Origin of the sequence: Pseudomonas sp. 22515 (genome assembly GCF_052044625.1) — a bacterium.
In the GTDB taxonomy this organism is placed as follows: domain Bacteria; phylum Pseudomonadota; class Gammaproteobacteria; order Pseudomonadales; family Pseudomonadaceae; genus Aquipseudomonas; species Aquipseudomonas alloputida.
This window is the reverse complement of record NZ_JBQENN010000017.1, coordinates 1-57,671: the sequence shown is the minus strand read 5'-3', so window position 1 is coordinate 57,671 and position 57,671 is coordinate 1. Positions and strand designations below refer to the sequence as shown.

At 63.7% G+C, this 57,671-nt stretch carries 44 protein-coding genes and 1 pseudogene; 24 read left to right on the top strand and 21 right to left on the bottom strand.

The window, feature by feature from the left end:
* Positions 1 to 112: 112 nt before the first annotated feature.
* Positions 113 to 1,393 (top strand): serine/threonine transporter, encoded by a 1,281-nt coding sequence (locus ACTJJN_RS16970; protein ID WP_003247731.1) that lies wholly within the window; start codon positions 113 to 115, stop codon positions 1,391 to 1,393.
* A 71-nt stretch (positions 1,394 to 1,464) separates the two neighbouring features.
* Here ACTJJN_RS16970 and ACTJJN_RS16965 read toward each other — a convergent pair whose 3' ends face one another.
* Positions 1,465 to 2,652, bottom strand: coding sequence for a Bcr/CflA family efflux MFS transporter (locus tag ACTJJN_RS16965; protein ID WP_017148288.1), 1,188 nt, complete (start codon positions 2,650 to 2,652; stop codon positions 1,465 to 1,467).
* Positions 2,653 to 2,952: 300 nt separating this feature from the next.
* Here ACTJJN_RS16965 and tpx point away from each other — a divergent pair, with 300 nt between their 5' ends.
* From tpx to ACTJJN_RS16935, 6 genes are all read left to right on the top strand, one after another.
* Positions 2,953 to 3,453 carry a thiol peroxidase gene (gene tpx / locus ACTJJN_RS16960; RefSeq protein WP_012052082.1) on the top strand — a complete coding sequence of 167 codons (501 nt, stop codon included), beginning with the start codon at positions 2,953 to 2,955 and terminating at the stop codon, positions 3,451 to 3,453.
* Positions 3,454 to 3,800: 347 nt separating this feature from the next.
* Positions 3,801 to 5,108, top strand: a complete 1,308-nt coding sequence (locus ACTJJN_RS16955) for an MdtA/MuxA family multidrug efflux RND transporter periplasmic adaptor subunit (RefSeq protein ID WP_440781443.1) — start codon at positions 3,801 to 3,803, stop codon at positions 5,106 to 5,108.
* Positions 5,105 to 8,203: an MdtB/MuxB family multidrug efflux RND transporter permease subunit gene (locus ACTJJN_RS16950; RefSeq protein WP_440781442.1), complete on the top strand. Its 3,099-nt coding sequence runs from the start codon at positions 5,105 to 5,107 to the stop codon at positions 8,201 to 8,203. Before ACTJJN_RS16955 ends, ACTJJN_RS16950 begins: the two co-directional genes overlap by 4 nt.
* The gene (locus ACTJJN_RS16945) at positions 8,200 to 11,307 is read left to right on the top strand and encodes an efflux RND transporter permease subunit (protein WP_173880710.1); all 3,108 of its coding nucleotides are present in this window, start codon (positions 8,200 to 8,202) and stop codon (positions 11,305 to 11,307) included. The genes ACTJJN_RS16950 and ACTJJN_RS16945 overlap by 4 nt, the downstream gene beginning before the upstream one ends.
* Positions 11,304 to 12,794, top strand: coding sequence for an efflux transporter outer membrane subunit (locus tag ACTJJN_RS16940; RefSeq protein ID WP_012052084.1), 1,491 nt, complete (start codon positions 11,304 to 11,306; stop codon positions 12,792 to 12,794). Before ACTJJN_RS16945 ends, ACTJJN_RS16940 begins: the two co-directional genes overlap by 4 nt.
* A gap of 130 nt (positions 12,795 to 12,924) precedes the next feature.
* A complete protein-coding gene (locus ACTJJN_RS16935; RefSeq protein ID WP_010954433.1) occupies positions 12,925 to 15,012 on the top strand; it encodes a putative bifunctional diguanylate cyclase/phosphodiesterase in 2,088 nt (695 codons plus the stop codon).
* Between the two features lie 51 nt (positions 15,013 to 15,063).
* Here ACTJJN_RS16935 and ACTJJN_RS16930 read toward each other — a convergent pair whose 3' ends face one another.
* Both ACTJJN_RS16930 and ACTJJN_RS16925 read right to left on the bottom strand, forming a co-directional pair.
* The gene (locus ACTJJN_RS16930; protein ID WP_003247746.1) at positions 15,064 to 15,324 is read right to left on the bottom strand and encodes a DUF1652 domain-containing protein; all 261 of its coding nucleotides are present in this window, start codon (positions 15,322 to 15,324) and stop codon (positions 15,064 to 15,066) included.
* Positions 15,325 to 15,598: 274 nt separating this feature from the next.
* Positions 15,599 to 16,246, bottom strand: coding sequence for a DUF1345 domain-containing protein (locus tag ACTJJN_RS16925; protein WP_003247748.1), 648 nt, complete (start codon positions 16,244 to 16,246; stop codon positions 15,599 to 15,601).
* 173 nt (positions 16,247 to 16,419) lie between these two features.
* Between ACTJJN_RS16925 and pgm the strand changes: the two genes are divergently transcribed.
* From pgm to ACTJJN_RS16905, 4 genes are all read left to right on the top strand, one after another.
* Entirely contained in the window at positions 16,420 to 18,057 is a 1,638-nt protein-coding gene (gene pgm, locus ACTJJN_RS16920; protein WP_003247749.1) for a phosphoglucomutase (alpha-D-glucose-1,6-bisphosphate-dependent), read from the top strand.
* Positions 18,058 to 18,135: 78 nt separating this feature from the next.
* A complete protein-coding gene (locus tag ACTJJN_RS16915; RefSeq protein WP_012052087.1) occupies positions 18,136 to 18,648 on the top strand; it encodes a sigma-70 family RNA polymerase sigma factor in 513 nt (170 codons plus the stop codon).
* Positions 18,645 to 19,589 (top strand): FecR domain-containing protein, encoded by a 945-nt coding sequence (locus ACTJJN_RS16910; RefSeq protein WP_440781440.1) that lies wholly within the window; start codon positions 18,645 to 18,647, stop codon positions 19,587 to 19,589. Before ACTJJN_RS16915 ends, ACTJJN_RS16910 begins: the two co-directional genes overlap by 4 nt.
* 67 nt (positions 19,590 to 19,656) lie before the next feature.
* Positions 19,657 to 22,062 (top strand): TonB-dependent siderophore receptor, encoded by a 2,406-nt coding sequence (locus ACTJJN_RS16905; RefSeq protein ID WP_440781438.1) that lies wholly within the window; start codon positions 19,657 to 19,659, stop codon positions 22,060 to 22,062.
* Between the two features lie 125 nt (positions 22,063 to 22,187).
* Here the strand turns inward: ACTJJN_RS16905 and ACTJJN_RS16900 are convergent, their stop codons facing one another.
* Entirely contained in the window at positions 22,188 to 23,126 is a 939-nt protein-coding gene (locus ACTJJN_RS16900) for a LysR family transcriptional regulator (protein WP_003247757.1), read from the bottom strand.
* A 148-nt stretch (positions 23,127 to 23,274) separates the two neighbouring features.
* Between ACTJJN_RS16900 and ACTJJN_RS16895 the strand changes: the two genes are divergently transcribed.
* Together ACTJJN_RS16895 and ACTJJN_RS16890 are read left to right on the top strand one after the other, a co-directional pair.
* Positions 23,275 to 24,102, top strand: a complete 828-nt coding sequence (locus ACTJJN_RS16895; protein ID WP_014753423.1) for an amidohydrolase family protein — start codon at positions 23,275 to 23,277, stop codon at positions 24,100 to 24,102.
* A 177-nt stretch (positions 24,103 to 24,279) separates the two neighbouring features.
* Positions 24,280 to 25,020: an SDR family NAD(P)-dependent oxidoreductase gene (locus ACTJJN_RS16890; protein ID WP_012052090.1), complete on the top strand. Its 741-nt coding sequence runs from the start codon at positions 24,280 to 24,282 to the stop codon at positions 25,018 to 25,020.
* A gap of 202 nt (positions 25,021 to 25,222) precedes the next feature.
* Here the strand turns inward: ACTJJN_RS16890 and ACTJJN_RS16885 are convergent, their stop codons facing one another.
* Together ACTJJN_RS16885 and ACTJJN_RS16880 are read right to left on the bottom strand one after the other, a co-directional pair.
* Positions 25,223 to 25,639 carry a RidA family protein gene (locus ACTJJN_RS16885; protein ID WP_003247763.1) on the bottom strand — a complete coding sequence of 139 codons (417 nt, stop codon included), beginning with the start codon at positions 25,637 to 25,639 and terminating at the stop codon, positions 25,223 to 25,225.
* Complete coding sequence (locus tag ACTJJN_RS16880; protein ID WP_010954426.1) at positions 25,639 to 26,958, bottom strand: flavin-containing monooxygenase; 1,320 nt, start codon at positions 26,956 to 26,958, stop codon at positions 25,639 to 25,641. The genes ACTJJN_RS16885 and ACTJJN_RS16880 overlap by 1 nt, the downstream gene beginning before the upstream one ends.
* Before the next feature lie 317 nt (positions 26,959 to 27,275).
* Here ACTJJN_RS16880 and ACTJJN_RS16875 point away from each other — a divergent pair, with 317 nt between their 5' ends.
* On the top strand, positions 27,276 to 27,953 hold the full coding sequence (locus ACTJJN_RS16875; RefSeq protein WP_010954425.1) for a DUF1028 domain-containing protein: 678 nt from the start codon (positions 27,276 to 27,278) through the stop codon (positions 27,951 to 27,953).
* Positions 27,946 to 29,106: an acetylornithine deacetylase gene (gene argE, locus ACTJJN_RS16870; RefSeq protein ID WP_440781437.1), complete on the top strand. Its 1,161-nt coding sequence runs from the start codon at positions 27,946 to 27,948 to the stop codon at positions 29,104 to 29,106. Before ACTJJN_RS16875 ends, argE begins: the two co-directional genes overlap by 8 nt.
* Positions 29,107 to 29,147: 41 nt before the next feature.
* Here argE and ACTJJN_RS16865 read toward each other — a convergent pair whose 3' ends face one another.
* The 3 genes from ACTJJN_RS16865 to ACTJJN_RS16855 all read right to left on the bottom strand — a co-directional run bounded on the left by ACTJJN_RS16865 (position 29,148) and on the right by ACTJJN_RS16855 (position 33,547).
* Positions 29,148 to 30,416 carry a carbohydrate porin gene (locus ACTJJN_RS16865; protein ID WP_003247771.1) on the bottom strand — a complete coding sequence of 423 codons (1,269 nt, stop codon included), beginning with the start codon at positions 30,414 to 30,416 and terminating at the stop codon, positions 29,148 to 29,150.
* A gap of 100 nt (positions 30,417 to 30,516) precedes the next feature.
* Positions 30,517 to 32,934, bottom strand: coding sequence for a glucose/quinate/shikimate family membrane-bound PQQ-dependent dehydrogenase (locus tag ACTJJN_RS16860; RefSeq protein WP_012052095.1), 2,418 nt, complete (start codon positions 32,932 to 32,934; stop codon positions 30,517 to 30,519).
* A gap of 262 nt (positions 32,935 to 33,196) precedes the next feature.
* Positions 33,197 to 33,547: a cupin domain-containing protein gene (locus ACTJJN_RS16855; RefSeq protein WP_003247774.1), complete on the bottom strand. Its 351-nt coding sequence runs from the start codon at positions 33,545 to 33,547 to the stop codon at positions 33,197 to 33,199.
* A 117-nt stretch (positions 33,548 to 33,664) separates the two neighbouring features.
* On the opposite strand from ACTJJN_RS16855, the gene ACTJJN_RS16850 reads away from it, so the two are divergent.
* The gene (locus tag ACTJJN_RS16850; RefSeq protein WP_221100432.1) at positions 33,665 to 34,570 is read left to right on the top strand and encodes a LysR family transcriptional regulator; all 906 of its coding nucleotides are present in this window, start codon (positions 33,665 to 33,667) and stop codon (positions 34,568 to 34,570) included.
* 106 nt (positions 34,571 to 34,676) lie between these two features.
* Complete coding sequence (locus ACTJJN_RS16845; protein WP_440781436.1) at positions 34,677 to 35,876, top strand: MFS transporter; 1,200 nt, start codon at positions 34,677 to 34,679, stop codon at positions 35,874 to 35,876.
* Positions 35,877 to 35,923: 47 nt separating this feature from the next.
* On the opposite strand, the gene ACTJJN_RS16840 is transcribed toward ACTJJN_RS16845, so the two are convergent.
* On the bottom strand, positions 35,924 to 36,535 hold the full coding sequence (locus tag ACTJJN_RS16840; RefSeq protein ID WP_012052098.1) for a LysE family translocator: 612 nt from the start codon (positions 36,533 to 36,535) through the stop codon (positions 35,924 to 35,926).
* A 104-nt stretch (positions 36,536 to 36,639) separates the two neighbouring features.
* Between ACTJJN_RS16840 and ACTJJN_RS16835 the strand changes: the two genes are divergently transcribed.
* Entirely contained in the window at positions 36,640 to 37,617 is a 978-nt protein-coding gene (locus ACTJJN_RS16835; RefSeq protein ID WP_004575299.1) for a GlxA family transcriptional regulator, read from the top strand.
* Position 37,618: 1 nt separating this feature from the next.
* Here the strand turns inward: ACTJJN_RS16835 and ACTJJN_RS16830 are convergent, their stop codons facing one another.
* From ACTJJN_RS16830 to ACTJJN_RS16795, 8 genes and pseudogenes are all read right to left on the bottom strand, one after another.
* Complete coding sequence (locus tag ACTJJN_RS16830; protein ID WP_161773771.1) at positions 37,619 to 38,470, bottom strand: CAP domain-containing protein; 852 nt, start codon at positions 38,468 to 38,470, stop codon at positions 37,619 to 37,621.
* A 206-nt stretch (positions 38,471 to 38,676) separates the two neighbouring features.
* On the bottom strand, positions 38,677 to 39,288 hold the full coding sequence (locus ACTJJN_RS16825; RefSeq protein ID WP_012052101.1) for a cell wall hydrolase: 612 nt from the start codon (positions 39,286 to 39,288) through the stop codon (positions 38,677 to 38,679).
* A 34-nt stretch (positions 39,289 to 39,322) separates the two neighbouring features.
* A complete protein-coding gene (locus tag ACTJJN_RS16820; RefSeq protein ID WP_440781435.1) occupies positions 39,323 to 40,240 on the bottom strand; it encodes an AEC family transporter in 918 nt (305 codons plus the stop codon).
* Between the two features lie 135 nt (positions 40,241 to 40,375).
* Entirely contained in the window at positions 40,376 to 41,239 is an 864-nt protein-coding gene (locus ACTJJN_RS16815; RefSeq protein WP_003247790.1) for a LysR family transcriptional regulator, read from the bottom strand.
* A 93-nt stretch (positions 41,240 to 41,332) separates the two neighbouring features.
* On the bottom strand, positions 41,333 to 42,181 hold the full coding sequence (locus ACTJJN_RS16810; protein ID WP_014753411.1) for an ABC transporter permease: 849 nt from the start codon (positions 42,179 to 42,181) through the stop codon (positions 41,333 to 41,335).
* Positions 42,178 to 43,194 (bottom strand): ABC transporter substrate-binding protein, encoded by a 1,017-nt coding sequence (locus ACTJJN_RS16805; protein WP_440781434.1) that lies wholly within the window; start codon positions 43,192 to 43,194, stop codon positions 42,178 to 42,180. Before ACTJJN_RS16805 ends, ACTJJN_RS16810 begins: the two co-directional genes overlap by 4 nt.
* Before the next feature lie 95 nt (positions 43,195 to 43,289).
* The gene (locus ACTJJN_RS16800) at positions 43,290 to 44,045 is read right to left on the bottom strand and encodes a methyl-accepting chemotaxis protein (protein ID WP_241792063.1); all 756 of its coding nucleotides are present in this window, start codon (positions 44,043 to 44,045) and stop codon (positions 43,290 to 43,292) included.
* Positions 44,046 to 44,147: 102 nt separating this feature from the next.
* Positions 44,148 to 45,113: pseudogene (locus ACTJJN_RS16795) on the bottom strand (PDC sensor domain-containing protein); the annotation flags it as partial.
* Between the two features lie 568 nt (positions 45,114 to 45,681).
* On the opposite strand from ACTJJN_RS16795, the gene ACTJJN_RS16790 reads away from it, so the two are divergent.
* Positions 45,682 to 47,001, top strand: a complete 1,320-nt coding sequence (locus ACTJJN_RS16790; protein ID WP_440781433.1) for a Na+/H+ antiporter family protein — start codon at positions 45,682 to 45,684, stop codon at positions 46,999 to 47,001.
* A gap of 14 nt (positions 47,002 to 47,015) precedes the next feature.
* Here ACTJJN_RS16790 and ACTJJN_RS16785 read toward each other — a convergent pair whose 3' ends face one another.
* The 3 genes from ACTJJN_RS16785 to ACTJJN_RS16775 all read right to left on the bottom strand — a co-directional run bounded on the left by ACTJJN_RS16785 (position 47,016) and on the right by ACTJJN_RS16775 (position 51,781).
* Positions 47,016 to 48,023: a FecR family protein gene (locus ACTJJN_RS16785; protein ID WP_014753407.1), complete on the bottom strand. Its 1,008-nt coding sequence runs from the start codon at positions 48,021 to 48,023 to the stop codon at positions 47,016 to 47,018.
* A 273-nt stretch (positions 48,024 to 48,296) separates the two neighbouring features.
* Complete coding sequence (locus ACTJJN_RS16780; protein WP_440781432.1) at positions 48,297 to 50,066, bottom strand: acyl-CoA dehydrogenase C-terminal domain-containing protein; 1,770 nt, start codon at positions 50,064 to 50,066, stop codon at positions 48,297 to 48,299.
* A 92-nt stretch (positions 50,067 to 50,158) separates the two neighbouring features.
* Complete coding sequence (locus tag ACTJJN_RS16775; protein WP_014753404.1) at positions 50,159 to 51,781, bottom strand: acyl-CoA synthetase; 1,623 nt, start codon at positions 51,779 to 51,781, stop codon at positions 50,159 to 50,161.
* A 194-nt stretch (positions 51,782 to 51,975) separates the two neighbouring features.
* Here ACTJJN_RS16775 and ACTJJN_RS16770 point away from each other — a divergent pair, with 194 nt between their 5' ends.
* The 5 genes from ACTJJN_RS16770 to ACTJJN_RS16750 all read left to right on the top strand — a co-directional run bounded on the left by ACTJJN_RS16770 (position 51,976) and on the right by ACTJJN_RS16750 (position 57,434).
* The gene (locus ACTJJN_RS16770) at positions 51,976 to 53,382 is read left to right on the top strand and encodes a sensor histidine kinase (protein ID WP_440781431.1); all 1,407 of its coding nucleotides are present in this window, start codon (positions 51,976 to 51,978) and stop codon (positions 53,380 to 53,382) included.
* Positions 53,383 to 53,391: 9 nt separating this feature from the next.
* Positions 53,392 to 54,024: a response regulator transcription factor gene (locus ACTJJN_RS16765; protein WP_021781652.1), complete on the top strand. Its 633-nt coding sequence runs from the start codon at positions 53,392 to 53,394 to the stop codon at positions 54,022 to 54,024.
* 180 nt (positions 54,025 to 54,204) lie between these two features.
* Complete coding sequence (locus ACTJJN_RS16760) at positions 54,205 to 54,678, top strand: MarR family winged helix-turn-helix transcriptional regulator (protein WP_003247811.1); 474 nt, start codon at positions 54,205 to 54,207, stop codon at positions 54,676 to 54,678.
* Between the two features lie 30 nt (positions 54,679 to 54,708).
* Positions 54,709 to 55,902 carry an HlyD family secretion protein gene (locus ACTJJN_RS16755; protein WP_440781430.1) on the top strand — a complete coding sequence of 398 codons (1,194 nt, stop codon included), beginning with the start codon at positions 54,709 to 54,711 and terminating at the stop codon, positions 55,900 to 55,902.
* On the top strand, positions 55,899 to 57,434 hold the full coding sequence (locus ACTJJN_RS16750) for a DHA2 family efflux MFS transporter permease subunit (protein ID WP_088512711.1): 1,536 nt from the start codon (positions 55,899 to 55,901) through the stop codon (positions 57,432 to 57,434). The genes ACTJJN_RS16755 and ACTJJN_RS16750 overlap by 4 nt, the downstream gene beginning before the upstream one ends.
* Positions 57,435 to 57,671 lie beyond the last annotated feature (237 nt).

Sequence of the window (57,671 nt, the reverse complement as noted above, 5' to 3'; positions counted from 1 at the left end):
AGTGCAACCTTTCCGTGCACAATCGCGCCCCTCTTTTCCGGTTGAGTTGGGCGAAACGTCTATTTCGCCATTCTCAGCCTGTTGCAGTCTTGCGAGTGGAGCTTCACCCGGAATGAATGAGCAGGCCCCAAGCGTTGAACAACGCTTTGCAGAATCGACCCCCGCCGCCCTCGGCACATGGGCGCGTCACGACACCACCTGGATGCTGGGCCTGTTCGGCACAGCCATCGGCGCCGGGACACTGTTCCTGCCGATCAACGCCGGCCTTGGCGGCTTCTGGCCGCTGTTGATCCTGGCCGTGCTGGCCTTCCCGATGACCTATTTCGCCCATCGCGGGCTGACCCGTTTCGTCCTTTCCGGGCGCGATGGCAGCGACATCACCGAAGTGGTCAAGGAGCATTTCGGCATCACCGCCGGTGCCTCGATCACCGTGCTGTACTTCTTCGCCATCTTCCCGATCCTGCTTATCTACAGCGTGGCGCTGACCAACACCGTGTCCAGCTTCATGGAACACCAGCTGCACATGCAGCCGCCGCCTCGGGCAATCCTGTCATTCGTGCTGATCCTCGGCCTGCTGGCCATCGTGCGCTGCGGGGAGCAGGCCACGGTCAAGGTCATGAGCCTGCTGGTCTACCCGTTCATCGTTGCGCTGGCGTTGCTGGGCCTGTACCTGGTGCCGCACTGGACCGGTGGCATTCTCGACAGCGCCACAGAGGTGCCGCCGGCCTCGGCCTTCCTGCACACCCTGTGGCTGGCCATTCCGGTAATGGTGTTCTCGTTCAACCATTCGCCGATCATCTCGGCCTTTGCCGTCGACCAGAAGCGCCGTTACGGCGCGCACGCCGACGAGCGCAGCGGCCAGATCCTGCGTCGTGCCCACCTGCTGATGGTGGTGATGGTGCTGTTCTTCGTGTTCAGCTGCGTGCTCACCCTGAGCAGCGCCCAGTTGGCCGAAGCCAAGGCGCAGAACCTGTCGATCCTGTCGTACCTGGCCAACCACTTCAGCAACCCGACCATCGCGTTCGCTGCGCCGTTGATCGCCTTCGTGGCCATCGCCAAGTCGTTCCTCGGCCACTACATCGGTGCCAGCGAAGGCCTGAAGGGCATCATCGCCAAGACCGGTGCGCGCCCAGGCGCCAAGGCCCTGGACCGCGTGGTTGCCGCACTGATGCTGGTGGTGTGCTGGATCGTTGCCACCCTCAACCCAAGCATTCTCGGCATGATCGAGTCGCTCGGCGGCCCGATTCTCGCGGTGCTGTTGTTCCTGATGCCGATGTACGCCATTCGCCGTGTGCCATCGATGCGCAAGTACAGCGGTGCGGCCTCCAATGTGTTCGTCGTTGTGGTCGGCCTGGTTGCGCTGACTTCGGTGGTGTACGGCCTTGTAAGCTGATTCACCCGTTTCATTCAAGAATGCCCGGGTCGCTTGTCGCCACCCGGGCATTTTTTTGCCTGATCAAGGTTTCAGCAGCGTTGCATTCCATCGTCCTTGGTGCATGCAAGCAGCCACCCTCCGCACAGGCTGGCCACCACGAACAGCACGCCCAAGCCTGCCGGTAGCTCGCTTTCCAAACCTGCGACCACACTGCTCGTCAAACCGGCACCGGCGAACAGCAACGTCGTGTTGAGCGACGCTGCCGCACCTGCCTGACGCGGATAGCGCGCCAAAGCCTGGGTCGTTGCGGCGGGGCGTACCAGGGTTGTCCCGGTGGTACAGACAATCATCGGCAGTAGAACCCCCAGCACAGATAACCCTGCCACCCATTCCCAAATCAAAAGGGTGATGCCCGCAGTACTTATAAGCAGCAAGCCTGCTTTTATTTGAGCTTGCGGGCTTACGCGACTGTTCAGGTAGGTCGCAGCCATGCCGCCGACGATGTATGCCAACCCATAGCCGATAAAGACCAGAGAGAATTGATAGGCCGTCAGCTCCAGCCTGCCCATCAGCAGCAAGGGCGCTATGACGATAAAGGAAAAATGGCAGGCAAAGGCGAGGCTGGAGAGCATGGAATGCGCGAGATAGTCCGTGTCTCGCAGCATCGCCCGATAACTGGACATGCTTGGCGCCCGGTCGCGCGACGCAGGTGTGTCATGGAGCAGCACACACGATAAAAGTGAAACGATTGCAGCGATGATCACGAATACCGTAAAGCTTGCCTTCCAGCCAAAAGCCTGTTGAAGAAAAGCACCTGCCAGCGGTGACAGGGAGATGAACAACCCGCTCGCGCTTGTTAACAGGATGCGCATGGCATTGCGTTGTGTACCGCTGTAGAGGTCCTGCACAAGCGCCTGGCCTAGCACGAGGCTGCCGCAACCCAGGGCCTGCACCAAGCGAAAGGCCATGAACGTTTCATAGTGGGTTGAAAATACGCAACCGAGCGCTCCCACAATGGATACGCTCAACCCAGCGAGCAACAAACGCTTGCGCCCGATGCCATCCGACAGTGGGCCGACCACGATTTGCGCCATGGCCACACCCACAGCAAAAAAGCTCACTGAGTACGCAATCTGTTTTGTGTCGACCCGAAACTCATCTGAGAGCGCAGGGAATGATGGGAGGATTACGTCCAGAGGAAACACACCCAGCAGACATAACAAAATCAGCAGCGTCGAGCACAGGTGGCGCCGAAGCGAACCCGCGGGGCGGTTCATGCCATTAACTCCTCGATTGGAACTGCAAGAAATAGCTTTCGTCATCCAGTAAATCAGTACGCTAAAGATGTACAAGGTGAGCTTGGTAGCGAAACTTCCGATAGAGGTGTAGGAATTGTAGGGAGAGGCCGGGATGGGCGTTCGGCAACGGTGAGGCAACTGGCCGTAACCGCGGCTATCGGCATTTTTTGTCCACAAAAATCGTCCGGCAATGGAACAATTTCACCTGCCCCCATAGGCACCCGGCTGCCTTCATGCTTAACTCAGTGTCCTTTTCAAACCCCGCATAAGGATTTCGTCATGGCTCAAGTGACTCTCAAAGGCAACCCGGTCCAGGTCAACGGTAACCTGCCACAGGCCGGCGCCCAGGCTCCGGCTTTCTCCCTGGTAGGTGAAGGCCTGGCTGACAAGTCGCTGAAAGACTACGCCGGCAAGCGCAAGGTGCTGAATATCTTCCCAAGCGTCGATACCCCAACCTGCGCCACCTCGGTGCGCAAGTTCAACGCCCAGGCCAACGACGTTGCCAACACCGTGGTGCTGTGCATCTCGGCTGACCTGCCGTTCGCCCAGGCACGTTTCTGCGGCGCCGAAGGGCTGGACAATGTGAAGAACCTGTCGACCCTGCGTGGCCGCGAGTTCCTCGAAAACTACGGCGTAGCCATCGCCGACGGCCCGCTGGCCGGCCTGGCCGCCCGCGCCGTGGTGGTGCTGGACGAGAACGACAAGGTGCTGCACAGCGAACTGGTTGGCGAAATTGCTGACGAGCCGAACTACGACGCGGCGCTGGCTGTACTGAAGTAAGGATTGCGTGGGGCAGGGCGGGCGTCTGTAGCCTGTGATGGCCTCTTCGCGGGTAAACCCGCTCCTACAACGTGCGGCACGGGTTTCAACGGCTGTGACATCCCCGTAGGAGCGGGTTCACCCGCGAAGGGGCCAGACCAGGCAACCGAACCTTCAGGCCCGCCACCGCTCCAAGCAACACCCTGTAACGGCCCGGAACACGTTCCGGGCCGTTTTCATTTAAAATTCCGCCGCTTGGCAACGTCAGGCAAAGGTAAACCTCTGGTAAAGGCCCTTTGCTAAAACGATGGCAGTGCTTATCGTTCATCCTCCCCAAGTCGTCATTCCGAACAAGGTTCGTTCAACCCATGCAAGCGTCCAATTCCCGTTCCCTTCGTCGCTGGCTCGTCGGCCTGCTGATCCTGCTGCTGGTGGCTGCACTGGCCTGGTGGCTGTGGCCCGCAGCGACGCCTGCGCATAAAGAAGCCAGTGGCATGCGCGGTGGCAAGGGCATGGGCATGATCGGCGGCCGCCCAGGTTTTGGCGGCTCCAGTGACCCGGTACCCGTACGTGTCGTGCCGGTGCGGACAGGCGACTTCCCCCTCTACTACAAAGCCTTGGGCACGGTCACCGCGACCAATACGGTCAATGTGCGCAGCCGCGTGGCTGGCGAACTGGTGAACATCCACTTCAAGGAAGGCCAGCGCGTCAAGGCTGGCGACCTGCTGGCCGAAATCGACCCGCGCCCTTATCGCATCGCCCTGCAGCAGGCCGAAGGCACCTTGGCGCAGAACCAGGCGCAGTTGAAGAATGCTCAGGTCGACCTGGCCCGCTATAAAGGCCTGTACGCCGAAGACAGCATCGCCAAGCAAACCCTGGACACTGCCCAAGCCCAGGTTGCGCAGTTCCAGGGGCTGGTCAAGACCAATCAGGCACAGGTCAACGACGCCCGCCTGAACCTCGATTTCACCCAGATCCGTGCGCCGATCAGTGGCCGTGTGGGCCTGCGCCAGCTCGATCTGGGCAACCTGGTGGCCGCCAACGACACCACCGCGCTGGTGGTCATCACCCAAACCGAGCCGATCAACGTCGCCTTCACCCTGCCGGAAACCGAACTGAGCACTGTGCTGGAGCGCTACCGCAGTGGCGCCAGCCTGCCGGTCGAGGCCTGGGACCGCGGTGACAGCAAGCTGCAGTCCACCGGTGTGCTGGGCAGCATCGACAACCAGATCGACACCACCACCGGCACGCTGAAGTTCAAAGGCCGCTTCGAGAACAAGGACCTGGCCCTGTTCCCCAACCAGTTCGTCAACGTGCGCTTGCTGGCCGACACCCTCAAGCAGGTGGTCATGGCCCCGGCCGCGGCCATCCAGTTTGGCAACGATGGCACCTTTGCCTATGTGGTCAACGAGAAGAGCACCGTCAATGTCCGCAAGCTCAAGGTGGGCGCCAGCGATGGCGAGAACAGCGTCATTCTCGACGGCTTGAAGGCCGGCGATCGCCTGGTGCTGGAAGGCACCGACCGCCTGCGCGAAGGCACCCAGGTGGAAGTGGTCGAAGACAGCTCGCAAGTGCCGACCACCCCGGGCCAGCACCTGCAAGGGCAGGAAGCCAAGGGCGCGGCGCAAACAGATGAAGCACAACCTGGCAACGCAGCAGGCAAGGCGGGCGCATGAACCTCTCGCGCCTGTTCATCCTGCGCCCGGTCGCCACCACGCTGAGCATGCTGGCCATCGTGCTGGCAGGCCTGATCGCCTACAAGTTGCTGCCGGTTTCCGCCTTGCCGCAGGTGGATTACCCGACCATTCGCGTCATGACCCTGTACCCCGGCGCCAGCCCGCAGGTGATGACCAGCGCTGTCACCGCGCCACTGGAGCGCCAGTTCGGCCAGATGCCGGGCCTGGAACAGATGGCCTCGACCAGTTCTGGCGGCGCGTCGGTGCTGACCTTGCGTTTCAACCTCGACATGAACATGGACGTTGCCGAGCAACAGGTGCAGGCCGCGATCAACGCCGCCAGCAACTTGTTGCCCAGTGACCTGCCGGCACCGCCGGTGTACAACAAGGTCAACCCGGCCGACACCCCGGTGCTGACCCTGGCCATCTCCAGCAAGACCATGCCGCTGCCCAAGCTCAACGACCTGGTCGATACCCGCGTGGCGCAAAAGCTGGCGCAAATCAGCGGCGTGGGCATGGTCAGTATTGCCGGTGGCCAGCGCCAGGCGGTACGCATCAAGGTCAACGTCGACGCCCTGGCGGCCAATGGCTTGAATCTGGATGACGTGCGCACGCTGATCGGTGCCTCCAACGTCAACCAGCCCAAAGGCAACTTCGACGGCCCGACGCGGGTGTCGATGCTTGATGCCAACGACCAGCTGCGCTCTCCCGAGGAATACGCCAACCTGATCCTGGCCTACAACAACGGTGCGCCGCTGCGCCTGAAAGATGTGGCCGAAATCGTCGACGGCGCCGAGAACGAGCGGTTGGCCGCCTGGGCGAACGAGAACCATGCTGTGCTGCTGAACATCCAGCGTCAGCCAGGCGCCAACGTGATCGAAGTGGTCGACCGCATCAAGGGCCTGCTGCCGTCGATCACCGACAACCTGCCGGCCGGCCTCGATGTCTCGGTGCTGACCGACCGCACCCAGACCATTCGTGCCGCGGTCAAGGACGTGCAGCACGAACTGCTGATCGCCATCGTTCTGGTGGTGATGGTCACCTTCGTTTTCCTGCGCCGCTTCAGCGCCACCCTCATTCCGTCGATTGCCGTGCCACTGTCGCTGATCGGGACGTTCGGGGTCATGTACCTGGCCGGGTTCTCGGTCAACAACCTGACACTCATGGCCCTGACCATCGCCACCGGCTTTGTGGTCGATGATGCCATCGTCATGCTGGAGAACATCTCCCGGCATATCGAAGAGGGCGAGACGCCCATGCAGGCGGCGCTCAAGGGTGCCAGGCAGATTGGCTTCACCCTGATTTCGCTGACCTTCTCGCTGATTGCGGTCCTGATCCCGTTGCTGTTCATGGCGGACGTGGTCGGTCGCCTGTTCCGCCAGTTCGCCATCACGCTGGCAGTGGCCATTCTGATTTCCCTGGTGGTGTCCCTGACCCTGACACCGATGATGTGCGCGCGTCTGCTCAAGCGCGAGCCCAAGGAAGAAGAACAAGGCCGCTTCTACCGTGCCAGTGGCGCCTGGATCGACTGGCTGATCAAGCACTACGGCAGTGCCCTGCAGTGGGTGCTCAAGCATCAGCCGCTGACCTTGCTGGTGGCGGTGGCCAGCCTGGTGCTCACGGTGTTTCTGTACATGGTCGTGCCCAAGGGCTTCTTCCCGGTGCAGGACACGGGGGTGATCCAGGGTATTTCCGAAGCGCCGCAGTCCACCTCGTTCGCCGCCATGAGCGAACGTCAGCAGGCCCTGAGCAAGGTCATCCTGCAAGACCCGGCCGTGCAAAGCCTGTCGTCCTACATTGGCGTAGACGGCGACAACGCCACGCTCAACAGTGGTCGCCTGCTGATCAACCTCAAGCCCCACGGCGAGCGCGATGTCAGCGCCAGCGAAGTGATCAGCCGCCTGCAGCCGCAGGTCGACCGGCTGGTGGGCATCCGCCTGTTCATGCAGCCGGTGCAAGACCTGAGCATCGAGGACCGGGTCAGCCGGACCCAGTACCAGTTCAGCCTGTCGTCGCCGGACGCCGACCTGCTGGCGCAGTGGAGTGGCAAGCTGGTGCAGGCGCTGCAGCAGCGTCCGGAACTGGCCGATGTGGCCAGCGACCTGCAGGACAAGGGCTTGCAGGTGTACCTGGTCATCGACCGGGACATGGCCAGCCGCCTGGGGATCAGCGTGTCGCAGATCACCAATGCCCTGTACGACGCCTTCGGCCAGCGGCAGATCTCGACCATCTACACTCAGGCCAGCCAGTACCGCGTGGTGTTGCAGTCCAAGGACGCCGCAACGATCGGCCCGCAGGCGCTGGAGTCGATCCACGTCAAGGCCACCGATGGCGGCCAGGTGCGCCTTTCGGCGCTGGCGCGGATCGAGCAGCGTCAAGCCCAGCTGGCTATTTCCCACATCGGCCAGTTCCCGGCAGTGACCTTGTCGTTCAACCTGGCTCACGGCGCGTCGCTGGGCGAAGCCGTGCAGGTGATCGAGCAGGTGCAGCAGGACATCGGCATGCCGCTGGGTGTGCAAACCCGCTTCCAGGGTGCGGCCGAGGCCTTCCAGGCATCGTTGTCGAGCACCTTGCTGCTGATTCTGGCGGCGGTGGTGACCATGTACATCGTGCTGGGGGTGCTGTACGAGAGCTACATCCACCCGATCACCATCCTCTCGACCCTGCCGTCGGCGGCGGTCGGCGCCTTGCTGGCCTTGCTCATCAGCGGGAACGACCTGGGCATGATCGCCATCATCGGCATCATCCTGCTGATCGGTATCGTCAAGAAGAACGCGATCATGATGATCGACTTCGCCCTGGAGGCCGAGCGCCATCAGGGCATGAGCCCGCGCGATGCCATCTACCAGGCGGCGCTGCTGCGCTTCCGGCCGATCCTGATGACCACCCTGGCCGCGCTGTTTGGTGCGGTGCCGCTGATGCTTGCTACCGGTTCCGGTGCCGAACTGCGCCAGCCACTGGGCCTGGTGATGGTCGGCGGGTTGCTGGTCAGCCAGGTGCTGACGCTGTTCACCACCCCGGTCATCTACCTGTACTTCGATCGCCTGGCCCGCCGCCTGCGCCCGGCCACTGACGTGAAGCAGGCCCAGGCATGAACCTGTCCGGGCCTTTCATCCGTCGCCCGGTGGCGACCATGCTGCTGAGCCTGGCAATCATGCTGCTGGGTGGGGTCAGCTTTGGCTTGCTACCGGTGGCGCCACTGCCGCAAATGGACTTCCCGGTGATCGTGGTGTCGGCGAACCTCTCTGGTGCCAGCCCCGAGGTCATGGCGTCCACCGTGGCCACACCGCTGGAACGCAAGCTGGGCAGCATCGCCGGCGTCACCACGCTCACCAGCAGCTCCAACCAGGGGTCGACACGGGTAATCATCGGCTTCGAGATGGGCCGTGACATCGATGGCGCAGCCCGTGAGGTGCAAGCGGCGATCAACGCTACCCGCAACCTGTTGCCCAGTGGCATGCGTAGCATGCCCACCTACAAGAAGATCAACCCGTCGCAGGCGCCGATCATGGTGCTGTCGCTGACCTCGGATGTGTTGCAGAAGGGCCAGCTGTATGACCTGGCCGACACCATCCTTTCACAGAGCCTGGCTCAGGTATCGGGGGTAGGGGAGGTGCAGATCGGCGGCAGTTCGCTGCCGGCCGTGCGCATTGCCGTCGAGCCGCAACTGCTCAACCAGTACAACCTGTCGCTGGACGAAGTGCGCACCGCCGTGTCCAACGCCAACCAGCGCCGGCCCATGGGCTTTGTCGAGGACACCGAGCGCAACTGGCAGGTGCGGGCCAACGACCAGCTGGAAAGCGCCAAGGATTACGAGCCGGTGGTGATTCGCCAGCAGAACGGCACCATTCTGCGCCTGTCTGACGTGGCGACTGTCACCGACGGCGTTGAAAACCGTTACAACAGCGGCTTCTTCAACGACCAGGCAGCGGTGTTGCTGGTGGTCAACCGCCAGAGCGGCGCCAACATCATCGAAACGGTCGACCAGATCAAGGCGCAGCTTCCGGCACTGCAGTCGTTGCTGCCCGCCAGCGTGCAACTGAACGTGGCCATGGACCGCTCGCCCGTGATCAAGGCCACCCTCAAAGAGGCCGAGCACACCCTGCTGATCGCCGTGGTGCTGGTGATCCTGGTGGTCTACCTGTTCCTCGGCAGCCTGCGCGCCTCGCTGATCCCCAGCCTGGCGGTGCCGGTATCGCTGGTGGGTACGTTCGCAGTCATGTACGTGTGCGGTTTCTCGCTCAACAACCTGTCGCTGATGGCGCTGATCCTTGCCACCGGGCTGGTGGTGGACGATGCCATCGTGGTGCTGGAAAACATCTCCAGGCACATCGAGAACGGCCAGCCGCCGATGAAGGCGGCCTTCCTGGGCGCCAAGGAAGTGGGCTTCACCTTGCTGTCGATGAACGTGTCGCTGGTGGCGGTGTTCGTCTCCATCCTGTTCATGGGCGGCATCGTGCGCAACCTGTTCCAGGAGTTTTCCATCACCCTGGCGGCGGCGATCATCGTCTCGCTGGTGGTGTCGCTCACCCTTACACCGATGCTCTGCGCCCGCTGGCTCAAGCCGCAACAGGCCGAGCAGACACGCCTGCAGCGCTGGAGCGACAAGCTGCATCAGCGCATGGTTGCTGCCTATGACCGCAGCCTGGGCTGGGCCTTGCGCCACAAGCGCCTGACCCTGCTCAGCCTGCTGGCCACCATCGGCATCAACATCGCCCTGTATGTGGTGGTGCCCAAGACGCTGATGCCCCAGCAGGATACCGGCCAGTTGATGGGCTTCATCCGTGGGGACGACGGCCTGTCGTTCACGGTGATGCAGCCGAAGATGGAGATCTACCGCCGCGCCTTGTTGGCCGACCCGGCAGTCCAGAGCGTCGCCGGTTTCATCGGTGGCAACAGCGGTACCAACAACGCCTTTGTGCTGGTGCGCCTGAAACCGATCAGCGAGCGCAAGATCGATGCGCAGAAGGTGATCGAGCGCCTGCGCAAGGAGCTGCCTAAAGTGCCCGGAGGGCGCCTGTTCCTGATGGCCGACCAGGACCTGCAACTGGGTGGCGGTGGGCGTGACCAGACCTCTTCTCAGTACCTGTATACCCTGCAAAGCGGCGACCTGGCGGCGTTGCGCGAATGGTTCCCCAAGGTGGTCGCGGCGCTGCGTGCACTGCCTGAGCTGACCGCCATCGACGCCCGCGATGGTGCCGGTACCCAGCAGGTGACGCTGGTGGTCGACCGTGACCAGGCCAAGCGCCTGGGCATCGACATGGACATGGTCACCGCAGTACTGAACAACGCCTACAGCCAGCGGCAGATCTCCACCATCTACGACAGCCTTAACCAGTACCAGGTGGTACTGGAGATCAACCCCAAATACGCCTGGGACCCGAGCACGCTGGAGCAAGTGCAGGTGATCACAGCCGACGGCGCCCGGGTGCCGCTGTCGACCATCGCCCACTACGAGAACAGCCTGGCCAACGACCGGGTCAGCCACGAAGGCCAGTTCGCTTCGGAAGACATCGCCTTCGACGTCGCCGAGGGCTACAGCCCCGACCAGGCCATGGCGGCACTGGAGCGCGCGGTGGCCAAACTGGGCCTGCCCGAGGAGGTGATTGCCAAGCTCGGCGGCACTGCCGATGCCTTTGCCCAGACCCAGCAGGGCCAGCCATTCATGATCCTTGGCGCACTGCTGCTGGTGTACCTGGTGCTGGGTATTCTGTATGAAAGCTACATTCACCCGCTGACCATTCTCTCGACACTGCCTTCGGCGGGCGTCGGTGCCTTGCTGGCGCTGTACGTCACCGGTGGCGAGTTCAGCCTGATCTCGTTGCTGGGGCTGTTCCTGTTGATCGGGGTGGTGAAAAAGAATGCCATCCTGATGATCGACCTGGCGTTGCAGCTGGAGCGCCATCAGGGCTTTTCGCCGGAAGAGTCGATCCGCCGGGCCTGCCTGCTGCGCCTGCGGCCGATCCTGATGACCACCCTGGCAGCGATCCTTGGCGCATTGCCGTTGCTGCTGAGCCAGGCTGAAGGCGCAGAAATGCGTCAGCCGCTGGGCCTGACCATCATCGGTGGCCTGGTGTTCAGCCAGATCCTCACCCTTTATACGACGCCGGTGGTTTACCTGTACCTGGACCGCCTGCGCCACCGTTTCAACCGTTGGCGCGGCGTGCGCACCGACGCCGCCCTGGAAACCCCGCTATGACTTTTGCCCAGACCCCACTTCACCGTGCCCTGCAGGCACTGACCCGTGGCCGTGGCTCGCGCCTGCTTGGTGCCGGGTTGTGCGTGGCCTTGCTCAGTGCCTGTACCCTGAGCCCGGACTACCACCGCCCCGAGCTGAACAGCACGGCGGCGCAGTTCAAGCATGCCGAAGGTTGGACCCAGGCCTCGCCGTCCGACGCCATCGCCCGTGGCGCCTGGTGGGAAATCTACGGTGATGCCGGGCTCAACGCGCTGGTCGAAGAGCTTAACCGCAGCAACCAGACCGTGGCGCAATCAGAAGCCCAGTACCGCCAGGCCCAGGCGCTGGTGCGCAGCAGCCGTGCGGCGCTGTTCCCCAGCCTGGACCTGAGCGCCAGCAAGAACCGTTCGGCGCAGGGCACCGGCAGCTCCAGTTCCAGCCTGTCCAATAACAGCAGCGGCATTCGCAACACCTACAACGCGCAGTTGGGCGTGAGCTGGGAGATCGACCTGTGGGGCAAGCTGCGCGAAACCCTGAATGCCAACGAGGCCAGTGCCGAAGCGAGTTTCGCCGACCTTGCGTCGATCCGCTTGAGCCAACAGTCGGAGCTGGTGCAGAACTACCTGCAATTGCGGGTGATCGATGAGCAGAAGCGCTTGCTGGAAGCCACCGTGGCGGCTTATGAGCGCTCGCTGCGAATGAACGAAAACCAGTACCGCGCCGGTGTCGCCGGCCCGGATGCCGTGGCCCAGGCCCGTACGCAGCTCAAAAGCACCCAGGCTGACCTGATTGACCTGATCTGGCAGCGTGCGCAGTTCGAAAACGCCATCGCCGTGCTGCTGGGCAAGACACCTGCCGACTTCGCCCTGGCCGACAGCAAGGCGATTCCAGCGTTGCCGCAAATACCGGTTTCGCTGCCTTCGCAGCTGCTGGAGCGGCGTCCGGACATCGCTGCGGCCGAACGCAACGTGATGGCGGCCAACGCCAACATCGGGGTGTCGCGGGCAGCCTACTTCCCGGACCTCAGCCTGAGCATGAGTGGTGGTTATTCCAGCAGCAGCTTCAGCAACTGGATCGAGTTGCCCAACCGCTACTGGTCGGTAGGCCCGCAGTTGGCGCTGACCCTGTTCGACGCCGGCAAACGCAGCGCCGAGGTCGACCGCACGGTGGCCGTGTATGACCAGACGGTGGCGCAGTACCGCCAGACCGTGCTGGACGGCTTCAAGGAAGTGGAAAACCTGCTGGTTCAACTGAAGGTGTATGGCGATGAAGCCGTGGTGCGCCAAGAGGCGCTTGACGCCGCCCGGGAGTCGTTGCGCCTGACCGAAAACCAGTACCGTGCCGGGCTGATCGGCTATCTGGATGTGGTCAACGTGCAAACCACGGCGCTGAGCAACGAGCGCAGTGTGCTGAACCTGCTGCAAGGGCGCCTGGTGGCCAGCGTGCAACTGGTGGCTGCGTTGGGCGGCGGCTGGGATGCAGAACAGGCGTTTGCCGAGCAGAATTGACCGAACGCAGAGGGGGTAGGCAGCGGTTATTGGATCCATTCCCATTCGCAAAAACCCCGTGCGTTTCGCTTAAGCTTGAGTACAATCGTCAGCTTTTGTCGGGCCCCCTGTCCCGGCGCTGGAACTCTCAATGCTGACCGGTAGCTACTCCTCTTCGCTGGTGTTGATTTCGCTGTGCGTGGCGATCCTGGCATCCTATACCGCCCTTGACCTGACCGGCCGCATTGCCACGGCCAAGGGCCGCGCTGCCTGCCTGTGGATGGGCGGTGGTGCGTTGGCCATGGGCATCGGCGTGTGGTCGATGCACTTCATTGGCATGCTTGCCTTCAGCTTGCCCATTGACTTGGGGTACGACCTGGCCCTGACCGCGTTCTCGTTGCTGATCGCTGTGCTGTCCTCGGGCTTTGCCTTGTGGCTGGTCAGCCAGCCGAGCCTGCCAGCGCTGCAGTTGGGGTTTGGCGCGCTGATCATGGGCGCCGGTATCGCTTGCATGCACTACACCGGCATGGCTGCCCTGCGCATGCTGCCGGGCATCGATTACGACCCGACGTTGTTCGGCGCTTCGCTGCTGATTGCCGTAGGCGCCTCGGCGGCGGCATTGTGGATTGCCTTCCGCCTGCGCAGACACACCCCCTATGTACGGCAGATCCGCGGCCTGGCGGCGGTGGTCATGGGCGTTGCCATCGTGGGCATGCATTACACCGGCATGGCAGCGGCAAACTTCCCCGAGGGCAGCTTCTGCGGCGCGCTGGGGGGCGGGTTGCAGGGGGACAGCCTGGTTTACCTGGTGCTGATCACCACGCTGGCAGTACTGGCAGTGGCTTTGCTGACTTCGGTGCTGGACGCGCGTCTCGAGGCGCGTACTGCCGAGTTGGCCCGTTCGCTGACCTTGGCCAACCAGGAACTGACCCAACTGGCCTTGCACGACACACTCACCGATCTGCCCAACCGTACCCTGCTGGCGGACCGCATCGAACAGGCCATTGCCAAAGTGGCGGAGCAGGGCGGTTGTTTTGCCCTGATGTTCATTGATCTGGACGGCTTCAAACCCGTCAACGATGCCTTTGGCCATCATATCGGTGACCTTCTGCTCAAAGCGGTGGCGGCCCGCCTGCGCGGCCACCTGCACAGCCAGGACACGCTGGCACGGATTGGCGGCGACGAATTCGTGCTGCTGGTGGAACTGCAGGAGCCGAACGATGCCATGGACGTGGCGGTCAAGCAGGTCAACCTGGTGTCCCGGCCTTTCCGCGTGGCCGAGCACGACCTGCAACTGTCGGCGAGCCTGGGCATCGTTCTGTACCCGGGCAATGGCCAGGACCAGCATGAGCTGCTGCGTAACGCCGACGCTGCCATGTACCATGCCAAGAGCGCCGGCAAGAACGGTTACAGCTTCTTCGATGTGTCGATGAACAGCAACGCGCGCCAGCAGTTGCAGCTGCTGCAGGACTTGCGCCTGGCGCTTGAGCAGCGCCAGTTCCGCTTGCATTATCAGCCCAAGTTCGACGCCCAGGCCTGCCAGCCGATCGGTGCCGAAGCATTGCTGCGCTGGGAGCACCCGCAGCAGGGCCTGCTGCTGCCTGACCGCTTCATCGGCCTGGCAGAAAAGACCGGCCTGATCATCCCCATTGGTGAGTGGGTACTCACTGAGGCCTGCCGTCAGATGCGTCAGTGGCTGGATCAGGGGCACCATGGCTGGCGCATGGCGGTGAACCTGTCGGCCATCCAGTTCTGCCATGCCGGTCTGGTCGACAGCGTGGCCCGCGCCCTGCAGCAGAACGGCTTGCCAGCCAACTGCCTGACACTGGAAATTACCGAAACCACCGCCATGCACGATGCCGACGCCAGCCTGACCGTGCTGCAGCGCCTGTCCGACATGGGCGTGGACTTGTCCATTGATGACTTTGGTACGGGCTATTCCAGCCTGATGTACCTCAAACGCCTGCCAGCCAACGAGCTGAAAATCGACCGCGGTTTCGTACGCGACCTGGAGCAGGACAGTGACGATGCAGCGATTGTTTCGGCAATTGTCGCACTGGGCCAGGCGTTAGGCCTGCGTATCGTTGCCGAGGGGGTTGAAACCGACAAACAGCAGGACTTCCTGACCCGTCTGGGGTGTGATTCGTTGCAGGGCTACCTGCTGGGCCAGCCCGTGCCGGCCGAGCAGTTTATGAGCAAGTTGCAGGCCATGGGCCCGGAACTCACTGCTGCGGGCTAGGCGCTGTATGAAGAGCCTTGATACTTGGTGAGGCTGGGTTGAAAACAGAGCCTAGACTGCATCGCGCAAGGTAAAGGCGGGTATGAAGGCGTCCATTTCCGCCTCGACGGCCTCGATGATGCGCTCTACATCGGCGGCGGCCATGATCGCTGCACAGGGGATGCCCGCAATCGCCAGCAGGGTTTCACCGCTGGCGCGGTCGAACAGCCGCGCGACCATGCTGCGTGGCGCATCCATGCTGGCCTCGAAACCCAACGGATGGAAATGCCAGCGCATCACCTGGCAGGCGTTGGGGAACGTCATCTTGTTCATGCCAGCCTCCTTGTCCGTACCTGGACGTGATGAGCGGGTGGCCACATCGATGCGGCCGCCGGGAAATTAAAGATAGCACCTGCTACGCGCGATTTTCGCTTGCAAGTACGACAAATGTGCGAATGCTTGACACTGGTCACACCCTTGTCATGGGCGCAGTGTGACGACTGGCTGCATGGCAAACGTTTTCCCGGCCGCAAGGTGCCAGGTAACCATCGGGTTTGGTGACGTTCGCGGACGTTCGACGCGCAGGTTTTTCAGACGAGCGGCTTGGTTAACCCAGCAACCCGGCGGCGATGTTGATAGTGAACCCCAGAATCGCCGTATTGAACACGAAGCCCACCAACGAATGCGCCAGCACCACCCGCCGCAACCCACGCCCGGCGACACCCACGTCCGAGGTTTGCACCGCCACGCTGATGGTGAACGAGAAGTAGTGGAAGTCCCAGTAATCCGGGTTGCGCTCGCCATCAGCGAAGCGCAGTGGGGGTTCGTGGTTTTGCCCGGTGTAGAACAGGCGGGCGTAGTGCAGGGTGAATATGCAGCCGATCAGCAGCCAGGAACCGGCGACGGTCAGGCCGGTGTAGAGATAGTGCACGGCCAGGGCCGTGCCTTGCAGGCCGCGGCTGGAGACCAGTTGCAGGGTGACCGCGGCAAGGCTGGCGATGGCGGCGATGCACACGGTCAGCAGGACCAGGCCGGCGTTCTCGTCTTCGACGCCGGCGACCTTGCGGACCTTTTCCGGGCTGGCTGTCCAGCTCAGGTAGAGCACCAGCAGCAGGTACAGCCACACCCCCAGGTTCCAGCCAGCGAGGATGTGCTGCACGGTATCACCGGCGGGGATCAGCCAGGCACCAGCGAGGCCGACTGCAGCGGCGAGGCTCAGGCGGGGGTGTGTGCGGGTCAGGCGATGGAAAGCCATGGGGCCTCATTCACAAGGGGTATGGCTTGTACTCTAGACCGTCATAGGGTTGGGCGGGATGCGCAATACCCTGCAGGGGCTGGGGTTTCTTTGAGTCCCCCATCGCACGGCATTGCAACTCTCAGTACACTGCACGTTCCAACACCAACATCCGTTGAACTCGAGGTTTTTGCATGACGCTCAGTCCTTTGGCAGGCAAGCCGGCTCCAGCCAGCGTGCTGGTCGATATTCCCCGGCTGCTTACCGCCTATTACACGGGCCGCCCAGACGCTGCCGTGGCGGCCCAGCGCGTGGCCTTCGGCACCTCGGGGCACCGGGGCAGTTCGCTTGAATTGAGTTTCAACGAGTATCACGTCCTGGCCATTAGCCAGGCGATCTGCCTGTACCGCCAGGAAAAAGGCATCGATGGCCCGCTGTTCATCGGCGCCGATACCCACGCCCTGTCAGCGCCAGCGACCGCCAGCGCCCTGGAAGTGCTGGCCGCCAACGGCGTGCAGGTGATGCTGTCCAAGGATGACGAATACACGCCGACGCCGGCGGTTTCCCACGCCATCCTCTGCCACAACCGTGGCCGCACGCAGGGCCTGGCTGACGGTATTGTCATCACCCCGTCGCACAACCCGCCGCAAAGCGGTGGCTTCAAGTACAACCCGCCCAACGGCGGCCCGGCCGACAGCGACGTGACCAAGTGGATCGAGGGCAAGGCCAACGAGCTGCTGGCGGCTAACCTGGCGGGCGTCAAGCGCATGGACCATGCCCAGGCGCTGCAGGCGCCGACCACCCACCGCCACGATTACGTCAGCAACTATGTGGCCGACCTGGAAAACGTCATCGATTTCGATGTCATCCGTGGCGCCGGGTTGCGCCTGGGCGTCGACCCGCTGGGCGGGGCAGGGGTCCGCTACTGGTCGGCCATTGCCAAGCACTACCAGCTGGACCTGGAAGTGGTGAACACCGAGGTCGACCCGACCTTCCGCTTCATGACCGTCGACTGGGACGGCCAGATCCGCATGGACCCTTCCTCGCCGTATGCCATGCAGGGCCTGATAGGCCTGCGCGAGCGCTTTGACGTGGCCTTCGCCTGCGACCCGGACCACGACCGCCACGGCATCGTCACCCCTGACGGCCTGCTGCAACCCAACAACTACCTCGCCGTGGCCATCGACTACCTGTTCCGCCACCGTCCGCAGTGGCGCACCGACGCCGCCGTGGGCAAGACCGTGGTCTCCAGCGGCCTGATCGACCGCGTTACCCAACGCCTGGGCCGCGATCTGTATGAGGTGCCGGTGGGCTTCAAGTTCTTCGCCCAGGGCCTGTTCGACGGTTCGCTCGGTTTTGGTGGCGAAGAAAGTGCAGGGGCTTCGTTCCTGCGTCGCGATGGCTCGGTGTGGGCCACCGACAAGGACGGGTTGATCCCGGCCTTGCTGGCCGCCGAAATGACCGCCCGTACCGGGCGTAACCCGAGCCAGGCTTATGCCGACCTGACCGACGCGCTGGGCAAGCCGTTCGCCACCCGTGTCGAGGCCAAGGCCGATGCGCGGCAGAAGGCGTTGCTGAGCAAGCTGGCGCCGGAGCAGGTGAAGTCGACCGAACTGGCCGGTGAGCCGATCGTGCAGATCCTCAGCCACGCCCCAGGCAATGGCCAGGCGATTGGCGGGCTTAAGGTGATGACGGCCAATGGCTGGTTCGCCGCGCGCCCGTCGGGTACTGAAGACATCTACAAGATCTACGCCGAAAGCTTCATCGACGAGGCGCATTTGCAGCGTCTGGTGCAGGAAGCACAAGTGCTGGTCGATGAAGCCATTGCCTGACCGGTAACAAACCGCTTGGTTCTGTGGTGTGATGTAAATTAGAATTAATCTTATTTACTCCGCCGCAGGACCCTCCTCATGATCGACGCCGCGCCGCCACCGGAGCCTGGCCTGCCTGCCCTGTACCGGGAGCATCGCGGCTGGCTTGAAACCTGGCTGCGCCGGCGTATGGGCAATGCCTGGGATGCCGCCGACCTCAGTCAGGATACTTTTCTGCGCATCCTGGCCAGCGCCCAGCCGCTGGCAGACATACGCGAACCGCGTGCCTACCTGCTGACCGTGGGCAAGCGTTTGCTCAGCAATTTCCACCAGCGACGTAGCCTGGAGCAGGCCTACCTTGATGCCTTGGCGCAGTTGCCCGAGCAACACGTGCCGTCGCCAGAACAGCGCTGGGTACTGCTCGAAACCCTGCAAGCACTGGATGAATTGCTCGACGGCCTCAAGCCGCCGATCCGCAAGGCCTTTCTCTGGAGCCAGCTGGAAGGCTTGGGCTACGCCGAGATTGGCCAGCGCCTGGGCGTCTGCCAGCGCTCGGTGAAACGCTACATGGCGCAGGCTTACGAACATTGCCTGTTGGCCGAGTTGCAATGAGCCCCCACCCCCCAGAAACCCGCGAGGCGCTGCGTGCTGCAGCCCGTTGGCTGGCATTACTGGATTCTGGCGACGCAAGCGAATCTGACCTGCAGCGTCTGGCGCAATGGCGCGCCAGCAGTCACCTGCACGAAGACGCCTGGCAAAAGGCATCGCTGCTGCGAGCGCGGTTTGCCGGGTTGCCCGGCGCATTGGCGATGGCCGCTCTGGATCGCCCGGATGCCGGTCGTCGGGTACTGCTCAAACAAGCCCTGGGTGTGTCGGTGTTGTTGCCGATGGCCTGGCTGGTGAGCCGTGAGCTGCCGCTGGATGCCTGGACCGCCGACATGCGCACCGCGGTAGGAGAGCGCAGGCAGGCACTGCTGAGCGACGGCACCTTGTTGCAGTTGAACACCGACAGTGCGGTCGATATCGAGCTGGGTGCAGGCCGCGTGGCACTGCTGCGCGGTGAAGTGGCCGTCAGCGTGCCCGCTAACCTGAGCCTCACCTTGCAGGTGCCTTATGGCCGGGTGGTGCTCAGTGAGGGCGAGGCGTGCCTGCGCCTGCTTGATGAGGCTTGCCGGGTGTCGGCGATCGAGGGTTCAGTCAGCCTGCAGCCGTTGCGGGGTCCAGCCGTGATGCTACAGGCCGGCCAACAGGCCAGTTTGCAGGCGGTCGGCGTTGGCCCTGTCAAAGCGTTCGACGCATGGCAACTGGGCTGGCGCGAAGGTGCGCTACGGCTGGACGACCGCCCGCTGGGCGAGTTGCTGCACGAACTGCGCAGGTATCGCCCCGGCGTACTGCGCTGGGCACCAGAACTGGAGCGCTTGCGTGTTACCGGCACGTTCCGCCTTGACGACACCGACCGGGTGTTGGCCCTGCTCGCCGCCAGCCTGCCGTTGCAGGTGCAGACCCGCACGCGTTATTGGGTGAGCCTGGCCGCACGAGAACATCGAGCATGAGGCTGTCCCCTTTTTTTCACTCGCCGGTCATTACCGGTAGGAGAAAATAAAAGGGGAGCCTTGTTCAATGCCTGCAGTAAAAACTTGCCGCCTGCGCCCACTGGCGCGCGCAGCACATCCATTGTTCGCGATGAGCCTGCTGTTGTGTGCACCCGCCTGGGCCGATGAGCCGGCCCGGCGTACGTTCCAGGTGGCGCCAGCCAGCCTGGGTGCCGCTTTGACCCATTTCGCCGACCAGGCCGGTGTCAGCCTTTCGCTGGACCCGGCATTGGTAGAGGGCCGGCAAAGTAACGGCTTGTCCGGTCGTTACAGTGTCGATGAAGGCTTCAACCAGTTGCTGCGCAGTAGCGGCCTGCAGGCGCTACCAGTGGGTGAGGGGGCCTTCACCCTGATGCCAGCCCCCCAGGCCAGTGGCGCGCTGGAAATCGCCCCCACCCGCATTGTCGGCGGCCTGGCCGCAGGCAACGAAGCGCAGCCGTATGCCGGTGGCCAAGTGGCACGCCAAGGGGCACAAGGTTTGCTCGGTTCGCGCGACTTCATGGAAACCCCGTTCAGCATCACCAGCTACACCAGCGACCTGGTCAAGAACCAACAGGCGCGCACCTTGGGCGAGCTGATTGCCAGTGACCCTTCAGTGCGTGCTACCAACCCGGCGGGCGGGCGTTTCGAGCAGTTCACCATTCGCGGCTTCAGCCTGTTCAACAGTGATGTGGCCTACAACGGTCTTTATGGCATCTTGCCGACGTATTCGATCGACATGGAAATGGCCGACCGGGTCGACATCATCAAAGGCCCCAGCCAGTTGATCAATGGCATATCGCCGCGTGGCAGCGTGGGCGGCGGTATCAATGTGCAGCCCAAGCGAGCCGCTGACAAGCCGATCACCGAGTTCACCGGCAGCTACGCCTCGGCCGGCCAGGCTGGCGGCGCCGTGGACATCGGCCGTCGCTTTGGTGAAGGCCAGCAGTTCGGCGTGCGCTTCAATGGGGTGAAGCAGGCCGGTGATACCGAATGGGACCACCAGCGCGTCGACCGCGAAATGGCGGTGCTGGGCCTGGATTTTCGAGGCGAGCGCCTGCGTCTCTCGGCAGACCTTGGCCACACCGAGCGCGATACCGACGCCCCGCAGGAACGTGTGCTGGTCGGTGCCAATGCCAAGGTGCCCAATGCCAATGACGTACGCCACAACTACGCCCAGGCCTGGAGCAAGGCGCGTACCAACGACACCTTCGGTGCGCTGAACGCCGAGTACGATATCAGCGAATCGCTGCTGGCCTATGGTGCGGTCGGTGCGCGCAAGAGCAACCACGACTTCCTGCGCCATAACGTGTCGATCACCAACGATGCTGGCGACTTCACCGTGCAGCCGCGTGACTTTACCCGGGACGAGTCGGTGCGCACCGCCATGGCCGGTTTACGTCACTGGTTCCATACCGGGCCGGTCAGCCACGCGCTGAACCTGGCCGCCACCTATTACTACATGGACTTCACCAACGGCGGGGCGCGCTATGCCGCGGCGCCGAGCAACCTCTACAACCCGGTGGCCGCACCGACACCCGGTACGCCAACCCGCCTCGACCCCGAGGTCTACACGGAAAACCGCTTCTCCGGCGTGGCCCTGGCCGACACCCTTGGCTTTTTTGACGACCGCCTGCTGTTGACCCTGGGTGCGCGCTGGCAACGGGTGCAGGTGGATGACTGGAGCGACGGCGTCAAAGGCGATACGGGCTATGACGAAGAAAAAGTCTCGCCTTCTGGGGGCGTATTGCTCAAGGTCACCGACCAGCTCTCGTTGTATGCCAACTACATGGAGGGCCTGAGCCAAGGCAAGATCGCCCCCTCGACCTCGATCAACGAAGACCAGATCTTCCCGCCGTTCACCAGCCGCCAGATCGAGGTGGGGGCCAAGTACGACCTCGGCCAGGTGGCCTTTACTGCCAGCGCCTTCCGCATTCGCCAGCCGGCCTACGAGACCAACCCCGCCTCGCGGGTGTTCGGCCCCAATGGCAAGCGTGACAACCGCGGCATCGAGCTGAGTGTGTTCGGTGAGCCGGTGCAAGGCGTGCGGGTGTTGGGTGGGGTGATGTATATCGACAGCGAGCTGACCGACACCGTCGGCGGTGCCTACGATGGCAACCGTGCGCCGGCCACGCCCGAATACAACGTCAATCTGGGGGCTGAATGGGACGTGCCAGGGGTGAACGGCCTGACCTTCACAGCGCGCGGCACTCACTCCAGCTCGCAGTACCTGGACCAGAACAACAGCAAACGCATCGATGGCTGGGAGCGTTATGACGTGGGTGCACGTTATGCCTTCAAGGTGGACGCCACCGAGGTTACCTTGCGGGCCAGTGTCGAGAATGTGCTCGATGATCGCTACTGGAGCTCGGCAGGGGCGTCGGATGACAGTGAGCCGGGGTTGACCCTGTCCACCCCGCGGACCTATCTGCTCTCGGCCACGGTCGGCTTTTAAACCGTACCCTTGTATACCCAGCGGGAGCGGACGTGCCCGCGAATCTGGCGACTCGGTGCATGGCACCGGCTTCGGCAGTGTTCGCGGCTGAAGCCTTTCCCACAGGGGAGCAGTTGCGTAGATGATCAGCCCGGCGCAAGCGCCCGCCCCAGCTTCTGCGCCTGCCCCTGCAACACCCGCATCAACTGCAGCGCTGCATGCGAGGGCGGCTCGAAGCGCGAATAGACGAAGCTGATATCGAAGTGAATCTCATCGGCCAACGGCACCACCGCCAGCCCGCTGTCCTGTGCAACGAACTCGTCGATCACGCTGATGCCCATGCCTTGCTTGACCAACGCCACAGCCTCGTTGGCATTGGTGAATGACAACAGTGATTTCAGTTGTAGCCCGCGGCGCCCGATGTGTTCGGCCAACAGCTTGCCAAACGGCATGTCGGGCCGGAACAGCAGCAACGCATGACCCTCCAGCTGCTGCAGGGTCAGCGCGGGCTGACCGGCCAAAGGGTGACCCGGCGGCATCACCACTACCATGCGTCCACGCATGAACGCTTGCGAATGCAGGTGGTCGTGCACCACCGGCAGGGCGGCGATCGACAGGTCGACCTTCTTCGACAAGATCTGGTTGGGCATTTCGCCCATCAACGAGGTTTGCCACTCGATATTCAGTGACGGTGATTCACGCTTGAGCTGGGCCAGGGCCATCGGGATCACCACCGTGGACAACGATGCACTGCACGAGATACGCAACTTGCGCTGGCCGCCAGCGCCCAGCGCCAGGGCACATTCGTTGACCTGCAACGCTGCCTGGTACACCCGCTCGACCTCGCGAAACAGCACCTGCGCTTCGGCCGTCGGCACCAGGCGGTTGTTGACGCGCTCGAACAGCGGGTAGGCCAGGCGCGCTTCGATGTACTGAATCAGCTTGCTCACCGCCGGCTGCGACACATACAGCAATTTGGCCGCCGCACTGATCGAGCCCGTCAGCATCACCGCCCTGAACACTTCCATGTGCCGCAGCTTGAACACCATGGGGCTTGCGTCTGCGCCTTCGTTGCCAAGCAGCATGTGTATTACCTTCGGTTATGGTTTTCGCCATCTGGGTATGAGCGTCAAAGCCGGCCACACAGTATCGTTAATCCCAGCCTAACTGCCCTTGCGGCGCACAATAACAAGATCTGCAGACAAGCGCAGTGGCGCTTGACGGGAGTGCTGCGTGAACATATTTGACGAAGCGAAGATCGATTGCCATAACCATCTGTTTGACCCCGCCCGTTTCCCCTATCACCCCGATGCACCCTACGCGCCCTCCGGCCAGGAGGTCGCCACCCAGGCGCAGTTCACCCGGGTGATGGAGGCTTACGGCGTGCAACATGCCTTGCTGGTGGGCCCCAACAGCGGCTACCACACCGACAACCGCTGCCTGCTGCATGCCTTGGCCAGCGGGCAGGGGCGGTTCAAGGGGGTGGCGGTGGTCAAGGCGGACATCAACCTCGACGCGCTGGCGGCGTTACAGGCGCAAGGCGTGGTGGGTATCGCCTTTAACCCCGCGCTGTACGGGGTAGCCAGCCTCAAGGGCGTTGACGGGCTGTTCGGCAAGCTCGCCGAGCTTGGCATGTTCGCCCAGCTGCAGGTGTGTGACGACCAGTTGCTGGACCTGCACAGCCTGCTGCAAGGCTCGCAGGCTCGTCTGTTGATTGACCATTGCGGCCGCCCGGATGTCGCTGCCGGTGTGCAGCAAGCCGGCTTCCAGGCGTTGCTGCGGCTGGCTGACAGCGGCCGCGCCTGCGTGAAGCTGTCAGGCATGCAGAAGTTTGCCGCAGCGGATGCCTTGTTCGAACAGAGCAGTGCATACGTGCAGGCCCTGCTCGAAGCCTTTGGCGCCCAAGCCTGTGTGTGGGGGTCGGACTGGCCGTTCATTCGCCAACCCGCGCGGGTGGACTACGGCCCGCTGCTGAAGCTGGCCGAGCGCCTGATGCCGGATGCCCGGCTGCGCCGCACAGTGATGTGGGACACCCCTCGGCGATTGTTCGGGTTCGCCTAGCCCCTCCGTTGTTTGCCCTTCCAACAACAAGCGCGCAATCGTGATGAACACTGAACAGAACACCCGTCCCGGGCGGCATCCTCCATGGCCTGGAGGATCGTCTCGGCTAGCGCCCCAAAGGGCATGTGACCTGCGTTGCTTGCCGGATATTCCTTCTGTCGAAAATGGAGCTGAACAATGAGCCAGTACCTGCAAGGCCAAACCGCTATCGTCACCGGTGGCATGCGTGGCATCGGCCTGGCGATTGCCCGCCGCTTGCATGTCGCCGGCGCCCAGGTGGTGATCTGGGACCTTGCCGTCGATGGCTGGAACAGCACGGAAAACGGCTTCGAGCCGGTGCTGCGCCAGGCAGTGGATGTGTCGTCGCTGGTCTCGGTGGAGGCGGCTTTTGCCCAGACGCTGGCGCGTTTGGGGCAGGTGCAGGTCTTGGTCAACAATGCCGGCATCAACGGTCCGGTGGTGGCGTCTTGGGAGTACCCGCCAGACGCCTGGGACAAGGTCATCGCCATTGACCTGAACGGTGTGTTCTATTGCTGCCGCACCGCCATCGCGCACATGCGTGAGCGCGGCTACGGGCGCATCGTCAATATCGCCTCCATGGCCGGCAAGGAGGGTGTGCAGTACATCTCGGGCTATTCGGCAGCCAAGGCCGGGGTCATCGCTTTCACCAAGGCGGCAGCCAAGGAGCTGGCGCAGGATGGCGTGCTGCTCAACTGCGTGGCACCGGCGATGGTCGAGACGCCGCTGATGGCCGAGATGACGGCCGAGCATATTGCCGCGAGCAAGGCCAAGATCCCCATGGGGCGCTTCCTCAAGGCCGAGGAGATTGCCAACATGGTCAGCTGGATCGCCGGGCCTGAGTGCAGCTTTACCACTGGCTTTGTGTTTGACCTCAGCGGCGGGAGGGCGACCTACTGAATGGACTGGGTGTGGTACGCCCGATGGCGTTGGAGCTGCGCCGGGTAGCCAGCCACGCGCGAACTGCGGGCGACGTCTCAGTGTGCAAGTGCCGTCGTCCGTTGGCGTGCCCGCACCTCAACGCTTGCAAGCAGCGGCACGGGCAACCCAGGCGTGACTGGACGGGCAGGTGGCAGTCACCCGCCGTCATTCAGGCCTGTGGTTATTCCTGATCGGGTACCACGGCGATCACGTCGATCTCCATCAGCCACTCGGCCTGGGCCAACCCGGCCACCACCAACCCGGTGGAAATCGGGAACACGCCCTTGAGCCACTTGCCCACCTCTTTGTACACCGGCTCGCGGAAGCGCGGGTCGGTGATGTAGGTGGTGGTCTTGACGATGTGCGACAGGTCCGAGCCGGCTTCTTCAAGCAGTTGCTTGACGTTCTTCATCGCCTGTTCGGTTTGTGCGCGCGGGTCACCCAGGCCTACCAGCTTGCCTTCGAAGTCGGTACCGACCTGGCCACGCACGTAGATGGTATTGCCTGCCCGCACGGCCTGGCACAAGTCGTTGTCCAGGGTCTGGTTGGGGTAGGTTTCCTTGGTGTTGAACATGCGGATGCGAGTATGGGTAGGCATCAGTGGGCTCCGAGGGTGCTGACATTGCTGATCTTGGCGGTTTGCTGCTCATCCGCTGCGCGTTGCTCGCGGTCGCGGTAGGCGGTGTAGGTACGTTGCGTGGCGATGTGGCCGGCGACGTGCTTGGCGTCGTGCCACACCCCCCAGATGAACGATGAACCACGGCGCGACAACCACGGCAGGCCGAGGAAGTACACGCCCGGTTCACGGGCCACACCACGCTGGTGCTGGGGCTTGCCGTTGGCATCGAAGGTGTCTACCTGCAGCCAGCTGAAGTCCACGCCGTAACCGGTGGCCCAGATGATGCTGCTGACGCCGGCCTTGGCCAGGTCCAGCTGCTGCAGCGGGTTGCGCATGCACTCCGGGTCGGCCAGTCGCTGGCGGGCTTCGGGCTCTTCCGGCAGGTCCAGGCCGTTGCGTTCGATGTAGGCATCGGCCGCATCCAGCAGGGCCAGGTAGTTGTCGTCGCCGCGGTTGATGTTCTCGACCAGGTTGTCCTGGAAGCGCGCGACGCCGTTTTCGAACGACTGGGTCAGGCCGACCAGGGTCATGCCCTGGTGGGCGAGGGCGCGGAAGTCCACGGTGTGGCCACCACGGGCGCCGCTGACCGCGATGGTCACATGCTCGCGACCGGGTTTGGCAATTTCCGCGTCCCACTCGCCCAGCACGCCCAGCCACCAGCAGAAATCGCGGTTGCGGTAGGCACGCGGCGGGCGGTCGTGGGCGCCGACCGACAGGTACACCTGGCGCCCGGCGCGCATCAATTCCTCGGCAATCTGCACACCGGAAGAACCGGCACCGACCACCAGCACCGCGCCTTCAGGCAACTGCTCTGGGTTGAAATAAGCGGCGGAATGAATCTGGTGCAGGTTGCTGTCTTTCGGCGCGATGGCCGGGATCACCGGTTTCTGGAACGGGCCGGTGGCAGCCACGACGCGATTGGCGCGAATCACGCCTTCACTGGTGTCGATGGTGAAGCCAGGACGGTCGCTGTTACGCACCACGCGCTTGACTTCAATGCCGGTGCGCACGGGCAGGTTGTACTTGCGTACGTACTGCTCGAAGTAGTCGGCCACCTGGTCCTTGCCGGCGAATGCATCGGCGTCGAGGTTGAATTCCAGCCCCGGGAAGCGGTCGTGCCAGGCCGGGCCGTTGGCGACCAGCGAGTCCCAGCGGCCGGTACGCCAGGCCTGCGCGATGCGGTTGCGCTCCAGTACCAGGTGCGGCACGCCAAGCTTGCTCAGGTGTTCGCTCATGGCCACGCCGGCCTGGCCGGCGCCGACGACGAGGGTGTCGATTTCGAGGTTGTTCAGTGTCATGTCCGAGCCCTTGTTCAGGCGGTTTTTGTCAGGTCGGTTTGGAGGACCGCCGTTACCTGGAGCCAGACTAGGGATGCCGTGGAAATGGCGAAAATAGTATTTAGCTGGTGCTTGCCGATAAAACGGCGAAGGCCTTGAGTTCTCTGGCCTGTGGGGCAGGTTGGCCGGGTGGGTGACGTGGTTTTTCGAGCGGGTGCAGAGAGCGGGCCCGTGAGCCTAGTTTTTTCCTGCCTACCCCCTCGGAAAAAGGTCGTTTCGCCCGCCCGAAGGTTCCACTCAGAATGCCGTGTATCGCACAGCACAACAGGAACCATGACATGACGTTCTCCATCATCGGTCGTTGCCAGGAAACCGGCCAGGTCGGTATCGCCATCAGCTCGTCGAGCATCGCCGTGGGGGCTCGTTGCCCCTGGGTGCGTGCCGGTGTGGGCGCGGTCTCGACCCAGAACATCACCCTGCCGGCGCTGGGCCCGCAGATTCTCGATGCCCTGGAGCATGGCCAGTTGCCGCCCGCCGCTGCGCTGGACAGGGTGCTCAGTGCCAATGGCTGGAGTGAGTACCGCCAGGTCACGGTGATCGACAGCCACGGCCAGGTGGCCCTGTTCACCGGGCGGGAAGCCTTGGGAACACACCATGCAATGGCCGGCGAACAATGCGCGGCGGCCGGCAACCTGCTGTCCTCGACCCAGGTGATCGAAGCCATGGTGCTGGCCTTCGAGCAGGCCGGCGGCCACCTGGCCGACCGCCTGCTGGCAGCCATGCACGCGGCGATGGCAGCGGGTGGCGAAGCCGGGCCCGTGCACTCGGCGGCGCTGAAGATTGCTGGCGAGCTGACCTGGCCGCTGGTGGACCTGCGCGTCGACTGGGCCGATAGCGACCCGATCGGCGTGCTCGATGGCCTGTGGCAAGCCTATCGCCCGCAGATGCAGGATTACGTCACCCGCGCCCTCAACCCGACCGCCGCGCCAAGCTATGGGGTGCCGGGCGATGAGTGAATTTGCCAGTCGCGCGCTGCTGGCCCGGCTGATCGGCTTTGCCACGGTGAGCCGCGACTCCAACCTGGCGCTGATCGGTTTTATCCGTGATTACCTGGCCGAGCTGGGGGTGGAGTGCGAGCTGTTCCATAACCCGGAGGGCACCAAGGCCAACCTGTTCGCCACTGTCGGCCCCAGGGATGTGGGTGGTGTGGTGCTGTCTGGGCATACCGATGTAGTGCCGGTGGATGGCCAGGCCTGGACGGTCGAGCCGTTCGCCCTGAGTGAGCGTGACGGCCGTCTGTATGGCCGCGGCACGGCCGACATGAAAGGCTTTATCGCCTCGGTGTTGGCTGCTGTGCCCGCGTTTCTCGCGCAGCCGTTGCGCATGCCGGTACACCTGGCGTTTTCCTACGACGAAGAAGTCGGTTGCCTGGGCGTGCGCTCGATGCTGGCTGCCCTCGAACAGCGCCCGTGTAAACCACGGCTGTGTCTGATCGGTGAACCCACCGAACTCAAACCGGTGCTGGGGCACAAGGGCAAGCTGGCAATGCGTTGTCAGGTACAGGGCGCGGCGTGCCATTCGGCGTACGCGCCGTATGGGGTGAACGCCATCGAGTATGCGGCGAAACTGATTGGCAAGTTGGGTGAAATCGGCGATGCCCTGGCACTGCCGGCTCATCACGACGAGCGCTTCGATCCGCCGTTCTCCACGGTGCAGACCGGCGTGATCAAAGGGGGCAGGGCGCTGAACATCGTGCCAGCCGAGTGCGAGTTCGATTTCGAAGTGCGCGCGCTCCCAGGGTTCGAGGCGCAGGCGGTGGCCGACCACTTACAAACCTATGCTGAAGCCGAGTTGCTGCCGCGTATGCGCAAGGTCAATACCGCCAGCGCCATTCGCCTGGCGCCGCTGAGTGCCTATCCGGGGCTGGCGACACCGGAAGACAGCGAGGCTGCGCGGTTGGTGGCGCTACTCAGCGGCTCGGATACGTTCGGCACGGTAGCGTTTGGTACCGAAGGTGGCTTGTTCGACCAGGCGGGCATCCCCACCGTGGTGTGCGGGCCTGGCAGCATGGACCAGGGCCACAAGCCGGATGAGTTTGTCAGTGTCGAGCAGTTGCTCGGCTGTGATGCCATGCTGCTGAGGCTGGTGGACTACCTCAAGCAGGCTTGAGGGTTGCGACGGTGGATGGGCCGCAGTGCGGCCCCGGTGACTCAGAAGGTCGCCTTGACCTGCAGGCCAACCACCAGTGCATTGTCGATGTCTTTGCCCGAAAACGCCCCTGGCTCGATGATGTATTGCACATCCGGGCGCAGGTTCAGCCATGGCGTGGCCTGGTAGCCGTAGCTCAGTTCGATCAACTGCTCAGCGCTGTCGATATCCGGGAACTGCTGGCCCGCGTTGAACGCGGCATCCTCCAGCACATCGCGGCTACGCGGGTTGGGCACGGCGCGGCCGTAACCCAGTGCCACGGTATCCTTCGGGCGGCCTTCGAACGGCTTGTACAGCACCACGCCGGCGCCATACCACTTGGTGAACGGCGAAGCGGCCTTGCTCGACGCCGAGTACTGGCCGAAGGCGTGCAGGCTTCGGCCTGGGGAGGCCTGGTCGTTCCACACCGCCTGGTCGACCAGCAGGTAATGGCCACCCCGGCCGGACACTTCATCATCGCTGCCGATGCGTTTCACATCAGAGCTGTCGTAGTAGTAGCCAAGCTTGTACTCGCCTGGCAGTTCACCCTGCAGCTTGTATACCAGTTCAACCGGTACCACGGTGCCGGTGGTGTGCTTGGGCCCCAGGTGCCAGGCGCGGCTGGAGTTGCCGTTGCTCTCGGGGTCGACGTTGAACGCCGCCACGCGCAGCTGCCAGGCTGGCGACAGGTCGTACTTCACCCGCACGCCGAGGTGGGCGTTGGGGTAGTTGGTCCAGCCACTGCCGCCGGACATGTTCAGCGGGTGGCCGCAGAAGCCGGCGTTCATGAAGTTGCACAGGATGCCGCTGTCCAGGCCGCCGAGGTCGTTGCCCATGGCCATGTAGCCGAGTTTTACGTTGAGCGCCGGGGTGAACAGCGTGCGCTCGTAGCTCAGCTCAGTCAGGCGGGTGTACAGGCCACCGTAGTTTTCCTGGATTGGCAGGCGGTTGCCGACCAGGTCTTCCGAGGCGCTGTTACCGCGACGGTCGTTGATGGTCAGCTGGACCTTGCCGCCGTTGTCCAGGCCGTACAGTTTCGACAGGTCGAACTGCACGCCCAGCTTGACGTTCTGCGAATAGCGCGCCGAACGGTGCAGGCCACCGTGGGCGTTGTAGGCGGTTTCACCGCTGTAGTCGCCGGTGATCTTGACGCCATCTTCTTCGAGTTGATGGCGCAGGCCGCCCCAGTCACCGGTCAGGGTGCTGCGGGTCATGAGGTCGTCGCTGGCAAGGGCAGTGGTGCTGGCCAAGGCCAGCAGCAGGGTGGGGGTGATGCGAGTTGCGGATGGCATTACAGAATCTCGGGTTGTCTTTGAGGGGCATTCGCGGGCAAGCCCGCTCCTACAGGGGCCTTGTAGGAGCGGGCTTGCCCGCGAAGCAGGCGACGCGGTCTTACGGCAGAGCGTAAGAAATCACATAGTCGCCGCGGTCAGTCGACTGGCGGGCGCCGCCAGCGGTGATCACCACGTACTGCTTGCCGGTCTTCGGCGAGACGTAGGTCATCGGGCCGCCCTGGCTGCCTACTGGCAGGCGAGCCTTCCAGATTTCGTTACCGTTGCTGCTGTCGTAGGCACGCAGGTAGAAGTCCTGGGTGCCGGCGATGAACACCAGGCCGCCCTGGGTAGACAAGGTGCCGCCCAGCGTTGGCAGGCCGATCTTGATCGGCAGGTGCATGCGGATGCCGAGCGGGCCGGTGTCTTCAACGGTACCCACCGGGACCTGCCAGGCCACCTGGCGGGTTTTCATGTCGATGGCGGTCAAGGTGCCGAACGGCGGTGCCTGGCATGGAATGCCGGCGACCGACAGGAAGCGGTTCTTGTTCACGGCATACGGGGTGCCCTTGAGCGGTACCGCGCCCATGCCAGTGTTCAGTGCTTCGCCACCGGAAGCCGCGCCACCTTTGTTCTGCGACGGGATCATCTGGATCCACAGGCCCAGACGCATGTCGTTGACGAAGATGAAGCCATGCACCGGATCGGTAGAAATGCTGCCCCAGTTCATGCCACCCAGCGAACCCGGGAAGCTCAGCGACAGGTCGGTACCCGGCGCGGTGTACAGGCCGTCGTAGCGCATCTTCTTGAAGTCGATGCGGCACAGCAGTTGGTCATACGGGGTGGCGCCCCACATGTCCGATTCGGTCAGGGTCTGCGCGCCGATCTGCGGCATGCCCACCGACTTGGGCTGGGTAGGAGAGTACGGCTCGTTCGGGATGTTGCTTGGCTTGACCGGTACTTCGTCGACCTGGGTCAGCGGCTTGCCGGTGGCGCGGTCGAGCACGTAGATCTGCCCAGCCTTGGTGCCGATCACCACCGCAGGTACCGACTGGCCGTCGTCCTTGGTGAAGTCGATCAGGCTTGGCTGCATGGGCAGGTCGAAGTCCCAGAGGTCATTGTGCACGGTCTGGAACACCCATTTCTGGTTGCCGGTGGTGGCGTCCAGAGCCAGCACCGAAGCGCCGTAAGTGTGGTCCAGTTTGCTGCGCTCTACGCCGTAGATGTCGGTGGACGACGAACCCATGGGCAGGAACACGGTGTTCATCGCCGGGTCGTAGGACATCGGCGCCCAGCTGTTCGGGGTGCTGCGCACGTAGGTGCTGTCGGCCTGTGGTGCCTGGCGATCTTCCGGGTTGCCCGGGTCGAAGGCCCAGCGCATTTCACCGGTGATCACGTCAAAACCACGGATCACGCCGCCAGGCATGTCGGTCTGGACGTTGTCGGCAACACGGCCGCCGACCACCACGGTAGTGCCGGCCATCAGCGGTGCCGAGGACAGCTGGTAGTAAGAGTCCGGTACATCACCCAGGCCGGCCTTGAGGTCGACCTGGCCATTGTTGCCGAAGCCCTGGCAGAACTCGCCGTTGTCAGCGTCGACGGCAATCAGGCGGCCGTCGATGGTGTTGGTCAGCAGGCGACGCTGGCAGTTGGCACCGGCCGCTACGCTAACGCCGGTGATCGGCGAGCTGTTCGGCTGGGTTGGCTGGGCGATGGCAGCAGTGGCGTCGAAATAGGCCATGCCACGGCAACGCTGCCAGACCTTGGACTGGGCGTTGATTTCGTTCTTCCACAGCTCTTTGCCGGTGTCGGCATCGAGTGCGATCAGGTTGTTGTGCGGGGTGCAGATGAACACCTTGCTGCCGATCTGCAGCGGGGTGAGCTGGTCTTCGGCACCGTTGCCGTCACTGATCGCGACGTCGCCGGTGTGGTAGGTCCAGGCCACTTTCAGCTTGTTGACGTTGTCACGGTTGATCTGGTCCAGCGCGGCGAAGCGGCTGCCACCTTCGGTGTTGCCGTAGTGGGCCCAGTCTTTCTGTTCCTTGCCGGCTTCGACCGGGGTCATGCCCGGGCCCTTGCCGGTGGGGGCGACGCTTGGGTGGGCAACGAACATGTTGCCGACAGCGATCACCAGTACCACGGCCATTACCCCGGCTACGCCGTACGCACCGCGCCCGGCGCTGGCGCCGTTGGCACGCGCCAGCAGCGGGTAGACCAGCGCCACGACCATGCCGATTGCACCGAACATGAACAGGCGCGAGAACAGCGGCCAGAACACCAGGCCCGCATCGATCAGTGCCCAGATGGCAGTACCGACCAGGAATACGGCATACAGCCAGGCGCCCGCCTTCTTGCGGCGAGCAATGAGGACACCGGCGATGGCCATGGCCAAGCCGCCGATCAGGAAGTACCAGGAACCGCCCAGACCGGCGAGCTTGACGCCGCCAGCAGCGAGGAGGAGGCCGAGCAGGGCGATGATCACGCCCAGGCCGACGAGGATGAAGTGTGTGGCGCCAGAGGCGCGCGGTGTTTCTTTCATGCCAGGGATCTCAGCAGGTGGAATGCGCGCAGTTTAAGCCCTTAGCTTGCTAATTAACAAGTTGGTACATAATTGAGCGAGGCTGATTGTCGCAGGGCTGAACTTACGAAGATGTGGCTAAAAGTATAGATAATGTGCTGAAAAACGCATTGAACGTGGCGTTTATGACGCCTCTTCGATTTGTATTCATGCTTTGGTCGTAAGCCCAACCTTGCACGGCGACGGGACAACTGCGCCTTGTGCACGGGCAGGCTGGCCCCCTTCAGGCCGGCCATGGGGTGCTGCTGCTATAGAACACCGCGAGCCAGATGGTGGCCGTGCCGGGCGCGGTCCATTCCACGCGGTGGCGGTCGTGCGGGGGGATGTCCAGACAATCGCCCGGCGCCAGCAGGCGGGTGTGGTGCTCGTGCTCGAAACGCAGGGCGGCAGCACCACTGAGCAACATGATCCACTCGCCTTCGGCCTGGTCGTACCAGAAGCCGGGCGGGCTGGCCTGCCCACTGGAGACGATACGCTCCACGCGGATGCCCGGGCGGCTGAGCAATTCGTCGACACGTTCGGCGCTGGCGGGATCGCAGGGCGGCAGGGCGGTCAGCAGGTTGTTCAGGGTCATGGTAAGCCTCCTTGGAAATGGGGTGATTCCACTATGGACGCAATCGCCTTGACGCGCGCGGCTTGACCCGCCCGGCTGTTTGTAAGAACTTTCCGAGTTTTGGAAGACGGGCTGAACATGGACAAGCTGCTGGCGATGAAAATGTTCGTGGCCACTGTCGATGCCCAAGGCTTTTCTGCTGCCGCGCGCAGGCTAGGGCTGGCGACATCGTCGGTGACACGTCTGGTCGATGCCCTGGAAGCGTCGCTGGGTGCCACCTTGCTCAACCGCTCGACACGGCAGGTCAGCCTGACCGAGGCTGGCGCCCGTTACTACCAGCGCGCACGGGGCATTTTTGAAGCACTGGACGAGGCTGATGCCAGCATCGCCGATCGCGGCGAGGAGCCTGTCGGTGTGCTGCGCCTGTGCCTGCCAGTGGAGTTCGGCAGGCGGGTCATTGCCCCGCACCTGGGGCCATTCCTGGCGCAGCACCCGGCGCTGGAACTGGACATCGACCTCAGTGACCGGCTGGACGATTTGCTTGACGGGCGCTATGACCTGTCGATTCGCCTGGGCGACCCCTCGCCCAATGACGAGTTGGTGTGCCGCCGGCTCGGCCGTTTTCAGCGTTGGCTGGTGGCCAGCCCGGCTTACCTGGCAGGGCGTGAGCCACTGCAGCATCCCCGGCAGTTGCTTGACCATGCCTGCCTGCGCTTTCGCTATGGGCAGAAAGCGCGCCCCTGGCGCCTGACCTGTGGCCAGGACAGCCTGGAACTGGACGTAAGTGGGCCACTGCGCAGCGCCAATGCCGACATGTTGCGTGAAACGGCACTGGCAGGCAGTGGTATCGCACTGCTGGCCGATTGGCTGGTACGCGAGGATGTGTTGGCAGGGCGCCTGCAGCGGGTCTTCCCCGACTGGCAGGCCAGTCCTGGCATGGCCAATAACAGCATCAATGCCCTGTATATGCCCAACCACCGGGGCTCACGGCGGGTAAACGCATTCATCGACTTTTGCGAAAATCTGCTCATACACGGCAACTAGTGTTGCGCAGCGCGCAAAGCCGCATTGCGCCACCGCCGGATTCTCGGCGCTGACGTCCATGGGTAAGGTGGCCGGCATATACCCACCCCTTGTCGAGGAACTTCGCATGAACCCCTCCCTTGCGACAGCGCAACCGGCAGCCGCCAGCCTGAGCCGGGCTCTGGTAGTGCTGCTGGCGTTCTGCTGCGGCGCGATCGTCGCCAACATCTACTACGCCCAGCCCATCGTCGGGCTGATCGCCCCCGACCTGGGGCTGTCCACCGAGCATGCCAGCCTCATCGTTTCGCTCACGCAGTTGGGCTATGCCCTGGGCCTGTTATTGCTGGTGCCGCTGGCCGACCTGCTGGAAAACCGCCGCCTGATGGTGGCCACCGCGGTCCTGGCGTGCGTCAGCCTGCTGCTGGCGGGCACCAGCAGCAGTGGCCAGGGGGAACTGTTCCTGGGTTACGCATTGCTGATCGGCTTCAGTTCGGTGTCGGTGCAGATGCTCATTCCGCTGGCGGCGCATCTGGCGCCGGAGCAGCAGCGTGGACGTGTGGTCGGTAACATCATGGGCGGCTTGCTGCTGGGCATCCTGCTGGCGCGACCGCTGTCGAGCGTGGTGGCCGACCACTTCGGCTGGCGTGCGGTGTTCATTGGCGCCGCCGGGGTAATGCTGGCGATCATCCTGTTGCTGTCATTGACCTTGCCGCAGCGGCGGCCCGAGCACAAAGCCAGTTATGCCGGGCTGATGCTGTCGCTGCTCACACTGCTGCGTCGTTATCCGCTGTTGCGCCAGCGTTCGTTGTACCAGGCATTGATGTTTGCAGCGTTCAGCCTTTACTGGACGGCAGTGCCGATGGCGCTTGCCGGTGAGCATGGCCTGTCACAAAGCCAGATCGCTGTGTTCGCCCTTGTCGGCGCGGTGGGTGCCGTTGCTGCGCCCATGGCCGGCCGCCTGGCCGATGCCGGGCATGCCCGGGCCGGCTCGCTGCTGGCGCTGTTGCTGGCGCCGGCGACCTTGTTGCTGGGGCTGACAGTGCCGGGATACAGCGTGATTGGCCTGGGCCTTGCCGGCGTGTTGCTGGACTTTGCGGTGCAGATGAACATGGTCATCGGCCAGCGTGAAGTGTACGCACTGGACCCTGCCAGCCGCGGGCGGCTGAATGCGGTGTACATGACCAGCATCTTCCTCGGCGGGGCGCTGGGGTCGGCGGTGGCCAGTGCGCTGTTCAGCCAGTTTGGCTGGCATGGCGTGGCACTGGTGGGGGCGGGGTTGCCGGGTGTGGCGCTGGTTGTGTTTCTACTCAAAGCACGCCAGGGTTGAACCGTTACGCGGTGGTGGCACGGGTTTCACCCGTGTTCGCGGGCCCGCTATCGGCCAAGCGGCAGCGCCAGGCCAATCAAGGCAAACAGGCTCCCGCAGCAGCGATTGAAACCTTTGCCACCCTTGGCCAGCCATGGCCGAATGCGAAACGCCAGGCGCGCCAGCAGGTATTCGACCAGGCACTCGACGCTGGCAAAGGTCGCGGCCATCACCGCAAATTGCAGCACCAGCCCTCGCTGTGGGTCGATGAACTGCGGCAGGAAGGCACCATAGAACAGCAGCACCTTGGGGTTCGCCATGGCCGAAAGCAGGCCCTGGCGAAACAGCCCGGCATTGCCCAGCCGCGCGTTGTGCGCGGTCAGTTCCAGCTGCAGGCCTGGACTGCGCCACAGCTGAATGCCCAGCCAGATCAGATAAGCCCCACCCACCCACTTCAGGACGCTCAGCACTGCCGCCGAGGTCTGTAGCAGTGCGCTGAGGCCGAACATGGTCAAGGCGATGAGGGCGCTGAAACCCAATACCCCGCCCACGATGGTGAACAGCGTTCGCCGTGCGCCATAAAGCGCGCCATGGGTCAATGCCAACAGGCTGTTGGGCCCCGGGGTCAGCGACAGGCCGATGCTGGCCAGCAGGTAGATGAGCCAGGTGTCCAGTGCCATGTTGAAAACTGCCTTGTTCGAGAGAAGGCGTCAGTCTATGGCGCAACGCTCGAGCTGAAAGAGTATTATCTGGTCATACAAGGGTCTTTTCTGGACGTGGTTTCATGCCGCCCGACATCCGCTTGCTGATCATGCCGTTACCGGATTTTGCCCTGCTGCCGTTTGGCGCCTTTCTCGACAAATTGCGCTTCAGCGCCGACGACGAGGACTACAGCCAGCAACGCTATTGCAGCTGGACAGTGGCGGGGCTCAGCCTCGAGCCGGTACCGTCAAGCAGTGGCGCGGTGCTGCAGGTCGAGGCCATTGCCGATCAGCTCGACCTCGCCCTTTTCGACTACCTGGTGGTGTTCGGTGGTCGCAGTGCCATGGCCACCGCGGCGCTGGCGCCACGTTACCAGGCGTTGCTCAGGCAGGCCGCCAAGGCGGGAGTCAAGCTGGTGGGGGTCGACAATGGCGCCTTCCTGCTGGCTGCCTGCGGCCTGCTGCAGGGGCACAAGGTGGTGGTGCACTGGCGTCACGAAGCCGAGTTTCGTGCTGCTTTTCCGCAGTTGCAGCTGCTGCGCGAGCAGTTGTACTGCATCGATGGCAACCGCATCACGTGCGCCGGCGGCACTGCCGCCATAGACCTGGCCGTTGCACTACTGTCACGCGCTTGCGGGCGAACCCGTGCGCTCAAAGGGCTGGCTGACATGCTGGTGGACGAGACCCGCGACAGCCGTCACGCCTTGCGCTCGCTGGAGCTGGGTGCTGGTCAGGGGCGCCAGGTACAACGGGCGCAAGCACTGATGCGTCATCACCTGGGTACACCGTTGGCCGTGGAGCAACTGGCCGCAGAACTGGGCATCAGCCGGCGTCAACTGGACCGGCAATTCCAGGCCAGCCACGGTATGAGCACCAAGGCCTGGTGGCTGGAGATGCGCTTGCAGCAGGCGCGCTGGCGTTTGCTCAACTCCAGCCACAGCCTGGCGCAGATTGCCGATGAGGTGGGCCTGGGTGATGCCAGCTACCTTGGCAAGTGCGTGCGGCGTCGGTTTGGGTGTACGGCCCTGCAGTTGCGTGCAGGTCATTACCCGCTCACGTGATCTACTGCGGCGTCCCGAACAACCCTGTCCAGTAGATCCCTGCATCGCTCTTGGGGTCCATCGCATACGCAGCGCCCAGTTCACGGAAGTCCGGATTCATCAGCGTGGCGCAGTGCCCCGGGCTGTCCAGCCAGCCGTTGACGACCTTTTGCGCGGTGTCACGCCCGGCGGTGATATTTTCGCCGATCTGCTGGTACAGGTACCCGGCCAGTTCCGCCCGGTCACCGGGTGTGCGGCCATCTTTGTCGATGTGGTCGAAGAAGTTCTGGTTGGCCATGGCCCGAGTGTGGTTGGCGGCGACCCCGGCCAGCACTGTGCTCCAGCTCAGTGCCGGGGCCGCGGCAAACGGCTGGCCACCGCATTGCCGTGGCACCTTGCGCGCGGCGTTGACCTCCTGCAGCACCTTCTGTCCCTCGGCCTGCCAGTCGCCCAGGCGGCCGCTGAGCAGCGGCCGTGCCAGCACGATGCGCCAGTCGCGGCCCTCCTGGCTGACGCCGATATCGACGAATTGCGGGTCGAGCACCACTTGGCAGAAGCTTTCCTCGATGGCATGCATGGCGGCGCGTGCGTCGCGTGGCCCCGACAGGCTGATGGCCTGGACGCTGACCATGGGGTAGGCGGCGCGGGTCATGGCCTGTTGCAGGTCGCGGGTGCCCTCTGGCGACAGCGCAAGGCGTGTGTCGCTGTTGAGCGGCGGCAGTTCCAACGACGCCTCGCCACCGCAGGGCTGGGCCTTGCTGCGGTAGACATTGATCGAATCGATCAACTGCGCCTCTTCGCCGGTGGCTGCCAGCGCCCCGGTCGAAACGACCAGGCCCAGTGACAAGGCGACAACGGATGTCAGGACGCGCATGTGGATCTCCCTATGACTGGCAGCGTCGTGGTGTGCGCTGCTCATCCTACACAAGCCCGGGGCTTTTGGCCCGAGGTCGTGCAAGGCAATGAAAACACCGGCAATCGTTACTGGCGGCAAAAGAGGGGGTAGACTCCAGGCCCGTGGAAAAGTGCGGTCAGGTACCAGTCATTCGTATCGAGCCCGCGTTGTCAGCCGTTTACGCGTCAATGGGCCAACGCCTGGTTCGGCTTGTAGAACAAGAAGTGGGTGGTCTGCGCGGTCTTGCGATAAGCCTTCGCCCAGTCGGGGCGCACCGTGCGGTCGTGAAAGTACAATGCACCGCCGGTGGGGTCTTTCAACTGCTGGTTCAGCGCCTTGCGTGCGATCTCTTTGGCAACGTTGTAGCGTTGCGGTTCCTCGACCTGGTCCGGGCGCCCGTCACACCACCATGAGAACTGACAGGCCTTGGTCTCCACCCCCTGTTTGACTACCGCGCAGATGGTATCGGGAAAGCCATCGTGGCCCAGGCGGTTGAGCACCACACTGGCCACCGCGGTCATGTCTTTGGCGTCGGCGCCCTTGGCTTCCCAGTAGATGGTACGTGCCAGGCAGGTGATGCTGTCATCCAGCGGCGCCTGGCCAGCCGGGTCCACTGCTTGCGTTTCGCCTGGGGTCAGTTTCTCTGCTTTCCTGGGGGGCGGCGCATCTTCGACGACCTTTTCTTCAAGCACTGCGGCCTTGTCCTCGGCAACGGCGGCCTTGGCTGGATCAGCGGCATACAGGGGGCCTGCGAGCAGGGCCGAGGTCAAGCCGATCAGCATCAAGTGAAGGCGCATGGGCACATTACCAGGCAGTGGGCAGAATTTCAGTCTAGCCAAGCGTAAGTATTAATACCAAAGGCAGGGTGGCGGCGGCAGCCACGGTCTGCAGGGCAATGAGGGTGGCCATCAGTGGCGCGTTGCCGCCCATTTGCCGGGCCATGACGTAAGATGACGAAGCGGTTGGCAGCGCCTGGAACAACACTGCCACCACCGCTGCCTGGCCACTCAGGCCGAGCAGCCGGCAAACGCCCCAGGTGGTCAGTGGCATGACCAGGAACTTGAACGTCGATGCTGCCATCAGCGGCCGTACCTGCTGGCCGAGGCTGGCGCCGCCCAGGGCAGCGCCGACACACAGCAGGCCCAAAGGCAGTGCGGCCTGGCCCAAGGCCTTGACCGTGGCGTCGATACCGGCCGGCAAGCCCAGCCCCGTGGCCCGTAGCACCAGCCCCCCTGCGCAGCCGACGATCAACGGGTTGGCGAAGATCGCCCGAAGCACCGTGGCGGGCGAACTGTGACGGGCGCTGAAGCGGGCAAACACCAGTACGCAGAGCAGGTTGACCAAGGGCACGATGGCGGCGTTGGCCACCGCCGCCAGGGCAATCCCGGCGCTGCCGTAGATGCCCGCAGCCAGGGTGGCACCGATGTAGTTGTTGAAGCGGATACCGCCCTGAAACACCGAAGTGAAGTCGGCACCCTCATGGTTCGCCGCGCCCTGATACAGCATCAGCAATACGGCACCGGCCAGGGTCGAGAGCATCAGTGCGCCGGCCATGCCCAGCACCGGTATGCCATCGAGGTTGGCAGTGGCCAGGCCATGGAGGAACAGCGACGGTAGCAGGACGTAGTAGCTCAGGCGCTCGGCGCCAGGCCAGAAGCTCTCGGCAAGAAAACCGCGAAGGCGCAGGAAGGTACCCAGCGCTATCAGCAGGATGATGGGGAGCAGGGTGGTCAGCAGCAAGTGCAGCATGGTCAGCATTCCGTGGTCGGGTACGTGCACAGACTACGGGGGCGGATCAATCTGTAAAAACGTTGTTTTCTTCAGTGACCGTTGAGGAAAAATGCATGTTGGTGGGTGCAGATCGCGCTTTGGAGCAGCCTGGGGTCAGGCTTCCAGGGCGGTCTTCAACACCGCACTCAAATGCCGCCGCTGGCTTTTTTCATGCTCCAGCAACACCACCCGCCGGGTCAGCTGCGGCTCGCCAAACGGCAGGCAGGTGGCGGGTGGCAAGCGTTGCAGGTCGTCATCTGCCATGGGGATGACCGCCACGCCCAGGCCCATCACCGCCATGCGCGCCAGGGCTTCCTGGCTGTCCAGTTCCATCAGTTCGCTTACCTGCACCTGCTGGCGGCGTAGTTCCTGCTCGATCTGCCGGCCGGCCCAGGCTCGCTTGTCGAAGCGCAGGAAAGGCTGGCTGGCCAGCAACTGCGGCACGCTATACCCGGCCAGCTCAGGGCTGGCAATGGCCCAGAAGCGGTCCTCGAACAGCGGTGTAAAGTCCAGGTTTTGCGGGTAAGGGCTGACCGGTTCGGTGGTGATCGCGGCATCGAGCTCACCGTCTTCCACGCGCCGCGCCAGCTCCGCCGACATGCCCGAGGCCACGCTGATGTGTAGCTGCGGGTGATGGGCCTTGATCCACACCAGCGCCTTGGGCAAACGCCGCGCCAGCACCGTGTGTATCGCCCCCAGGCGCAAGCGGCCGCGCAGGCTTGGGCCGCTGGCCAGGGCATCGGCCAGTTCGTCATAGGCAGCCAGAAGGCTTTCGGCGCGGGCCACCGCCAACTGGCCGGCTTCGGTCAGCACCACCTGCCTGCGGCTACGGTCGAACAAGGTCACCTTCAGTTCGTCTTCCAGGGTTTTGATGTGCAGGCTGACCGCCGAGGGGGTGAGGCTGAGCAGGTCGGCGGCGCGGGCAAAGGTGCCGTGGCGGGCGATGGTCACCAAGGTGCGCAGGGCTTTCAGGGACATGCGGTTGAGGTCCGGTTCTCAGCTGACAGAGGCGTATTGTCAGGCCCGGCTCTCTCGCAGCACAAGGCTGCTCCCAGGCCTTGGCGATACGGCTCAGCGACGACTGCGCCCATAGGCCTGGCTGATCCGGTCGATCACCATGGCCAGGGCGACAATTGCCAGCCCGGCCTCCATCCCTTGGCCAACATTCAAGGTCTGGATCCCCGCCAGCACATTCTCACCCAACCCACGGGCGCCGATCATCGACGCCACGACCACCATCGACAAGGCCATCATGACCGACTGGTTGAGCCCGGCCATGATGCTCGGCAGCGCCAGGGGCAGGGCGATGCGCCGCAACCGCTGCCAGCGGCTGGCGCCAAGGCCGTGTGCGGCCTGCAACAACGAGGGGTCGATCTGGCTCAAGCCCAGCTCGGTCAACCGCACCAGCGGCGGCAGGGCGTAGATCAGCGTGGCGAACACGGCAGGCACCTTGCCCAGGCCAAACAGCATCAGCACCGGGATCAGGTAAACGAACGCAGGTAGCGTCTGCATCACATCGAGTACCGGCAACAGCAGCCGCCTGGCCAGTGGCCGGGCAGCCAGCAGGATGCCCAGCGGTACACCCACCAGTACGCACAGGCCGGTACTGACCAGCACCAGGGCCAGGGTCTGCAGCAGCTTGTCCCAGAGCCCGAGCATACCGATCAAGGCCAGCAGCGCGACCAGCACGGCGCTGCGCAGCAGGCTGCGGCTGGCGTGCCAGGCCAGCAGACCCACCAGCAACAACAACAGCCACCAAGGCAACAGTCGCAACAGGTTCTCCAGGCCGACCAGCAGTTGCAGCAACTGGTCAGAAAAACTGCGCAGGTGGTCGCCGTAGTTCAATACCAACCCGTCGACCAGGCGGTTGATGCTGTCGGCAAAGGAAAACTGCAGGGTCTGCGGGAAACCGCTGCTCACAGGCTGGCCTCGACCTTGGCGGCGATGTCCGCCGGCAGCCAGGTTTTCCACACCTCGCGGTGATCGCGCAGGAAGGTGAGGGCGGCTTCGCGCGGGGGCGTGCGTTTTTCGCTCATGACGGCCAGGGCCTTGTTCAGGCGATCGATGGGCAGGTTGACCTGTTCGAACACGCTGACCAGGTCTGGGTAGTTTTCGCGAAAGGCTTTGGACACGCCAATCGACAACTTTGCCGGCAGCGAGCGGCTGCCTTTCGGGTTGGGGGTGGCGGGGTCGGTGAGGGTGGCCCAGGCCTGGGCATCGAACGGGGGTTCTTCCAGCCGGATGAGCTTGTAGCGCCCCATCAGCGGGGTCGGGTTCCAGTAGTAGAACAGCACAGGTTTGCCGCGCCGGATAGCCGAACCGATCTCGGCGTCCATCGCGGCGCCGGAGCCACTGCGGAAGTTGTTGTAGAGGCCATCCAGGCCATAGGCCTTGAGCTTTTGGCTGTTGACAGTTTCAGACGTCCAGCCGCTTGGGCTGTTGAGAAAACGCCCTTTACCGGGCGATTCGGGGTCAGAAAATACCTGCGGGTAACGCTTGAGGTCCTCGACACTGTGCAGCTCAGGCGCCACGGGCTTCAGGTTGCGTGCGGCATCGCCCTCGATCACATAGGCCGGTACCCACCAACCTTCCTCTGCATTTTTGACCGTATCGCCCAGTGCGAATACCTGGCCGGCCTGTTCGGCCTTGACCCAGGCAGGGCTGCGCCCGGCCCATTCCTCGGCGATCACTTGCAGGTCATTGCGCGCCAGGGCCACCTCCATGCTGACCGTGCTGCCAGGCAGGGTGTCGGTGCTGTAGCCGTAGCCGCGCTCCACGATCAGGCGCAGGATCTCGGTGGTGAGGGCGCCGCTTTCCCAGCCGATGGCACCAAAATGGATAGGCGCAGGCTGTTCTGCCGATGCGGCGCTGTCCGTGCTGGCCAGGCCCACCGTCAACAGCAGCCCGGCCAGCAGCGCTGGAAATCTCTTCATGTAAACCTCGTCGTTCGCCACGCCTTGGCGGTGGGGGCAAGTGTAGACGACGAGGTTTTGTCAGTTTCAGGGCCACTGGCGTGGCCCCGTTCGCTTCAGACGCGGAACTGGTCCATCAGCGCTTGCTGCTGGTTGGCCAGGCTGTTCAGCGACTGGCTGACCCGCGCCGACTCGTTGGCCTGGCCTGACAGGGATTCAGTGACATCACGAATGGTCGCCACGTTGCTGTTGATTTCCTCGGCTACCGCGCTTTGCTCCTCGGCGGCAGAGGCGATCTGCAGGTTCATGTCGGTGATCACCGTCACCGCCTGGCCAATGCGCTGCAATGCCGTGACGGCTTGGCCGACCTGCTCCACGCCACCTTGGGCCTGGCGGTGGCTGTGGTCCATGGCGCCGACCACTTCGCGGGTGCCGTTCTGCAGGGCTTCGATGACCTGCCGGGTTTCTTCCACCGACTCCTGAGTGCGCTGGGCCAAGTTGCGCACCTCATCGGCGACCACGGCAAAGCCACGGCCGGCCTCTCCGGCGCGGGCAGCTTCGATGGCAGCGTTGAGTGCCAGCAGGTTGGTCTGTTCGGCGATCGAGCGGATCACTTCCAGTACCGAGCCGATCTTCTCGCTGTTCTGCGCCAGGCCTTCTATTTCGGCCATGGTGTCGCTCATGTTGGCGGCCAGGGCACCGATGCTGCTGGTGGTGCGGTCGATTACCGCCAAGCCTTCGCGGGTGGCCTGGTCGGCATCGCGCGCCGCCTGTGCCGCCTGGGCGGCGCTGCGGGCAACGTCCTGGGCGGTGGCGCTCATTTCATGCGAGGCGGTGGCCACCTGGTCGACCTGGCGGTACTGCTGCTCCATGCCGGCGCTGGTTTCAGTGGCAATCGCCGAGGACTGGTCGGCCGTGCCTCGGGCGGCCTGCACCGAGCGTTTGACCTCGGCAATGGTTGGCTGCAACTTGTCGAGGAAGCGATTGAACCAGCCGGCCAGTTCGCCCAGTTCGTCCTGTTTCTGGTAGGTCAGGCGACGGGTCAGGTCGCCTTCGCCGCTGGCAATGTCCTTGAGCATGGCGGCCACGCCGAGGATCGGCCGGGTAACGCCGCGGGCCATCAGCCATACCAGCAGCAGGCCGACAATGGCGGCGGCCAGGCCCAGGCTCAGTTCCAGCAAGGTGCCGCTGGTATTGAGCGCGTCAAGTTCCTGCTTCAGGGTTTCGGCCGGCCCGGTCAGGGCGTTTTCCGGCACATCCAGCAACACGCCCCAGGGCTGGGCGTCCGGGATTGGCCGGAATGCCGCCAGTACCTTCAGGCGCTGCCGGTCGTGGAGGATGGTCAGCTTGCCATCGGCCAGCTTGCGCACCAGCTCGGCGCCTTTGGTCGTGTCTACCTGGTCGAAGCGCTGGGCCAGCTTGCTGGCATCGGCGCTGTAGCCGGCCAGCAGGCCGACCGGGGTCAGAATGCCGACCGTGGTGCGGCCTTCGTAGAGGCTGCGGCTGGCCTCTTGGCTCAGCGCCTGCAGGCTATTGAGGTTGATGTCGATGGACAGGGTGGCAATGATCTTGCCGTTGACCGCCAGCGGGAACACGATGCTGGTCATCAGCACCTGCTGGCCATCGATGTCGTAGAAGTACGGCTCTACCACGCACACCTTGCCGGAGGTGCGTGGGCATACCCACCAGGTGTTGGCCGGCTGGCCGCTGGGGCCGATCTCGGTGTTGGCCATGTCATGTTCGGGCAGGGCCATCGCGGTCAACTGGCCGGCGCGTGGCTGCGACCAGTACAGGGCAAAGCGCCCGGTTTCGTTGCTGCCCAATTCTGCCTTGCCGGCAAACAGGCTGTCCTTGTTGTCCAGGGCATTGGGCTCGAATACCAGTGACAGGCCGAGCAGGTCGGGGTTGGCTTGCAGTGCGGCGCGTACCTGGCGGGTCATGTCCTCGCGCAGGTCGAAGGCATCGAGAAAGCGCTTTTCGGCCTGCTCGCGCAGGAACAGCACCTGACGGGCGAAGCCGGCGCCGTACTGGTAGGCATCCATGAACTGGCGGCGAATGTTCAGCGCTTGCACTTCACCTTGTGACTCGATACGCGACTGCGCCGCCTCGGTCAGCATCTGCATGCTGCTGGCCTTGACCAGGTCCGAACTGTGATCCATGCGGTACAGCGACAGGCCGACGAGCAAGGTGACGATAGCGGCCAGACAGAGACCGGCGAGCAGGGTGATCTTCCACTGGATGGAAAGTTGTCGCAAAGGCATGGGGGCGGATCCCTTTTTTGGCATTAAGGGTTATGGCTTTATCTGCGGTGGGGCCGGGAGGTGCCAAAGCGCTGCGGCCAGGCACCTCGCTGCCTCCCTCAATATCGGCCCCTGCCGTTTTTTCTTTATTCAAACATTCAATTTAAATTTGACCGCCACTAATGCCCCGCATCAAGGCGCTTTTGACATCTGCCGCCTACTGCTTCAGAGTTCGCGCTTTTTTCTGTCGTAATGAGGTAAGCCAACCATGAATGCAGTGATCGCCGCGGTCGGCATCATGCTGATACTCAGCCTGTCCCGCGTGCACGTGGTCATCGCCCTGATCATCGGCGCCCTGGCCGGTGGGCTGGTGGGCGGCCTGGGCATCGAAGGCACGCTCAAGGCCTTCAACGGTGGCCTCGGCGGTGGTGCCACGGTGGCTTTGTCCTATGCACTGCTGGGTGCCTTTGCCGTGGCAATCGCCAAGTCTGGCCTGGCCCATGCGCTGGCCGACCGCGCCCTGGCCATGATCGACCGACAGGGCGACGCCAAGGGCGGCAAGGTCAAATGGCTGATGATCGGCCTGATGCTGGTGGTGGCCGTGTCGTCCCAGAACATCCTGCCCATCCACATTGCCTTCATTCCGCTGCTGGTACCCCCTCTGTTGTACGTGCTGACGCGCCTGCGTATCGACCGCCGGCTGATCGCCTGTGTGATCACCTTTGGCCTGATCACCCCGTACATGTTCCTGCCGGTGGGCTTCGGCAACATCTTCCTCAACGAGATCCTGTTGGCCAATGTGGCCCGCGCGGGTGTCGATGTGAGCGGCGTCAACGTCACCCACGCCATGGCCGTCCCGGCTGCCGGCATGCTCGTCGGCCTGCTGGTGGCGGTGTTCATCAGCTACCGCAAGAAGCGTGACTACGACCTGGCGCGGATCCAGCAGGTGGAGCAGGTGAGCGTGCAGTACAACCCGCAGACCTTGCTGGTGGCCGGGCTGGCGATCGCTGCAGCCTTCATTGTCCAGCTGTTGCTGGACTCGATGATCATCGGTGCCATGGTCGGTTTCCTGATCTTCTCGCTGTCGGGCATCGTCAAGTGGAAAGAGACCGACGACCTGTTCACCGAAGGCATGAAGATGATGGCCATGATCGGTTTCATCATGATTACCGCGTCCGGTTTTGCCGAGGTGATGAAGGCCACCGGTGAGGTGAAGAGCCTGGTGGAAACCTCGGCGCAGTGGATCGACCACAGCAAGGGCGTCGGTGCCCTGCTGATGCTGTTGGTAGGCCTTTTGGTGACGATGGGGATCGGCTCGTCGTTCTCCACCGTGCCGATCCTGGCGGCGATTTTCGTGCCACTGTGCGTACAACTGGGCTTCGACCCGTTGGCCACGGTGTGCATCATTGGTACTGCCGGTGCGCTGGGTGATGCAGGTTCGCCGGCCTCGGACTCGACCCTGGGCCCGACCTCGGGCCTGAACGTGGATGGCCAGCACCACCACATCTGGGACACCGTGGTGCCGACCTTCATCCATTACAACCTGCCGCTGCTGGCGTTCGGTTGGTTGGCGGCGATGACCTTGTAAGGCGGGGGAGGGCGTCAGCCCTTGTCGGGCGGCGGCGAGATGCGATTGAGCACGGTGCTGCCGTCCTTGCTGCGGGTCAGGTAGACCGGCAGGACTTTGGGCAGGTTGTTGACCAGGCGCCCCACTTCACGGGTGTTGTAGATGCCGCTGATGCGAATGCGGCCGGTGCTGGCATCGGCCAGTAGCAGCGGGGCGTCGAGGTAGCGGTTTATCACCGGCAGCGCCTGTTCCAGGCTCAGGTTGTCGAGCACCAGCTTGCCGCTGCGCCATGCCAGGCTGTTGCCATAGTCGTCGCTTTGCTCCAGCTGCGGCTCGAAGTCGCCCTTGTGGTAGCTGGCCTGCATGCCAGGGCCAAGGCGATAGCCACCGGCACTGCCCTCACTGGACACCAGCACTGAACCTTCCACCAGGGTGACCTTCACCTGGTCCTGGTACTTCCACACGTTGAACTGGGTGCCGGTGACCCGGGTCTGGCCACTGCCGGCACGCACGATGAACGGGTGGCTGCTGTCGTGTCGCACCTTGAAGAACGCCTCGCCGCGCTTGAGCGTGACCTGGCGCTGGTCCTTGTAGTTGAGGAAGGTGAGCTCGGTGTGCAGGTTGAGCTGTACCGTGCTGCCGTCGCTGAGCTCCACGGTCTGCATGCGGTCACCGGCTTCGACGTGCTGGTAGTGGTTGGGCAACCAGCCCTGTTCCCACCCCATCCAGCCGGCCAGCGGCAGCACTGCCAGGGCGATGGCCGCAGCAGACGCCAGCGGCCGCCAGCTGCGGGGGCGGGTGGCGTGTTTGGCGGGTGAGTTGAAGTCGATGACGGTGGCGCTGCGCGGCAGCAGGTCGGCTGTTTGCCAGATTTCCAGCATCGCCTGATATTCTTCGGCATGCCGCGGGTCGGCCGCCAACCAGCCAGCGAATGCTTCACGCTCGGCCTGCGTGCAGTCGTCGGCGTGCAGGCGCATGCACCAATGCGCTGCGGCGTCGGTGATGGCATCGTCTGGGCTGGGATTGAGGCGGTCGTGGTTCATTGCGGCTCCGGGTTTTGCGCATTCTACCCTTGCGAGAGGGCTCCCGAGAACCAATGTACTGGCGAATGACTATCAGTTGTGCCGGTTTTTCGTCGGATTGACCACGGTTTTTCAGCGTTTGAGAACCCTTCGCGGGCAAAAGACGATGTCTGCAATCGCTTCCGGGGCGGCCTGGTGCGGCGAAGAGGTCAGTGTTTGCAGTACCGATTCGGTAACCGGCCCTCTTCGCAGCACACGGCTGCCCTTGCAACAAGCGCGTCAGTGAAACACCGGTCAGAACTGTGCGGCCTCTAGCCCATAAAGGCTGCCACTACCGGCCCGAATGCTCGCCTCCAGCCCCAACCCCCGCGGCAAGACCCGCTGGAAATAGAACGTCGCACAGGCAAGCTTCGCACCATGAAACGCCTCGTCCTCATCACGTTTGGCCAGCGCCACCGCCGCCATCCGCGCCCACATGTACGCATAGGCCGTCAGCCCGAACAGCTGCAGGTACTCAACGGCTACCGCGCTGACCAGGTTGGCATCCTCGCCAGCCTGCGCCCGCAGCCAGCTGCTGGTGGCCTCGAGCCGCGCCAGGCTCGCCTGCAGGGCCTCGCGGTGCAAGGGCGCATCCACACTGAAGGCGCGCACTTCGCTGGCAAAGCTGGCCAACGCCTGACCACCGTCGGCCAGCACCTTGCGCCCCAGCAGATCAAGGGCCTGAATGCCGTTGGTACCTTCATAGATTTGCGCAATGCGCACGTCTCGCACCCGTTGCTCCTGGCCCCATTCGCGAATGTAGCCATGACCGCCATACACCTGCTGGCCAAGCACGCAGCTTTCCAGACCGTTGTCGGTGAAGAATGCCTTGGCCACCGGTGTCAGCAGTGCCACCAGGCGCTGGGCATGCTCGCGTTCGCCAGCGTCCTCGGCATAGCGCGCCACGTCCAGTTGCTGGCCAACGTAGACGGCGAACGCCCGACCTGCTTCGGTGAGGGTGCGCATGGTCAGCAGCATGCGCCGCACATCACCATGGTGGATGATCGGGTCGGCCACCTTGTCGTGTGCCTGCGGGCCAGTCGCTGCGCGGCTCTGCAGGCGCTCGTTGGCATAGCGGGCGGCGCTCTGGTAGGAGGCTTCGGCACAACCGATGCCCTGTATGCCGATGGACAGGCGCTCGTAGTTCATCATGGTGAACATCGCTGCCAGGCCCTTGTTCGGTTCGCCCACCAGGTAACCGATGGCACCGTCAAAGTTCATGACGCAGGTCGCCGAGGCCTTGATGCCCATCTTGTGTTCGATCGAGCCACAATGGACAGCATTGCGCTCGCCCAGGCGGCCATCGGCCTCGACCAGGAATTTGGGGACCAGAAACAGCGATATGCCTTTGGCATCGGCGGGCGCATCCGGCAGCTTGGCCAGCACCAGGTGGACGATGTTCTCGGTCAGGTCCTGCTCGCCGCCGGTAATGAAGATCTTGCTGCCACTGATGCGCACGCTGCCATCGGCCTGAGGCTCGGCGCGGGTGCGGATCAGCCCCAGGTCAGTGCCGGCATGGGGTTCGGTCAGGCACATGGTGCCGGCCCAGCGGCCTTCGTACAGCGGTGGCAGGTAAGTGGCCTTGAGCGCTTCGCTGGCGTGGGCATCGATCGCCAGGCAACTGCCTGCGCTCAATGCCGAATACAGGCTGAAGCTGCAGTCAGCTGCGTAGAGCATCTCTTCGAACAGCACGCCGAGCATCTTTGGCATGCCCATGCCGCCGTGTTCCGGGTTGCCACCCAAGCCGACCCAGCCACCTTCGCGGTAGGTGTTCCAGGCCTCGCGAAAGCCTTCGGGGGTGGTGACTTGGCCTGCGTCGAAGCACACACCTTGCTCGTCACCGTTGCGGCTGAGCGGGGCGATCAGCTGGCCGGTGACTTTGGATGCTTCCTCGAGAATGGCGTCGGCAGTGTCGGCATCGATGCGTTCGGCCAGGGCGGGCAGTCGGGCCCACAGGCCTGAAGCGTTGAACACGTCATGCAGGACGAAGCGCATGTCGCGCAGGGGGGCGGAATAGGTGGTCATCGGCAGCTCTTGCAATAGTGGGGGAGGGTTGGGCGTGCGCTGAACCTTCAGGCGCAGGCGTGTGCTGCACCTGAAGGGGAGCGGCTACGGCATCAGAGGGCCTTGGCCCGGTCGCGCAGCACGTACTTCTGGATCTTGCCGGTCGAGGTCTTGGGCAGTTCGCCGAACACCACGGTCTTCGGCACCTTGAACCCGGCCAGGTGCTCGCGGCACCAACTGGTGATGTCGGCTTCACGGGTGTCCTCTCGGCCCGGCTTCAGGGCAACGAAGGCGCACGGGGTTTCCCCCCATTTTTCATCCGGGCGTGCCACCACGGCGGCTTCCAGCACTGCCGGGTGCTTGTACAGGGCGTCTTCGACCTCGATGGTGGAGATGTTTTCGCCACCGGAAATGATGATGTCCTTGAGCCGGTCCTTGATCTCGATATAGCCGTCGGCATGCCACACGGCCAGGTCGCCGGTGTGGAACCAGCCGCCACGGAAGGCTTCGGCGGTGGCTTCAGGGTTTTTCAGGTAACCCTTCATCACCGTGTTGCCGCGCATGAAGATTTCGCCCAGGGTATTGCCGTCGCGGGGTACTGGCTGAAGGGTTTGCGGGTCGGCGACCATCAGGCCATCGAGGGTCGGGTAGCGCACGCCTTGGCGAGACTTGATGCGTGCACGCTCTTCCAGCGAAAGCGTGTCCCATTCGTCATGCCAGGCACACACGGTCACCGGGCCATAAACCTCGGTCAGGCCGTAGGTGTGGGTGACCTTGATGCCCATTTCTTCCACGGCGCCGATGACCTTGGCCGGTGGAGCGGCGCCGGCGACCATGGCCTGCACCGGGTGCTCGATGGCTGCCTTGGCCGCCTCGGGCATGTTGACCAGCGCGTTGAGCACGATCGGCGCACCGCACAGGTGGCTGACTTTGTGCTCGCGGATCAGGGTCAGGATCTTCTGCGGGTCGACCCGGCGCAGGAACACATGGGTGCCGGCCAGGGCGGTGATGGTCCAGGGGTAGCACCAGCCGTTGCAGTGGAACATCGGCAACGTCCACAGGTACACCGGGCGGTGGCCCATGGCCCAGGTCATCTGGTTGCCCAGTGCGTTCAGGTAGGCGCCACGGTGGTGGTAGACCACGCCCTTGGGGTTGCCGGTGGTGCCGGAGGTGTAGTTCAGCGAAATGGCCTGCCACTCGTCATCGGGCCATTCCCAGGCAAATTCCGGGTCGCCTTCGTTGAGCAGGGCCTCATAGTCCAGCTGGCTGACCGCGCGGCCTTCGCCGTACTCCGGGTCATCCACATCAACCACCAGCGGCGGGTGTTCAAGCAGTGCCAGAGCGCCTTCGATGACCGCATGGAACTCGCGGTCGGTGATCAGCACTTTGGCCTCGCCATGCTGCAGCATGAAGGCGATGGCCTCGGCATCCAGGCGCACGTTCAGGGTATTGAGCACGGCACCGGTCATGGGTACGCCGAAGTGCGCCTCGAGCATGGTCGGGGTGTTGGGCAGCATCACTGCCACGGTGTCGCCACGGCCAATGCCACGACCGGCCAGAGCGCTGGCCAGGCGCCGACAGCGTTGGTAGGTTTCTTGCCAGTTGCGGCGGATGGCGCCGTGGATGACGGCCGGGTAGTTGCCGTAAACGGCAGCGGTGCGTTCGATGAAGCTCAGCGGGGTGAGGGCGACATGGTTGACGGCAGCGGGCATCAGGCCCTGGGCATAGATCGACATGCGGTAATCCTGTAAGGGAGGCAGACGCAGCCTGTGCACCTGGCCCCCGATGGCTGATTGTTAGCTCTGTTCAGGGTGCAGGGGGCGGACGGTGGGCCGCCCCCTCTGTCGCAGTTTTACGCGAGTCGCTATGGTATTAGGAATATCGACTATAGCAATATAGTAAAACTACTATAAAAAATGGGCCGCCTACTGTGGATGACACTGCTTACCCCTTGCTCGCCAAAGATCCACAACCCAGTCTGTTACTGGCCAGTGATGCAAGCCCGCTGGCACTCAACCCGGCACTGCAGGCCTGGGTCGCCGAAGGGCCTGAGCTGGCTCGCTGGCTGCCGGCCAATTGCGCGGCCCTGGTGCGTGCCTGTCTGCGCCAGCATCGGGCAATCAGCGATGTGGAAGTGCAGGTCGGCGAACGCATCGTGCTGTGGACGTTCATGCCGGACAACCAGGGCCAGCAGGTGCTGGGCCGCTGCCGCGATGCCAGTGAAGAGCGCCATGGCGCACGCGAAGCCAGCCGCGCCCGGCGCCTGTATCGGCTGATCATCGAAAACACCACCGACCTGATTTCCCGGCACAGCCCCGATGGCCGCTTTCTCGATGCCTCACCGGCAGCCTACCGCCTGCTCGGCCTGTGGCCCGAGCAGCTGCGTGGCATGCCTGTACATACCCTGCTGCATCCGCGCGAACGGCGTCAGGTGCTGCGTCAGGCCGCTGCCGCGCTGGACCAGGACGGCTACCACACGATGACTTGCCGGGTACGCCAGGCGACAGGTGACTACCGCTGGTTCGAAATCGCCAGCCGGGCGATCCGCGAGACCTACACCGGCGCGGTGGTGGAGGTGGTCAGCGTGTCCCGCGACATCACCTTGCGCATCGAAGCGCAGGAAAGCCTGGCGCACAGTGCCCGCCTCGCGACCTTGGGCGAGCTGGCCTCGGGCATCGCCCACGAGATCAATCAGCCACTGGCCGCGGTGGTCAACTATGCCAACGCCAGTCAGCGTTACCTGCAGGGCCTGGAACGTGATCCCCAGGCGCGCGAGCGGGTTGGCCAGGGCCTGCAGCGTATCAGCGAACAGGCCACCCATGCCGCCGAAGTGATCCGCCGTCTGCGTGCCTTTCTGCGCAAGGAACCGCGCCGCCTGCAGGCACTGGACGTGGCCGAGCTGGCCGGCGAAGCCATGCGCCTGTGCGCCTGGGAAGCCGCGCGGGACCAGGTGCAGGTGGAACTTCGCATGAGCGCTCAACTGCCCTTGGTGTATGCCGACCGGGTGCTGCTGGAGCAGGTGCTGCTCAACCTGCTGCGCAATGCCATCGATGCCAATCGCGAGCAGCAGGGTGAGCGGCCGTCACGTATCCTGCTCTGCGCGGCGCGCGATGGCGATGGGGTGCTGGTCGAGGTCGCCGACCAGGGCCCGGGCGTGGCACCGGAGCGGCTGGATGAAATCTTTACGCCGTTTACCACCAGCAAGGCCGACGGCCTGGGCTTGGGCTTGAGCATGAGCCGCAGCCTGATCGAAGGCTTCGGTGGCAGCCTGTGGGCGCGGGCGGGTGACAGCGGCGGTCTGGTACTGTGCTGCCGGCTGGCGGTCAGCAGGGAATAAGGGGAGGCAGTGTTGCAAGCAAAAGTGTATGTGGTCGATGACGACCAGGGTATGCGCGACTCTACGGTCTGGCTGCTGCAGTCGGTGGGCCTGCAAGCCTTGCCATTCGCCAGCGGGCAGGCGTTTCTCGACGCCTGCGTCGATGATGGGCCCGCGTGTGTGCTGTTGGATGTGCGCATGCCGGGGCTGGGCGGGTTGGCTGTGCAGCAGGCGATGCGCGAGCGTGGCCTGATGGTGCCGGTGATCTTCGTCAGCGGTCATGCCGATGTCCCGATCGTGGTGCGGGCGTTCAAGGCCGGCGCCTGCGACTTCATCGAAAAACCCTACAACGACCAGTTGCTGCTCGACAGCGTTCAGGCTGCGCTGGAGCACGCCGGGCTGGCGCGACAGGGCGATCAGGCGCTGGCCTTGGTGCAGGCGCGCATCGACGGCCTGACGCCGCGTGAGCGAGACGTCTTCGTACCGTTGGCCCAAGGGTTGAGCAACCGCGAGATTGCCGAGCAGTTGGGCATCAGCGTAAAGACCGTGGACCTGTACCGAGGCCGGGTGATGAAGCGGTTGCAGGCGGGCAGCCTCGCAGAGCTGGTGGGGATGGCGATTGCTTGCGGGGCGGTGGAGGCGCTGGGCCTGCGAGCGCGGTAGCCGCCTTTACGTAGCCCCTGGCAGGGGCGGCGTTGTGTGTCGCGATGGGCCGCGATGCGCGCCTGCTGGGGGCGGTGTGACAGCTAAAAAACACCCACTATTTCATAGCTGGCTAATGAAAGCTTTGACATTAACTGCCTAGGCAGTAATATTTCTACACACTTAACTGAGCAGTCAACGATGGCCCATTTCTCTCCCGAAAACTTCCAGACCTGCGCCATCGGCATGTTGCTTGGCCGTGCTGCGATTCTCAAAGACCGCATTCTTGACTGGCACCTGGAGTCAGAGGGCGTCACCGCCGCGCAGTTCAAAGTGCTGATCATCGTCACCCAGTACCAGGTGGATACCCCGGCCGAACTGTGCCGTTACCTGGGCCTGGACAGCGGATCGATGACCCGCATGCTCGACCGCCTTGAGCAGAAGGAACTGATTGTGCGCAACCGCTGCGCCGACGACCGTCGCCAGGTGCGCCTGGCACTCACCGCCGACGGCCAGCGCCTGGCCAACCGCCTGCCGGAAATTGGCGCCGCCGCCATGAACGAGTTGTGCGGCGTGCTGGCACCAGAGGAGCTCAAGACCCTGGAAGGCCTGCTGGCCAAGGTGCTGCTCGGTGCTGGCGACCCGTTGACGATCCGCCGCTTCGGCGACCGTTGAACCCTGTAACGAATTATCCAAGGTATTGTCATGGCCACTCCCGCAGACACCCCGACTCCCTCCGTCTCGCCCGAGCCGTCGCGCAAGCGCAAGGCTTGGTTGCTTGGCCTGCTGTTGCTGCTGATCCTGGCAGGGGTAGGCACCTGGGCCTGGTACAGCATTGTCGGGCGTTGGCACGAAAGCACCGACGATGCGTATGTCAACGGCAACGTGGTGGAGATCACCCCGCTGGTCGCTGGCACCGTTATCAGCATCGGGGCCGATGACGGCGACCTGGTCCACGCCGGCCAGGTGTTGCTGCAATTCGACCCGGCCGAAAGCGAAGTGGCCTTGCAGTCCGCTGAAGCCAAGCTGGCACGCAGCGTGCGGCAGGTGCGCGGGCTGTATAGCAACGTCGACTCGCTGAAGGCTCAACTGGAAACGCGCCAAGCCGAACTGCGCAAGGCGCAGCAGGACTTCAACCGGCGCAAGGTGCTGGCTGACAGCGGTGCGATTGCCGCCGAAGAATTGTCCCATGCCCGCGACGACCTGAGCGTTGCCCAGGCTGCCGTCAACAGCGCGCGCCAACAGCTCAGCACCAGCAGCGCGCTGGTCGACGACACCGTGGTGTCCTCGCATCCCGATGTCATGGCTGCAGCTGCCGACCTGCGCCAGGCCTACCTCGACCACGCCCGCACCACATTGGTCGCGCCGGTCACCGGCTACGTCGCCAAGCGTACCGTCCAGTTGGGCCAGCGCCTGCAGCCGGGCACCGCGACCATGGCGGTCATCCCGCTGGATCAGGTGTGGATCGATGCCAACTTCAAGGAAACCCAGCTGCGAGAGATGCGCATCGGCCAGCCGGTGGAAATCACCGCTGATGTGTACGGCAGCGAGGTCAAGTACAGCGGCACGGTCGACAGCCTTGGGGCGGGCACCGGCAGCGCCTTTGCCTTGCTGCCGGCGCAGAACGCAACCGGTAACTGGATCAAGATTGTCCAGCGAGTACCCGTGCGCATCCACCTTAGCCCCGACCAGCTCAAGGACCACCCGCTACGTATCGGTCTGTCCACCGTGGTTGAAGTCGACCTGCATGACCAGAGCGGCCCGACCCTGGCCCAGCAGCCACCGCATAAGGCCAGCTACACCACCCAGGTGTATGACCACCAGATGATCGAAGCCGACAACCTGATCGCCCGGCTGATTCACGAGAACAGTGCAACCGGCAAGACGGCGCAACGATGAGCAACAACGCCGCTGCCCAGTTCACGCCGCCAAGTCTGCTGCTGACCACCATCGGCCTGTCGCTCGCGACGTTCATGCAGGTGCTGGACACCACCATCGCCAACGTGGCCCTGCCGACCATTTCCGGCAACCTGGGGGTGAGCTACGAGCAAGGCACCTGGGTCATCACCTCGTTCGCGGTGAGCAACGCTATCGCCTTGCCGCTGACCGGCTGGCTGAGCCGGCGCTTTGGTGAAGTGAAACTGTTCATCTGGGCCACGCTGCTGTTCGTGCTGGCTTCGTTCCTGTGCGGTATTGCCCAGTCGATGCCCGAGCTGGTCGGGTTTCGCGTCTTGCAGGGTGTGGTCGCCGGGCCGCTTTACCCGATGACGCAGACCCTGCTGATTGCTGTCTATCCCCCGGCAAAACGGGGGATGGCACTGGCGCTGCTGGCGATGGTCACGGTGGTGGCGCCGATTGCCGGGCCGATCCTTGGGGGCTGGATTACCGATAGCTACAGCTGGCCATGGATCTTCTTCATCAACGTGCCCATCGGCCTGTTCGCTGCTGCCGTGGTGCGCCAGCAGATGCGTACGCGCCCGGTGGTCACCAGCCGCCAGCCGATGGATTACATTGGCCTGCTGACCCTCATTATCGGCGTTGGGGCCTTGCAGGTAGTGCTGGACAAGGGCAACGATCTGGACTGGTTCGAGTCGTCGTTCATCATTGTCGGCAGCCTGGTTTCGGTGGTGTTCCTGGCGGTATTCGTGATCTGGGAACTGACCGACCGGCACCCGGTGGTCAACTTGCGCCTGTTTGTGCACCGCAACTTCCGCATTGGCACCATTGTGCTGGTCGGGGGGTATGCCGGGTTCTTCGGTATCAACCTGATCCTGCCGCAGTGGTTGCAGACGCAGATGGGCTATACCGCGACTTGGGCGGGCCTGGCGGTGGCGCCGATCGGTTTGCTGCCGGTGATCATGTCGCCGTTCGTGGGCAAATATGCGCACCGTTTCGACCTGCGGGTGCTGGCTGGGTTGGCGTTCCTGGCGATCGGCACCAGTTGCTACATGCGGGCCGGTTTCACCAGCGAGGTGGACTTCCAGCACGTGGCCTTGGTGCAGTTGTTCATGGGGATTGGCGTGGCGTTGTTCTTCATGCCGACCTTGAGCATTCTGCTGTCTGACTTGCCGCCGCACCAGATTGCCGACGGTTCGGGGCTGGCGACTTTTCTGCGAACCTTGGGCGGGAGTTTTGCGGCTTCGTTGACTACCTGGATCTGGATTCGTCGGGCGGATCAGCACCATGCCTACCTGAGCGAGCACATCAGCCAGTTCGACCCGACGACGCGGCATACCCTTGAGCAGTTGGGCGGGGCCAGTCCGCAGAGTTATGCGCAGTTGGAGCAGATACTCAATGGGCAGGCTTACATGATGTCGACGGTGGATTACTTCACCTTGATGAGCTGGGTGTTTGCCGGGTTGATTCTGCTGGTGTTGTTCGCCAAGCCACCCTTTACCGCCAAGGCGGGCCCGGCATCGGCGGGGCATTGAGCTAAACAAGGCAAGATCCCGATGCTCTCGCTCTCGCTCTCGCTCTCGCTCTCGCTCTCGCTCTCGCTCTCGCTTCGGCTTTTGATTTTGATTTTGCTTCTAAGCGCGCGATAGCCCAGGCGCCGCGGATTGCGACTTCAGGAGGCCGAGCGCAGGGCTTGCGAAGGGAGGTGACGGGCATGGATGCCCGTCAAGCGCTGGGCCCCAGGATGGGGCCTGCAGCGCGGTCCTCCCGGG

Coding starts and splice junctions, on each gene's coding strand:
- ACTJJN_RS16970 (WP_003247731.1), top strand. CDS start 113: ATGAATGAGCAGGCCCCAAGCGTTGAACAACGCTTTGCAGAATCGACC.
- ACTJJN_RS16965 (WP_017148288.1), bottom strand. CDS start 2,652: ATGAACCGCCCCGCGGGTTCGCTTCGGCGCCACCTGTGCTCGACGCTG.
- tpx (WP_012052082.1), top strand. CDS start 2,953: ATGGCTCAAGTGACTCTCAAAGGCAACCCGGTCCAGGTCAACGGTAAC.
- ACTJJN_RS16955 (WP_440781443.1), top strand. CDS start 3,801: ATGCAAGCGTCCAATTCCCGTTCCCTTCGTCGCTGGCTCGTCGGCCTG.
- ACTJJN_RS16950 (WP_440781442.1), top strand. CDS start 5,105: ATGAACCTCTCGCGCCTGTTCATCCTGCGCCCGGTCGCCACCACGCTG.
- ACTJJN_RS16945 (WP_173880710.1), top strand. CDS start 8,200: ATGAACCTGTCCGGGCCTTTCATCCGTCGCCCGGTGGCGACCATGCTG.
- ACTJJN_RS16940 (WP_012052084.1), top strand. CDS start 11,304: ATGACTTTTGCCCAGACCCCACTTCACCGTGCCCTGCAGGCACTGACC.
- ACTJJN_RS16935 (WP_010954433.1), top strand. CDS start 12,925: ATGCTGACCGGTAGCTACTCCTCTTCGCTGGTGTTGATTTCGCTGTGC.
- ACTJJN_RS16930 (WP_003247746.1), bottom strand. CDS start 15,324: ATGAACAAGATGACGTTCCCCAACGCCTGCCAGGTGATGCGCTGGCAT.
- ACTJJN_RS16925 (WP_003247748.1), bottom strand. CDS start 16,246: ATGGCTTTCCATCGCCTGACCCGCACACACCCCCGCCTGAGCCTCGCC.
- pgm (WP_003247749.1), top strand. CDS start 16,420: ATGACGCTCAGTCCTTTGGCAGGCAAGCCGGCTCCAGCCAGCGTGCTG.
- ACTJJN_RS16915 (WP_012052087.1), top strand. CDS start 18,136: ATGATCGACGCCGCGCCGCCACCGGAGCCTGGCCTGCCTGCCCTGTAC.
- ACTJJN_RS16910 (WP_440781440.1), top strand. CDS start 18,645: ATGAGCCCCCACCCCCCAGAAACCCGCGAGGCGCTGCGTGCTGCAGCC.
- ACTJJN_RS16905 (WP_440781438.1), top strand. CDS start 19,657: ATGCCTGCAGTAAAAACTTGCCGCCTGCGCCCACTGGCGCGCGCAGCA.
- ACTJJN_RS16900 (WP_003247757.1), bottom strand. CDS start 23,126: ATGCTGCTTGGCAACGAAGGCGCAGACGCAAGCCCCATGGTGTTCAAG.
- ACTJJN_RS16890 (WP_012052090.1), top strand. CDS start 24,280: ATGAGCCAGTACCTGCAAGGCCAAACCGCTATCGTCACCGGTGGCATG.
- ACTJJN_RS16885 (WP_003247763.1), bottom strand. CDS start 25,639: ATGCCTACCCATACTCGCATCCGCATGTTCAACACCAAGGAAACCTAC.
- ACTJJN_RS16880 (WP_010954426.1), bottom strand. CDS start 26,958: ATGACACTGAACAACCTCGAAATCGACACCCTCGTCGTCGGCGCCGGC.
- ACTJJN_RS16875 (WP_010954425.1), top strand. CDS start 27,276: ATGACGTTCTCCATCATCGGTCGTTGCCAGGAAACCGGCCAGGTCGGT.
- argE (WP_440781437.1), top strand. CDS start 27,946: ATGAGTGAATTTGCCAGTCGCGCGCTGCTGGCCCGGCTGATCGGCTTT.
- ACTJJN_RS16865 (WP_003247771.1), bottom strand. CDS start 30,416: ATGCCATCCGCAACTCGCATCACCCCCACCCTGCTGCTGGCCTTGGCC.
- ACTJJN_RS16860 (WP_012052095.1), bottom strand. CDS start 32,934: ATGAAAGAAACACCGCGCGCCTCTGGCGCCACACACTTCATCCTCGTC.
- ACTJJN_RS16855 (WP_003247774.1), bottom strand. CDS start 33,547: ATGACCCTGAACAACCTGCTGACCGCCCTGCCGCCCTGCGATCCCGCC.
- ACTJJN_RS16850 (WP_221100432.1), top strand. CDS start 33,665: ATGGACAAGCTGCTGGCGATGAAAATGTTCGTGGCCACTGTCGATGCC.
- ACTJJN_RS16845 (WP_440781436.1), top strand. CDS start 34,677: ATGAACCCCTCCCTTGCGACAGCGCAACCGGCAGCCGCCAGCCTGAGC.
- ACTJJN_RS16840 (WP_012052098.1), bottom strand. CDS start 36,535: ATGGCACTGGACACCTGGCTCATCTACCTGCTGGCCAGCATCGGCCTG.
- ACTJJN_RS16835 (WP_004575299.1), top strand. CDS start 36,640: ATGCCGCCCGACATCCGCTTGCTGATCATGCCGTTACCGGATTTTGCC.
- ACTJJN_RS16830 (WP_161773771.1), bottom strand. CDS start 38,470: ATGCGCGTCCTGACATCCGTTGTCGCCTTGTCACTGGGCCTGGTCGTT.
- ACTJJN_RS16825 (WP_012052101.1), bottom strand. CDS start 39,288: ATGCGCCTTCACTTGATGCTGATCGGCTTGACCTCGGCCCTGCTCGCA.
- ACTJJN_RS16820 (WP_440781435.1), bottom strand. CDS start 40,240: ATGCTGCACTTGCTGCTGACCACCCTGCTCCCCATCATCCTGCTGATA.
- ACTJJN_RS16815 (WP_003247790.1), bottom strand. CDS start 41,239: ATGTCCCTGAAAGCCCTGCGCACCTTGGTGACCATCGCCCGCCACGGC.
- ACTJJN_RS16805 (WP_440781434.1), bottom strand. CDS start 43,194: ATGAAGAGATTTCCAGCGCTGCTGGCCGGGCTGCTGTTGACGGTGGGC.
- ACTJJN_RS16800 (WP_241792063.1), bottom strand. CDS start 44,045: ATGGAGCAGCAGTACCGCCAGGTCGACCAGGTGGCCACCGCCTCGCAT.
- ACTJJN_RS16790 (WP_440781433.1), top strand. CDS start 45,682: ATGAATGCAGTGATCGCCGCGGTCGGCATCATGCTGATACTCAGCCTG.
- ACTJJN_RS16785 (WP_014753407.1), bottom strand. CDS start 48,023: ATGAACCACGACCGCCTCAATCCCAGCCCAGACGATGCCATCACCGAC.
- ACTJJN_RS16780 (WP_440781432.1), bottom strand. CDS start 50,066: ATGACCACCTATTCCGCCCCCCTGCGCGACATGCGCTTCGTCCTGCAT.
- ACTJJN_RS16775 (WP_014753404.1), bottom strand. CDS start 51,781: ATGTCGATCTATGCCCAGGGCCTGATGCCCGCTGCCGTCAACCATGTC.
- ACTJJN_RS16760 (WP_003247811.1), top strand. CDS start 54,205: ATGGCCCATTTCTCTCCCGAAAACTTCCAGACCTGCGCCATCGGCATG.
- ACTJJN_RS16755 (WP_440781430.1), top strand. CDS start 54,709: ATGGCCACTCCCGCAGACACCCCGACTCCCTCCGTCTCGCCCGAGCCG.
- ACTJJN_RS16750 (WP_088512711.1), top strand. CDS start 55,899: ATGAGCAACAACGCCGCTGCCCAGTTCACGCCGCCAAGTCTGCTGCTG.